This is a genomic window from Sphingomonas sp. NFX23 (assembly GCF_049887795.1).
Classification (GTDB): domain Bacteria; phylum Pseudomonadota; class Alphaproteobacteria; order Sphingomonadales; family Sphingomonadaceae; genus Sphingomonas.
The window spans coordinates 274,834-330,090 of the sequence record NZ_JAGEKH010000006.1 but is presented as its reverse complement, the minus strand read 5'-3'; the positions used below and the strand labels follow the sequence as shown (position 1 = coordinate 330,090).

58 protein-coding genes and 1 tRNA gene are annotated in these 55,257 nt (G+C 66.6%); 31 read left to right on the top strand and 28 right to left on the bottom strand.

Going from position 1 to position 55,257, the window contains the following annotated elements; translation table 11 throughout:
- Positions 1-110: 110 nt before the first annotated feature.
- Positions 111-440 (top strand): PilZ domain-containing protein, encoded by a 330-nt coding sequence (locus J4O76_RS18025; protein ID WP_056487867.1) that lies wholly within the window; start codon positions 111-113, stop codon positions 438-440.
- A 319-nt stretch (positions 441-759) separates the two neighbouring features.
- Here J4O76_RS18025 and J4O76_RS18020 read toward each other — a convergent pair whose 3' ends face one another.
- Entirely contained in the window at positions 760-1,698 is a 939-nt protein-coding gene (locus J4O76_RS18020; protein ID WP_056064113.1) for a ribose-phosphate pyrophosphokinase, read from the bottom strand.
- A gap of 97 nt (positions 1,699-1,795) precedes the next feature.
- Between J4O76_RS18020 and gltX the strand changes: the two genes are divergently transcribed.
- The 11 genes from gltX to J4O76_RS17965 all read left to right on the top strand — a co-directional run bounded on the left by gltX (position 1,796) and on the right by J4O76_RS17965 (position 10,093).
- Complete coding sequence (gltX, locus tag J4O76_RS18015) at positions 1,796-3,121, top strand: glutamate--tRNA ligase (protein WP_426283307.1); 1,326 nt, start codon at positions 1,796-1,798, stop codon at positions 3,119-3,121.
- A 527-nt stretch (positions 3,122-3,648) separates the two neighbouring features.
- Entirely contained in the window at positions 3,649-4,314 is a 666-nt protein-coding gene (locus J4O76_RS18010) for a TonB family protein (protein WP_426283305.1), read from the top strand.
- Between the two features lie 56 nt (positions 4,315-4,370).
- Positions 4,371-4,718, top strand: coding sequence for a hypothetical protein (locus tag J4O76_RS18005; protein WP_426283303.1), 348 nt, complete (start codon positions 4,371-4,373; stop codon positions 4,716-4,718).
- 20 nt (positions 4,719-4,738) lie between these two features.
- Positions 4,739-5,698, top strand: a complete 960-nt coding sequence (gene ribD, locus J4O76_RS18000; RefSeq protein WP_426283301.1) for a bifunctional diaminohydroxyphosphoribosylaminopyrimidine deaminase/5-amino-6-(5-phosphoribosylamino)uracil reductase RibD — start codon at positions 4,739-4,741, stop codon at positions 5,696-5,698.
- Positions 5,698-6,309, top strand: a complete 612-nt coding sequence (locus tag J4O76_RS17995; protein ID WP_107954251.1) for a riboflavin synthase — start codon at positions 5,698-5,700, stop codon at positions 6,307-6,309. The genes ribD and J4O76_RS17995 overlap by 1 nt, the downstream gene beginning before the upstream one ends.
- Entirely contained in the window at positions 6,293-7,447 is a 1,155-nt protein-coding gene (gene ribB / locus J4O76_RS17990) for a 3,4-dihydroxy-2-butanone-4-phosphate synthase (protein ID WP_136188794.1), read from the top strand. The genes J4O76_RS17995 and ribB overlap by 17 nt, the downstream gene beginning before the upstream one ends.
- The gene (ribH, locus tag J4O76_RS17985; protein ID WP_426283299.1) at positions 7,447-7,869 is read left to right on the top strand and encodes a 6,7-dimethyl-8-ribityllumazine synthase; all 423 of its coding nucleotides are present in this window, start codon (positions 7,447-7,449) and stop codon (positions 7,867-7,869) included. The genes ribB and ribH overlap by 1 nt, the downstream gene beginning before the upstream one ends.
- Positions 7,866-8,411 carry a GNAT family N-acetyltransferase gene (locus J4O76_RS17980; RefSeq protein ID WP_426283297.1) on the top strand — a complete coding sequence of 182 codons (546 nt, stop codon included), beginning with the start codon at positions 7,866-7,868 and terminating at the stop codon, positions 8,409-8,411. Before ribH ends, J4O76_RS17980 begins: the two co-directional genes overlap by 4 nt.
- A complete protein-coding gene (locus J4O76_RS17975) occupies positions 8,404-8,601 on the top strand; it encodes a DUF4169 family protein (RefSeq protein WP_426283296.1) in 198 nt (65 codons plus the stop codon). The genes J4O76_RS17980 and J4O76_RS17975 overlap by 8 nt, the downstream gene beginning before the upstream one ends.
- Before the next feature lie 253 nt (positions 8,602-8,854).
- Positions 8,855-9,670, top strand: a complete 816-nt coding sequence (locus J4O76_RS17970) for a DUF1206 domain-containing protein (protein WP_426283294.1) — start codon at positions 8,855-8,857, stop codon at positions 9,668-9,670.
- 48 nt (positions 9,671-9,718) lie between these two features.
- Positions 9,719-10,093 (top strand): hypothetical protein, encoded by a 375-nt coding sequence (locus J4O76_RS17965; protein WP_426283292.1) that lies wholly within the window; start codon positions 9,719-9,721, stop codon positions 10,091-10,093.
- A 6-nt stretch (positions 10,094-10,099) separates the two neighbouring features.
- Here J4O76_RS17965 and J4O76_RS17960 read toward each other — a convergent pair whose 3' ends face one another.
- Complete coding sequence (locus tag J4O76_RS17960) at positions 10,100-10,594, bottom strand: hypothetical protein (RefSeq protein WP_426283291.1); 495 nt, start codon at positions 10,592-10,594, stop codon at positions 10,100-10,102.
- Positions 10,595-10,816: 222 nt separating this feature from the next.
- Complete coding sequence (locus tag J4O76_RS17955; RefSeq protein ID WP_426283289.1) at positions 10,817-11,905, bottom strand: alkene reductase; 1,089 nt, start codon at positions 11,903-11,905, stop codon at positions 10,817-10,819.
- Between the two features lie 51 nt (positions 11,906-11,956).
- On the opposite strand from J4O76_RS17955, the gene J4O76_RS17950 reads away from it, so the two are divergent.
- The 6 genes from J4O76_RS17950 to J4O76_RS17925 all read left to right on the top strand — a co-directional run bounded on the left by J4O76_RS17950 (position 11,957) and on the right by J4O76_RS17925 (position 18,033).
- The gene (locus J4O76_RS17950) at positions 11,957-12,949 is read left to right on the top strand and encodes a DMT family transporter (RefSeq protein WP_426283287.1); all 993 of its coding nucleotides are present in this window, start codon (positions 11,957-11,959) and stop codon (positions 12,947-12,949) included.
- A complete protein-coding gene (locus J4O76_RS17945) occupies positions 12,946-13,599 on the top strand; it encodes a COQ9 family protein (protein WP_426283285.1) in 654 nt (217 codons plus the stop codon). Before J4O76_RS17950 ends, J4O76_RS17945 begins: the two co-directional genes overlap by 4 nt.
- 128 nt (positions 13,600-13,727) lie before the next feature.
- Positions 13,728-14,003, top strand: a complete 276-nt coding sequence (locus tag J4O76_RS17940) for a FeoA family protein (protein ID WP_056487822.1) — start codon at positions 13,728-13,730, stop codon at positions 14,001-14,003.
- A 9-nt stretch (positions 14,004-14,012) separates the two neighbouring features.
- On the top strand, positions 14,013-15,887 hold the full coding sequence (gene feoB / locus J4O76_RS17935) for a ferrous iron transporter B (protein WP_253071451.1): 1,875 nt from the start codon (positions 14,013-14,015) through the stop codon (positions 15,885-15,887).
- Positions 15,888-15,895: 8 nt separating this feature from the next.
- Positions 15,896-16,495, top strand: a complete 600-nt coding sequence (gene ssb, locus J4O76_RS17930) for a single-stranded DNA-binding protein (RefSeq protein WP_426283282.1) — start codon at positions 15,896-15,898, stop codon at positions 16,493-16,495.
- Between the two features lie 5 nt (positions 16,496-16,500).
- Positions 16,501-18,033: a sensor histidine kinase gene (locus J4O76_RS17925; protein ID WP_426283280.1), complete on the top strand. Its 1,533-nt coding sequence runs from the start codon at positions 16,501-16,503 to the stop codon at positions 18,031-18,033.
- On the opposite strand, the gene J4O76_RS17920 is transcribed toward J4O76_RS17925, so the two are convergent.
- The 4 genes from J4O76_RS17920 to metX form a co-directional block, all read right to left on the bottom strand.
- Positions 18,023-18,406: a response regulator gene (locus tag J4O76_RS17920; RefSeq protein WP_136188802.1), complete on the bottom strand. Its 384-nt coding sequence runs from the start codon at positions 18,404-18,406 to the stop codon at positions 18,023-18,025. The genes J4O76_RS17925 and J4O76_RS17920 overlap by 11 nt on opposite strands.
- 102 nt (positions 18,407-18,508) lie before the next feature.
- Positions 18,509-19,096 carry a methionine biosynthesis protein MetW gene (gene metW / locus J4O76_RS17915; RefSeq protein WP_426283278.1) on the bottom strand — a complete coding sequence of 196 codons (588 nt, stop codon included), beginning with the start codon at positions 19,094-19,096 and terminating at the stop codon, positions 18,509-18,511.
- Positions 19,093-19,527, bottom strand: coding sequence for a GNAT family N-acetyltransferase (locus tag J4O76_RS17910; RefSeq protein WP_426283276.1), 435 nt, complete (start codon positions 19,525-19,527; stop codon positions 19,093-19,095). The genes metW and J4O76_RS17910 overlap by 4 nt, the downstream gene beginning before the upstream one ends.
- Entirely contained in the window at positions 19,524-20,675 is a 1,152-nt protein-coding gene (gene metX / locus J4O76_RS17905; RefSeq protein WP_426283273.1) for a homoserine O-acetyltransferase MetX, read from the bottom strand. Before metX ends, J4O76_RS17910 begins: the two co-directional genes overlap by 4 nt.
- A 243-nt stretch (positions 20,676-20,918) precedes the next feature.
- On the opposite strand from metX, the gene hisC reads away from it, so the two are divergent.
- The gene (gene hisC, locus J4O76_RS17900) at positions 20,919-22,028 is read left to right on the top strand and encodes a histidinol-phosphate transaminase (RefSeq protein WP_426283271.1); all 1,110 of its coding nucleotides are present in this window, start codon (positions 20,919-20,921) and stop codon (positions 22,026-22,028) included.
- Entirely contained in the window at positions 22,028-22,936 is a 909-nt protein-coding gene (locus J4O76_RS17895; RefSeq protein ID WP_426283269.1) for a prephenate/arogenate dehydrogenase family protein, read from the top strand. The genes hisC and J4O76_RS17895 overlap by 1 nt, the downstream gene beginning before the upstream one ends.
- Before the next feature lie 120 nt (positions 22,937-23,056).
- Here J4O76_RS17895 and J4O76_RS17890 read toward each other — a convergent pair whose 3' ends face one another.
- Genes J4O76_RS17890 through ftsE form a run of 4 tightly spaced genes read right to left on the bottom strand, consistent with a single transcriptional unit; the run spans position 23,057 to position 25,876 of the window.
- On the bottom strand, positions 23,057-23,737 hold the full coding sequence (locus J4O76_RS17890) for a lysophospholipid acyltransferase family protein (protein ID WP_426283268.1): 681 nt from the start codon (positions 23,735-23,737) through the stop codon (positions 23,057-23,059).
- Positions 23,734-24,270 carry a YdcF family protein gene (locus tag J4O76_RS17885; RefSeq protein ID WP_426283266.1) on the bottom strand — a complete coding sequence of 179 codons (537 nt, stop codon included), beginning with the start codon at positions 24,268-24,270 and terminating at the stop codon, positions 23,734-23,736. Before J4O76_RS17885 ends, J4O76_RS17890 begins: the two co-directional genes overlap by 4 nt.
- Positions 24,267-25,160 carry a cell division protein FtsX gene (locus J4O76_RS17880; protein WP_426283499.1) on the bottom strand — a complete coding sequence of 298 codons (894 nt, stop codon included), beginning with the start codon at positions 25,158-25,160 and terminating at the stop codon, positions 24,267-24,269. The genes J4O76_RS17885 and J4O76_RS17880 overlap by 4 nt, the downstream gene beginning before the upstream one ends.
- Positions 25,160-25,876: a cell division ATP-binding protein FtsE gene (gene ftsE, locus J4O76_RS17875; protein WP_426283497.1), complete on the bottom strand. Its 717-nt coding sequence runs from the start codon at positions 25,874-25,876 to the stop codon at positions 25,160-25,162. The genes J4O76_RS17880 and ftsE overlap by 1 nt, the downstream gene beginning before the upstream one ends.
- Before the next feature lie 165 nt (positions 25,877-26,041).
- On the opposite strand from ftsE, the gene J4O76_RS17870 reads away from it, so the two are divergent.
- The 3 genes from J4O76_RS17870 to J4O76_RS17860 all read left to right on the top strand — a co-directional run bounded on the left by J4O76_RS17870 (position 26,042) and on the right by J4O76_RS17860 (position 27,294).
- Positions 26,042-26,809, top strand: a complete 768-nt coding sequence (locus tag J4O76_RS17870; RefSeq protein WP_426283264.1) for an MJ0042-type zinc finger domain-containing protein — start codon at positions 26,042-26,044, stop codon at positions 26,807-26,809.
- Positions 26,810-26,977: 168 nt separating this feature from the next.
- A tRNA-Leu gene (locus J4O76_RS17865) sits at positions 26,978-27,064 on the top strand.
- Between the two features lie 77 nt (positions 27,065-27,141).
- Positions 27,142-27,294, top strand: a complete 153-nt coding sequence (locus tag J4O76_RS17860; RefSeq protein WP_165886441.1) for a hypothetical protein — start codon at positions 27,142-27,144, stop codon at positions 27,292-27,294.
- Between the two features lie 179 nt (positions 27,295-27,473).
- On the opposite strand, the gene J4O76_RS17855 is transcribed toward J4O76_RS17860, so the two are convergent.
- From J4O76_RS17855 to J4O76_RS17830, 6 genes are all read right to left on the bottom strand, one after another.
- On the bottom strand, positions 27,474-27,725 hold the full coding sequence (locus J4O76_RS17855) for a hypothetical protein (RefSeq protein WP_056064202.1): 252 nt from the start codon (positions 27,723-27,725) through the stop codon (positions 27,474-27,476).
- A gap of 18 nt (positions 27,726-27,743) precedes the next feature.
- Positions 27,744-32,771, bottom strand: a complete 5,028-nt coding sequence (locus tag J4O76_RS17850) for a hypothetical protein (RefSeq protein WP_426283262.1) — start codon at positions 32,769-32,771, stop codon at positions 27,744-27,746.
- A 70-nt stretch (positions 32,772-32,841) separates the two neighbouring features.
- Entirely contained in the window at positions 32,842-33,978 is a 1,137-nt protein-coding gene (locus J4O76_RS17845; protein ID WP_426283260.1) for a hypothetical protein, read from the bottom strand.
- Positions 33,979-34,036: 58 nt separating this feature from the next.
- Entirely contained in the window at positions 34,037-34,510 is a 474-nt protein-coding gene (locus J4O76_RS17840) for a DUF11 domain-containing protein (RefSeq protein ID WP_056064208.1), read from the bottom strand.
- A gap of 11 nt (positions 34,511-34,521) precedes the next feature.
- Complete coding sequence (locus tag J4O76_RS17835; protein ID WP_426283257.1) at positions 34,522-35,454, bottom strand: hypothetical protein; 933 nt, start codon at positions 35,452-35,454, stop codon at positions 34,522-34,524.
- A 392-nt stretch (positions 35,455-35,846) separates the two neighbouring features.
- Positions 35,847-36,308 (bottom strand): hypothetical protein, encoded by a 462-nt coding sequence (locus J4O76_RS17830; RefSeq protein WP_056488335.1) that lies wholly within the window; start codon positions 36,306-36,308, stop codon positions 35,847-35,849.
- Positions 36,309-36,776: 468 nt separating this feature from the next.
- Here J4O76_RS17830 and J4O76_RS17825 point away from each other — a divergent pair, with 468 nt between their 5' ends.
- Genes J4O76_RS17825 through J4O76_RS17805 form a run of 5 tightly spaced genes read left to right on the top strand, consistent with a single transcriptional unit; the run spans position 36,777 to position 42,259 of the window.
- On the top strand, positions 36,777-37,841 hold the full coding sequence (locus J4O76_RS17825) for a type III polyketide synthase (RefSeq protein ID WP_426283255.1): 1,065 nt from the start codon (positions 36,777-36,779) through the stop codon (positions 37,839-37,841).
- Positions 37,838-38,518: a methyltransferase domain-containing protein gene (locus J4O76_RS17820; protein WP_426283253.1), complete on the top strand. Its 681-nt coding sequence runs from the start codon at positions 37,838-37,840 to the stop codon at positions 38,516-38,518. The genes J4O76_RS17825 and J4O76_RS17820 overlap by 4 nt, the downstream gene beginning before the upstream one ends.
- On the top strand, positions 38,497-39,585 hold the full coding sequence (locus J4O76_RS17815) for an NAD(P)/FAD-dependent oxidoreductase (RefSeq protein ID WP_426283252.1): 1,089 nt from the start codon (positions 38,497-38,499) through the stop codon (positions 39,583-39,585). The genes J4O76_RS17820 and J4O76_RS17815 overlap by 22 nt, the downstream gene beginning before the upstream one ends.
- 44 nt (positions 39,586-39,629) lie before the next feature.
- Entirely contained in the window at positions 39,630-40,040 is a 411-nt protein-coding gene (msrB, locus tag J4O76_RS17810; protein WP_426283250.1) for a peptide-methionine (R)-S-oxide reductase MsrB, read from the top strand.
- 44 nt (positions 40,041-40,084) lie between these two features.
- Entirely contained in the window at positions 40,085-42,259 is a 2,175-nt protein-coding gene (locus J4O76_RS17805; protein ID WP_426283248.1) for a PBP1A family penicillin-binding protein, read from the top strand.
- Here the strand turns inward: J4O76_RS17805 and J4O76_RS17800 are convergent.
- The 3 genes from J4O76_RS17800 to J4O76_RS17790 are packed head-to-tail and all read right to left on the bottom strand — an operon-like array spanning position 42,235 to position 43,937.
- Positions 42,235-42,909, bottom strand: a complete 675-nt coding sequence (locus J4O76_RS17800) for a M48 family metallopeptidase (protein WP_426283246.1) — start codon at positions 42,907-42,909, stop codon at positions 42,235-42,237. The two genes, J4O76_RS17805 and J4O76_RS17800, sit on opposite strands and share 25 nt — an antisense overlap.
- A 15-nt stretch (positions 42,910-42,924) precedes the next feature.
- Positions 42,925-43,359 (bottom strand): YcgN family cysteine cluster protein, encoded by a 435-nt coding sequence (locus J4O76_RS17795; RefSeq protein ID WP_133020171.1) that lies wholly within the window; start codon positions 43,357-43,359, stop codon positions 42,925-42,927.
- A complete protein-coding gene (locus tag J4O76_RS17790; protein WP_426283243.1) occupies positions 43,356-43,937 on the bottom strand; it encodes an SCO family protein in 582 nt (193 codons plus the stop codon). The genes J4O76_RS17795 and J4O76_RS17790 overlap by 4 nt, the downstream gene beginning before the upstream one ends.
- 79 nt (positions 43,938-44,016) lie before the next feature.
- On the opposite strand from J4O76_RS17790, the gene J4O76_RS17785 reads away from it, so the two are divergent.
- The gene (locus tag J4O76_RS17785) at positions 44,017-44,625 is read left to right on the top strand and encodes an ankyrin repeat domain-containing protein (RefSeq protein WP_244647334.1); all 609 of its coding nucleotides are present in this window, start codon (positions 44,017-44,019) and stop codon (positions 44,623-44,625) included.
- Between the two features lie 145 nt (positions 44,626-44,770).
- Here the strand turns inward: J4O76_RS17785 and J4O76_RS17780 are convergent, their stop codons facing one another.
- From J4O76_RS17780 to tsaD, 3 genes are read right to left on the bottom strand one after another with little or no spacing between them, the layout of a single operon-like run.
- Entirely contained in the window at positions 44,771-45,268 is a 498-nt protein-coding gene (locus tag J4O76_RS17780) for an MmcB family DNA repair protein (RefSeq protein ID WP_056064776.1), read from the bottom strand.
- A 59-nt stretch (positions 45,269-45,327) separates the two neighbouring features.
- Positions 45,328-46,305 (bottom strand): NAD(P)H-dependent glycerol-3-phosphate dehydrogenase, encoded by a 978-nt coding sequence (locus tag J4O76_RS17775; protein WP_426283240.1) that lies wholly within the window; start codon positions 46,303-46,305, stop codon positions 45,328-45,330.
- Positions 46,302-47,327: a tRNA (adenosine(37)-N6)-threonylcarbamoyltransferase complex transferase subunit TsaD gene (tsaD, locus tag J4O76_RS17770; RefSeq protein ID WP_426283238.1), complete on the bottom strand. Its 1,026-nt coding sequence runs from the start codon at positions 47,325-47,327 to the stop codon at positions 46,302-46,304. The genes J4O76_RS17775 and tsaD overlap by 4 nt, the downstream gene beginning before the upstream one ends.
- A 64-nt stretch (positions 47,328-47,391) precedes the next feature.
- On the opposite strand from tsaD, the gene hemC reads away from it, so the two are divergent.
- Complete coding sequence (hemC, locus tag J4O76_RS17765; protein WP_426283236.1) at positions 47,392-48,297, top strand: hydroxymethylbilane synthase; 906 nt, start codon at positions 47,392-47,394, stop codon at positions 48,295-48,297.
- Positions 48,294-49,952: a uroporphyrinogen-III synthase gene (locus J4O76_RS17760; protein WP_426283235.1), complete on the top strand. Its 1,659-nt coding sequence runs from the start codon at positions 48,294-48,296 to the stop codon at positions 49,950-49,952. The genes hemC and J4O76_RS17760 overlap by 4 nt, the downstream gene beginning before the upstream one ends.
- 311 nt (positions 49,953-50,263) lie before the next feature.
- Here the strand turns inward: J4O76_RS17760 and J4O76_RS17755 are convergent, their stop codons facing one another.
- From J4O76_RS17755 to thiD, 5 genes are all read right to left on the bottom strand, one after another.
- Positions 50,264-51,148, bottom strand: a complete 885-nt coding sequence (locus tag J4O76_RS17755) for a bestrophin family protein (protein WP_056064245.1) — start codon at positions 51,146-51,148, stop codon at positions 50,264-50,266.
- A gap of 80 nt (positions 51,149-51,228) precedes the next feature.
- Positions 51,229-52,284 (bottom strand): dihydropteroate synthase, encoded by a 1,056-nt coding sequence (folP, locus tag J4O76_RS17750; protein WP_426283232.1) that lies wholly within the window; start codon positions 52,282-52,284, stop codon positions 51,229-51,231.
- A gap of 140 nt (positions 52,285-52,424) precedes the next feature.
- The gene (locus J4O76_RS17745; RefSeq protein WP_426283231.1) at positions 52,425-53,564 is read right to left on the bottom strand and encodes a site-specific DNA-methyltransferase; all 1,140 of its coding nucleotides are present in this window, start codon (positions 53,562-53,564) and stop codon (positions 52,425-52,427) included.
- Positions 53,565-53,740: 176 nt separating this feature from the next.
- Positions 53,741-54,379, bottom strand: coding sequence for a ribonuclease HII (locus J4O76_RS17740; RefSeq protein ID WP_426283229.1), 639 nt, complete (start codon positions 54,377-54,379; stop codon positions 53,741-53,743).
- Positions 54,367-55,254, bottom strand: coding sequence for a bifunctional hydroxymethylpyrimidine kinase/phosphomethylpyrimidine kinase (thiD, locus tag J4O76_RS17735; RefSeq protein WP_426283227.1), 888 nt, complete (start codon positions 55,252-55,254; stop codon positions 54,367-54,369). Before thiD ends, J4O76_RS17740 begins: the two co-directional genes overlap by 13 nt.
- Positions 55,255-55,257: the final 3 nt, after the last annotated feature.

Here is a 55,257-nt window from a genome sequence, read left to right as displayed (position 1 = left end):
CTCGCCGGTGCCGATGGTACATTCGTCCAGCCACGCGCGGCCAAACCTCAAGCGGCCGAATCGTAAGGCGTTTGGAGATTAGTAACCACTTGGGGAGCAGTGTTCCGGACATGACACAGCCCGTCCCCATCCCCCCCGCCGAACCGAAAGGCGAGGAGCTCCGTCAGGCGCTACGCAAGGCCGTCAAGATGCGCGCGCATTTGCGCGATCGGGGCCAGACGCGATTCGAGATCGAGGTGACGGATTTGTCGCTCTCGGGATTTCGTGCGGAGACGAGCTTTACGTTGTGGCCGGGGACGGTGGTGTGGCTGACGTTGCCGGGGCTGGCCGCGCTTGAGGCGGTGGTCGCGTGGCGCGACAAGTTCAAATATGGCTGCGCGTTCGCGAAACCGCTGCATCCGGCGGTGTTCGAGCATATTGTGGCACTGAGCCAGCGATAGGCGGGGCTACGCCCGCGCTGATGCGCGAGCGTAGCGGTGCGCAATTGCAAGCTCGGCCGGTGGGTCGCCCAAGCGAACCCATCCGACGGCGGCTTTGCCGACGTGGCAGTATTGTTCTCCTGCGGACGCAGGAGCTTAGGGTACTAAACGCGCAACTAAGGAAATTCTGGGTTCCTGCGTTCGCAGGAAAACACAGTGAGACAAGTTACGGTAGGCAAAGCCGCCGTCGGTCGGTTCGGCTTCACCGAACCGCCGGCCGAGTCGGACACTGCCCGCTATGCGAGCATTGGCGCGGACGCTGCCGCACCTGCGTCCGTCTTCAGTCGAACAGACTCGATACGCTAGTCTCATCCGCAATCCGCTTGATCGCCTCGCCGAGCAACGGCGCGATCTGGAGATGGCGGATCTTGCCGTGAGCGTCTTTGATGACCTCGTGGTTCCCGATCGAATCCGTGATCACCAACTCGCGCAGTTCCGAGCCTTCGACTCGGGCCACAGCCCCGCCCGACAGAACGCCGTGCGTGACATACGCGACCACGTCCTCAGCGCCCGCCTCCTTCAACGCAGCTGCCGCGTTGCACAGCGTCCCCGCCGAATCGACGATGTCGTCGACCAGGATGCAGAAGCGCCCCTCGACTTCGCCGATGATGTTCATCACCTCCGATTCGCCCGCGCGCTCGCGGCGCTTGTCGACGATCGCGAGCGGGGCGTTGTCGAGTCGCTTGGCGAGCACGCGCGCACGGACCACGCCGCCGACGTCCGGCGAAACGACCATCAGGTTCTTGCCCTTGAAGCGCGCGAGAATATCCGCCGACATCACCGGCGCCGCGTAGAGATTGTCCGTCGGGATATCGAAGAAGCCCTGGATCTGCCCGGCATGCAGGTCGACCGACAGCACGCGGTTAGCGCCCGCGACGGTGATCAGGTTCGCGACCAGCTTGGCGGAGATCGGCGTGCGCGGCCCTGGCTTCCGGTCCTGTCGCGCGTACCCCATGTACGGGATCACCGCGGTGATGCGGCGCGCCGACGCACGCTTCAGCGCGTCGATCATGATCAGCAATTCCATGAGGTTGTCGTTGGCGGGATAGCCGGTCGACTGGATCACGAACACGTCCTCGCCGCGGACGTTCTCGTTGATCTCGACGAAGACCTCCTCGTCCGCGAACCGCCGCACGCTGACGTCGGTCAGCGGGATCTCGAGATAAGCGGAGATCTCCTGCGCGAGTGGCAGGTTCGAATTGCCGGTCATCAGTTTCATGAAAGTCTTCCCCGCTCGATCACGCGCACCCCTTAGGCGCACGAATCGTGTCGTGGAAGGGTTTGCCCGCCGACCCGCCGCTCCGTACAGCGGCGGGATGACCGTGATCACCCGTTTCGCCCCCTCGCCCACCGGCCGACTGCACGTCGGCAACATCCGCACCGCGCTCCATAACTGGATGTTCGCGCGGGCGAATGGGGGGAAGTTCTTGCTGCGGATCGACGATACCGATCCCGAGCGCAGCGAAGAGCGCTTCGTAGACGCGATCCGTGCCGATCTGGACTGGCTCGGGATGACGCCCGACGCGGAGGAGCGGCAGTCGGCACGGTTCGCGCTGTACGAGGCGCGGTTCGCGGCACTGGTCGCGAGCGGCCACGTGTATCCCGCGTACGAGACGACGCAGGAGCTAGACCTGAAGCGCAAGATCCAGGCCGGGCGCGGGTTGCCGCCGATCTACGATCGCGCGGCGCTGGCGTTGGACGACTACGCGCGGGCGAAGCTCGAGGCGGACGGCGTGCAGCCGCACTGGCGGTTCAAGCTCGATCACGACTCGGCGATCGCGTGGGACGACCTGATCCGCGGCGTGGCGCATTTCGAGGCAAAGACGATGAGCGATCCGGTCATCCGGCGCGCGGACGGGTCGTGGCTGTATATGCTGCCGTCGGCGATCGACGATGCCGAGATGGGCGTGACGCACGTGGTGCGCGGCGAGGATCACGTGTCGAACACCGCGCTGCAGTTACAGATGTTCGCCGCGCTCGGCGTGACTCCGCCGCGGTTTGCGCATGAGGCCTTGCTGACCGGCGCGGAGGGCAAGCTGTCGAAGCGACTCGGCTCGCTTGGCGTCGATCATTTCCGCGAGGTCGGGATCGAGTCGCAGGCGGTGCGCGCGCTGCTGGCGCGGATCGGGACGAGCGACCCGGTCGAGCCGATCGCCGACGCCGCGCCGCTGATCGCGGGGTTCGACTTCGCGCGGTTCGGACGGGCGCCGGCGCGGTTCGACGAGGCGGAACTGGCGGCGTTGAACGCGCGGATCCTGCATGCGCTGCCGTATGAGGCGGTGGCCGAGCGGTTGCCCGAGGGCATGGACGTGGCGGCCTGGGACGCGGTGCGGCCGAACTTGGTGACGCTGGCGGATGCGGCGGACTGGTGGGGGGTGATCGAGGGGCCGGTCGCGGTCGAGGGCGACGTCGATGCGGCGTATCTCGATCAGGCGTTGGCGGCGGCTGAGGAGATCGACTGGTCGAGCGATCCCTGGCACGCGCTGACGGCTCGGTTGAAGGCGGAGACGGGGCGGAAGGGGAAGGCGTTGTTCCTGCCGCTGCGGCTGGCGCTTACGGGGCGGGATCACGGGCCGGACATGGCGGCGTTGTTGCCGCTGATCGGGCGCGAGCGGGCGCTGGAGCGGTTGGCGGTGCGCTGATCAAGCGTCCCCCCAAGTCCGGTCTTTCGGAAAGCTTGTTCTCCCGCGAAGGCGGGAGTCCAGTCTGGGCTCCCGCCTTCGCGGGAGAACAAGGAGGGGCGGGCCGGCGGTGGAATTGATCGCAACGGACTATACCTTTGCCGGTGGCCACTTTGCCCGCGGTCGAAGAAGCCCACCCTACCGAATGCCGCCACCCCGGCGAAGGCCGGGGCCCAGTTGGAAAGGTCGCGGTAACTAGCGCCGGCTTTAGTTAGCAATGTCCCCCAACTGGACCCCGGCCTTCGCCGGCGTGGCGGCGTGGGGGGATGGGAATGCTGAAAACTGGTCCGATTGGTGCGTCGAACCATTCCGGCCGGTCGAGCAAATCGCGATCGTATTCGACGCCGACGAAACGTCGATAAATAGCGCCAAAGACATTTCCTCACCCCATCTCCAACACCCTTGCCCCCAAAATGTAATGATGTACCATCCCAACCGGCGGTACCTATCTCGCCGCCATCCTCGAGGAGAAGCGAAGGAGACGGAAAATGTACGCGGATCGACTGAACCGGACGGGCGGATTCAATCCCGGGAGCCTCGGCGTCGCGCTGGCCATCAACTGCGCGGTGATCGGAGCGTTATTTTTTGCAGCGCCCAACGTGCTGCCGTTCGTGCCCGACAAGCCTCTCGTGACCTATGTGCCGTACACCCCGCCGCCGCCGCCCGAGCCGGTGCCGCCCGCCGATCCTCTGATCCGCCAGCAACCGCGCCCCGCCCCGCGTCCCGACGCGCCGATCCCGTTGGTGCCGACGATCACCGATAACGGCTTCACGGTCGCGCCCGATCCGCTCCCCTACACGCCGCCGATCGGAGTCGAAGGCACCGGAACCGGCACCGTCGCGGTCGATCCGCCGAAAGCTGCACCGGTATTCGTCCAGCCCGGCATCGACCCGCGTTATGCTGCCGAGTTCCAGCCGAGCTACCCGTCCGAAGAGCGTCGCGCCGAACGCGAAGGTCGCGTCGTGGTCCGCGTGCTGGTCGGCACCGACGGTCGCGTGAAGCAGGTCGAACGGGTCAGCGCGACCACCGACGCGTTCTACCGCGCGACGCTCGACCGCGCGCTGGCAAAGTGGCGGTTCAATCCCGCGACGCGCGACGGCGTTCCGGTCGAGGCATGGCGGTCGATGGCGCTGACATTCGTGCTCCAGAACTAAAGCTTGCGAGGGTGCGGGGCTGGCCTAGCCAGCTCCGCCCCCCTATCTTGGCGCGCATGGGCTTTTTCAGTCGTTTCACGCCGATCGTCGCCTATCGCGACCTGCGGCTCTTCCTCAGCCAGCGCCGGCCATACGAGCTCATTTTTCTCGTGGCGGCGCTCTGCGTCACCAGCTTCCTGATCTACGCGTTCATGAAGGACTCGTACGTCGAGAAGGAATACCGCCCGAAGATCATTTACGTCGAGCAATGGTCCGCGGATCGCACCGATGCGCAGATCGTCGCGCAGCAAAAGATCGACGCACCGATCAAGGCCAAGGCGGTCGCCGAGCAGAAGGCCCGCGAGGACGCCCAACGCGAGTCGTTCAAGCGGCTAGACGACAAGCTGAAGGCCATGGGGATCTGACCCAGGCCGACACGCGCTGGATGGGCGCCGCGCTGGCACTCGCCGAGCGCGGCCGAGGACGGACCGCGCCCAACCCCAATGTCGGCTGCGTGATCGTGCGCGAAGGCCGCGTCGTCGGGCGCGGCTGGACGCAGGCGGGCGGACGTCCGCATGCCGAGGCGATGGCCTTGGCCGAGGCTGGCGCGAAAGCACGAGGGGCTACGGCTTACGTGACGCTGGAGCCGTGCGCACATCGGTCTCCGCGCGGGCCTGCGTGCAGCGACCTGCTGATCGAGGCAGGCGTTGCGCGTGTTGTTGCCGCCCTCGAAGACCCCGACGCACGAACGTCAGGCTGGGGGTTTGCCCGGCTTCAGGCGGCCGGCATCACGGTGACGTGCGGTGTTCATGCGAACAAAGCCAGACGTTCGATGGCCGGCTTCCTGACCCGGCAGGCGCTCGGTCGTCCGCACGTCACCCTGAAGCTTGCGACATCGCTCGACGGCTGCATCGCGATGGCGGACGGATCGAGTCGCTGGATCACCGGTCCGCAAGCGCGCGCCCACGCCCATCTTGAGCGGAGTCGGCACGAAGCGATCCTCGTCGGTCGCGGCACGTATGACGCCGATGCGCCGCGACTCGACGTGCGGCTACCGGGGCTGGAAGCTCACGGACCGATGCGCGTGCTTTTATCTTCGGCGGTCCAAGACGTGTCCGGTTGGACCGTCATCCCTTCACCGCACGATATCGCCACCCTTCCAGGCGTCGACCACATCCTCGTCGAAGGCGGCGCGGCCGTAGCGTCGGCGTTCCTCGCGGCGGATCTGGTCGACCGGCTCCTTCTCTACCGCGCGCCGATCCTGATCGGCGGCGGCAAGCCGGCACTCCGCGACATCGGCTTGACCGACCTGACTGAAGCACATGGTCGCTGGGCGATCGTCGATGCGCGGCAACTTGGCATGGACCGGCTCGAGGTCTACGAGCGCGAACGAAACGAGGCATAATGTTCACCGGAATCGTCACCGACATAGGCACTGTCGCGAGCGTGGAGTCGCCAGACGACACACGCGTGGTCGTCAGCACCGCCTATGATACCGCGACCGTCGATCTCGGCGCGTCAATCTCTTGCTCCGGCGTCTGCCTGACGGTCGTGGATAAAGGCCCGAACTGGTTCGCGGTCGACGTCTCGGGCGAGACGATCAGCCGTACCGCCAAGGACCAATGGACCGAGGGTCGCAAGTTCAATCTCGAACGCGCCATGAAGCTCGGCGACGAACTCGGCGGCCATATCGTCACGGGCCATGTCGACGGCCTCGGCACCGTCGTCGCGCTTGCGGAAGAAGGCGGATCGCACCGCGTCACCATCCGCGCAGGGGCCGACATCGCGCCGTTTATCGCACCCAAGGGATCGGTGACGGTCGACGGCGTTTCGCTCACGGTAAACAGCGTTCAAGACATCGATGGAGAGGTCGAGTTCGGCCTCAACATCATCCCGCATACCTGGGCGGTCACCACGCTCGGGACGATCCAGATGGGGCAGTCGGTCAATATCGAGATCGACGTCCTCGCCCGCTATCTCCAACGCATGGAGCATTACCGTGTCAAAGCCAGCTGAATTAGCCCGTCTCAAGCACGGCTACCTGTCGAGCCCCGAAGAGATCATCGACGAGGCGCGCAACGGCCGGATGTTCATTTTGGTCGACGACGAGGATCGCGAGAACGAGGGCGACCTGGTCATCCCCGCGCAGATGGCGACCCCCGAGAAGATCAACTTCATGGCGAAGTTCGGTCGCGGCCTGATCTGCCTCGCGCTGACCAGGGAGCGCACCGAGGAGCTCGGGCTCGAGCTGATGAGCCGCAACAACGGCACCCGTCACGAGACCGCGTTCACCGTGTCGATCGAGGCGCTCGAAGGCGTCACCACCGGCATCTCGGCCGCCGATCGCGCGCGCACGATTGCGGTCGCGGTCGATGCGACCAAGGGCAAGCCGGACATCGTCACCCCTGGCCACGTCTTCCCGCTGGTCGCGCGCGACGGCGGCGTGCTGATCCGCGCCGGTCATACCGAGGCGGCGGTCGACGTCGCGCGGCTCGCCGGGCTCAACCCCTCAGGCGTGATCTGCGAGATCATGAACGAGGACGGCACGATGGCGCGGATGGACGACCTCGTCACCTTCGCACAGTTCCACAACGTCAAGATCGGCACGATCCGCGACCTGATCGCCTATCGCCGCCGCCACGATCACCTCGTCGAGAAGCGCGCGGAAGCCAAGTTTACCTCTGAATGGGGCGGCGACTGGAGCGCGCTGACGTTCTGGAACAAGGCGACCGGCACCGAGCAGGTCGCCCTGGTCAAGGGCAAGATCGACCCCGCCAAGCCGACGCTCGTCCGCATGCACGCGCTGTCGCCGTTCGCGGACATCTTCGGCGAATCGGGCGATCGCGGCCGGATCCTCGCACGCTCGATGCAGATGATCGCGGACGAGGGCGCGGGCGTGATCGTCGTGATCAACCGTCCGCGCAGCAACACCTTCACTTCCGCAGTGATGAAGAAGGCCGGCGCGGAGATCACCCCGGACATGGAGGAACTGCGCGACTACGGCGTCGGCGCGATGATCCTGACCGAACTCGGCGTCCACGACATGGTACTGATCACCAACACGCATCACACGCTGGTCGGCCTCGACGGCTACGGCCTGTCGATCGTCGGCGAGCGCCCGATCGCGTCCCTGAACACGGAAAAGAGCAACTGATGGCGCATCTCCTCATCGTCGAAGCCCGGTTCTACGATCACCTCAACGACCTGCTGGTCGAGGGTGCGAAGGCCGCGATCGAAGCGGCCGGCCACACGCACGAGACGATCACCGTGCCCGGCGCACTCGAAGTCCCCGGCGCGATCGCGCTGGCGGCCGAGAGCGAGACGTTCGACGCGTATGTCGCGCTCGGCGTCGTGATCCGCGGCGAGACCTATCATTTCGAGATCGTCGCAGGCGAGAGCGCACGCGGGATCATGCAGCTGACGATGGACGGCCTGCCTATCGGCAACGGCATCCTGACGACCGAGAACGAGGCGCAGGCGCTCACGCGGGCGCGTCCGACCGAGGGCGACAAGGGCGGTGGTGCAGCGAATGCGGCGCTGGCGATGCTGGCGCTTAAGGACCGCTTCATCGCATGACCGCGCCGGTGCTCCTGACGGAGCGCCTGTTGCTCCGGCCCTTGGGACCGGAGGATGCCGAGGCGTGGTATGCGTTCCACGCCGATCCCGTCACGATGCGCCATCTTGGCGGCGTGCAGTCGCGCAGCGTCGCCTGGCGCGGGCTGTGCGCGATGGCGGGTGCATGGAGCATCCGTGGCTTCTCGATGTTCGCGGTTACGCTGCGCGATACCGGCGAATGGATCGGCCGTGTCGGTCCGTGGCAGCCCGAGGACTGGCCGGGGACGGAAATCGGCTGGGGACTCGCATCGCAGTTCGCCGGTCGCGGGTTCGCGCGCGAGGCTGCGACGGCGGCGATCAACTATGCGGTGGACGTGCTCGGCTGGACCGACATCATTCACACCATCGCACCCGACAACGCCGAGTCAATCGCACTCGCGCAGCGGCTTGGGTCGACCAACCGCGGCCGAACGACACTGCCCCCGCCGCTCGAAGCGCTGCCGGTGGACGATTGGGGCCAGAGCGCCGCCGACTGGCGGGCGCGGAGAGCAGGCCGTGGGTAACGTGATCAACCTGCGGCTCGTCCGGAAGCAGCGCGCGCGAGACGAGGCATCGGTGCGGGCGGATCAGAACCGCAGGCTGTTCGGGCGGACGGTGGCCGAGAAGGCGGCCGACGCGGCTGCGAAGACTCGGATCGAGAAGACGCTGGATGGCGCGCGGCTCGATTCCATCTCCGACACGTTCGAAGAGTAACCTCGCCCTCGTCTTGCCGACGGCCGCTGTGGGTCCCTCCCCTTGCGAGCGCCAGACCGAACCAACGTCCAACCTACGATCGTCCTCCTGACGGGGGAGGATCGATGAGGTCCGCATTCGACAAATAGCGGCTCGCTTACCGAATGTCGGTCGTGCACCCTGAAGACAGTCGCGGCCTCGACCGCCTAGCCCGCCCCTGCGCAGGAACGTCCCACGTCGCGCACCGTTATGCCTGCGTAACAAGGGGGCTATCATGATCTCGGATGCGAATGCGACGTGGCTCGCCAAGCTCGGCTTTGCCGCGCGCGGCGTCGTGTATATCCTCGTCGGCTGGTTCGCGGTCGACGCGGCGCTGCACGGCGGCGAGATCGCCGACAACCAAGGCGCGATCGGATCGATGGCGGGCGGACCGCTCGGCCCGGTGCTGCTGGCGATCGTCGCGGCGGGGCTGCTCGGCTATGCGATCTGGCGCCTGACCGAGGCTGCGGCGAACCCGGAGCAAATCACCCGCGATGCCAAGGGCAGCCTCAAGCGGATCGGCCATGTCGTCAGCGGTATCGCTCATCTGATCCTCGCCTGGACCGCGACGCGGCTCGCGCTCGATCTGGGCAAGGGGAAGATCGCCGTCTCGCCCGGCGACGAAAGCGCGCGCGACTGGACCGCGCTGCTGCTCGATCAGCCGGCCGGGCGTGTGCTGGTCGGCGCGGTCGCGGTCGGCGTGCTGGTCGCTGCGTTCCAGCAGGCGCAAAAGGCGTGGCGGGGCGACTTCATCCATGACCTGCGCGGCGATGCGCCCGCGCCCGGCTATGTCTGCACGATGGGCCGGATCGGCTACGGCGCGCGCGCGCTGGTATTCCTGATCGTCGCGGGACTGTTCGGCCTCGCTGCGTGGACCGCGCATGCGAGCGACGCGGGCGGCGTGGCCGAGGCGCTGGAGCGGCTGCAATCGCAACCCGGCGGCAAGTGGCTGCTCGCGCTCACCGGGATCGGTCTCGCGCTGTTCGGTGCGTACAGTCTGGTCGAAGCTCGCTTCCGGCGGCTGCATGTCGACCTGCCGGGGACCGATTAAAGTGAACGACAGCATATCGTTAAGGTGCCGATGCTAGCGGACGGTGGCATGTACACGATCAGCTTCGACACCCCTACCAAGACACTCACTATCGTCACCGAGGGGTTCTGGTCGGTTGCGACGACCGCGGCGTTCTCCGCCGAACTTCTCGCGCGCGGCACGGCTGCACGCCTGTATCACGGCCGGTTCGTCGTGCTCGCCGATCTGCGCAAGGCGGCGATCCAGCCGTTGAAGGTGATCGATGCGCTCGAGGCGATGATGCCCAAGGCGCTGAAGGTCACGTCCGCACCGATCGCCGCGGTGGTTGCCTCGCATCTGGCGAAGCTCCAGACCGAACGCTACCTGAAGGCTGAAAACTGCCGGACGTTCCTCGATATCGATGAGGCGAAGGCGTGGCTTGCGAGCGACCTCCACGCCGCCTGACGGCGTTCAGTCCTCCGATGCGGTCTCGATCAAGGCCGCCTCTACCTCTTCGATCGTGATGCCGAACGCGCCGGCAAGCCCCGCCACCGACGCGCCGCGATCGGCGAGCGTGCGGATCCGAGCAGTGTCGACGATGGTCTTGTAGCTCCGCGTGTCACGGTCGGTCTTCGATTCCGCGCCGCTGCGCGCGAGCGCGCCCGAACGTCGGCGTTTGGAAATCTTGAGCGCCTCGACATCGGTGGTCGGCGGCGCCTCGAGTCGCGCCTTGATCCGCTGATCCTCTTCGATACGCCGGCTTTCGCGGGCGCGTTCGCGTTCCTGGGACTGGAGATCGCGTTGTGCAGCGCGCGACTCGGATCGCTGTTCGGACGCGGCCAGCCGCTCTTTCGCGCGCTGCTCGCGGCCGTTGGCGCGCTCCTCCGCCCGTTTCGCGGCCCGGTCGGCGGTGCCGGGCATGAGCGGCCCCGTTCCCCTGCCGCCGCTCGGCCAGCCGTCGGTCATTAGATATCCTGTCGTCACCGGTACGCTACCTAAAGCGCGGAAGCGCGCTGCTAAGCGATGGCGGCGCGGGTGACCAGAGGCAGCCCTTCGTGATCCTCCCCCGCCAGGGGGAGGTGTCGCCGCAGGTGACGGAGGGGGAAGACACGGAACAGCGGTTCGCGCGTGCCTCCCCCTCCGTCAGGCTGGCGCCTGCCACATCCCCCTTGCGGGGGAAGATCAAGCTCAGGCGTTCGCGGTTTCGAGCGCGGGGTAGTCGATGTAGCCCTCGGGGCCCTGGCTGTACCACGTCTTCGCGTCGTCCTTCGCGAGCGGTGCGCCGGTGCGCAGGCGCTCGGGCAGGTCCGGGTTGGCGATGAACGTGCGACCGAAGGTTATCGCATCGGCATTGCCCGAATCGAGCTCTGCCTGTGCCTCCTCGACCGTCGTGTAGTCCGAGTTGACGATCAGCACGCCCTTGAACACTTTCCGGATCGCCGGGCTGAGCTTCGGTACGTCTGTCTTGCCGAAGGTGCCGTCGGGACCAGGCTCGCGCAGTTCGAGGAACGCGATGCCGAGATCGGACAGCGCCTTCGCCGCTGCGGTGAACAGCTCCTTCGGGTTGCTATCGTCGACGCCCTGCGAATCGCCGTTCGGCGACAGGCGGACGCTGACACGGTCGGCACCGGCGACCGAGATCACGCGCTCGGCGACTTCACGCAGCAGGCGAACGCGGTTCTCGATCGAGCCGCCATACTGGTCGGTGCGGAAATTGGCGTTGTCGCGCAGGAACTGGTCGATCAGATAGCCGTTCGCCGCGTGGATCTGCACGCCGTCAAAGCCGGCCGCAAGTGCGTTCTTCGTTGCCAGTTCGTAGTCGGCCAGCAGGCGCGGGATCTCGTTGGTCTCGAGCGGACGTGCGACCTCGAAGTCCTTCTTGCCCTCGAACGTGTGGGCCTGGCCTTCGGTCGCGGTTGCCGACGACGACACGGGCTGCGTCTCGTAGACCGACGAGTGGCCCTGGCGACCCATGTGCCACAGCTGCGCGACGATCCGGCCGCCAGCGGCGTGGACCGAGTCGGTGACGGGCTTCCAGGCGGCGACCTGCGCATCGGTCCACAGGCCCGGCGCGAACGGCCAGCCAAGGCCTTCGCGGCTGATGCCGGTGGCTTCCGAGATGATCAGGCCAGCGCTCGCACGCTGCGTGTAATATTCGACCATGATGTCGGTCGGCACCGCATCCCTGTCGGCACGCCCGCGGGTGAGCGGCGCCATGATGATGCGGTTCGGCGCTTCGACGGCACCAAGGGTAATCGGATCGAAAAGGCTAGGCATGGAAGCTCCTTATTGGCCTGACGGGCGGAAGATAGGAGGCTACAGGGCGGCATGCATCGCCCCGACCCGCAAAGATTATCTAGCGTGCCCGATACGGCGCACGGTTTGACGCCGGCCGCGCAAAGTGTTGCCGCGCCGGGACTTATCGCTTTTGCGGCGCTTCTGGTGGCGAACGTCGCGCTGGCATTCGGGCCGTGGTTCGTCCGTGCGACCGAGGTCGGGCCGGTGGCGGCGGGGTTCTGGCGGCTCACACTCGCCGTGCCGTTCCTGATCGCGTTGGCGGTCCAGCAAGGCGCGCGGCCGACCCGGTTGAGCCGCGGCGTGTGGATCGGGCTGATCGTCGGTGGCGTGTGCTTCGCGGCCGATCTCGGTGCGTGGCATCTCGGCATCCGGCGCACGACGCTCGCCAATGCGACTCTGTTCGGCAACGCGGCGACGCTGATCTTTCCGATCTACGGTTTCCTGATCGCGAAGACGTGGCCGACGCGGACTCAAGGCTGGGCATTGGTACTGGCGGCGACGGGCGCTGCGCTGTTGCTCGGGCGCTCGTATCAGCTCGATGCGAAGAACCTTGTCGGCGACCTGCTCTGCATCCTCGCAGGCCTGCTCTACACGGTCTATTTCATCCTGATGGCGCGGGCGCGGGCGACGTTGGCGCCGCTGTCCGCGCTTACCTTGTCGACGCTCGCGGGGATCGTACCGCTGCTGGTGTTCGCGCTGGCGATGGGCGAGCGGGTGATGCCGACGCACTGGGGGCCGCTGATCGGGCTCGCACTGTGCAGCCAGGTGCTGGGGCAAGGGCTGATGATCTATGCGCTTGGGCGATTTTCGCCGCTGGTGATCGGGATCGCGTTGCTGATCCAGCCGGTGGTCGCCGGCGTGGTGGGCTGGCTGGTGTATGGCGAGCGGCTCGGCGCGGCGGATCTGGTCGGGGTCGTGATGGTCGCGGTCGCGCTGGTGCTCGTCCGCCGGGGACCTCCCCCGGAAGTCCCCCTTGAAGACGCGCTTGATACGCCTGATTTTGAACGGCAGGAGACGGTATGACCCAGGACCTTACGCTCGACGAAATCCGCGCCCTGCTGGCGCCCGGCATCGCCGCCAATGCTGCGTTCGACGGCTGGAGCGACGCCGCGCGCGACATGGCCGCGCAGGCCGAGGGGATCGACACCGACATCGCCGCGCTCGCGTTCAAGGACGGCCCGGTCGACATGATCGACGCGTGGTTCGCGCATATCGACGGCGTGATGCTGGCCGCGGTCCCGCCCGAGCGGTCGGCGCTGATGAAGATCCGCGAGAAGATCACCGCCCTGGTCGAGGCGCGGCTCGACGCGACGTCGATCGATCGCGAATCGCTGCGGCGCGCGCTCGCGATCCTCGCGCTCCCGCAGAACCTGGCGAAGGCGACGCGGCTAGGCTTGCGGACGGTCGACACGATCTGGCGTGCCGCCGGCGACGTCGCGACCGACTATAATTACTACACCAAGCGGACGATCCTGCTCGGCGTGTACGCGTCGACGATCACGGTGTTCCTCGACGACGAAAGCGAAGGTCTGGCCGAAACGCGCGCATTCCTCGGTCGCCGGATCAACGGGATCATGCAGTTCGAGAAGGCCAAGGCCGGGTTCCTCAAGCGCACCGAACACGGGTTCAGCCTGTCGCGATTCGTCGGCCGGCTGCGCTATCCGACTGCGTGAAGCCATCAACGCTCGGCTAAGTACCTCTGGCGTCAAGCTTTCGTCAGGATCGCGAGGCGTTGAGACGGTCGTAGCCCACGACGGTTAGGGCTTCCCTTCCCCGGGCGTTACTGATAATCACTCGCATCATGGACACTCGCCCCGATCGTTCCGTCAGCCTCGAAACGCTGCCTCGCAAGCAGCATGGCATCGTTGCCGCGATCGAATGGGCACGACTTGCCGATCCCGAGGCGCGCCGACTGCGCGAACTGGGTTTCGATGAGGGTGTCGATGTCGAGGTTTTGCACCGCGCGACGCTGGGCCAGGGCCCGATCGCCTGCCGTATCGGCCGGATGACGGTTGCGCTCCGCCGAGCCGTTGCTGGCGCGATCCACGTCTCGCCAATGCCTGCCGCGGCTGAATAATCCCATAAAATGAATGCAGCACCGCTGGTTGCGCTGGTCGGCAATCCCAATGCCGGCAAAAGCGCGCTGTTCAATGCGCTGACGGGTGCACGCCAGAAGGTCGGCAATTATCCCGGCGTCACGGTCGAGCGGAAGGTCGGGCGGCTGATGCTCGACGACGGCCGGCCGATCGAGCTGGTCGACCTCCCCGGCGCGTACAGCCTCGAACCCTCCTCCCCCGACGAGCGAGTCACGCGCGACGTCGTGACCGGCACACAGGACGGCGAGCGCCTGCCCGACGCGCTGGTCGTCGTCGTCGATGCCGCCAATCTCGACAACCACCTGCGCTTCACGCTCCAGCTGATCGCGCTCGGCCTGCCGGTCGTGGTCGCGCTCAACATGGTCGATCTCGCCGAGCGCGACGGGCTGAAGCTCGATCCCAAGGTGCTCGAACGCGAACTCGGCGTACCGGTGATCCCGACCGTCGCGGTGCGCAAGCGTGGCCTCGACGAGTTGAAGGCGGCGCTTTCCGGCATCGTCGTCAATGGCCCGATGCGCCTGCGCAAATCCGACGGCAGCGTGCAGGACGACATCGTCACGCTCCAGCGTCGCGCGCGCCAGATCGCGACGTCCGCGACCGTGTCCGAGACGCAGGTCCGCCGCTGGACGCACATGCTCGACGCGGTCGCGCTGCATCCTGTGGCTGGCCCGATCCTGCTGCTCGCGATCATGTTCCTGATGTTCCAGGCGGTGTTCAGCTGGGCACAGCCGTTCATGGACGCGATCGACGCGGGCTTTACCGCGTTGCAGGGGTTCCTGACCGCCGAACTGCCCGATTCGCTGCTCCGCTCGCTGCTGGTCGACGGCGTGATCGCGGGCGTCGGCGCAGTCATCGTCTTCCTGCCGCAGATCCTGATCCTGTTCCTCTTTATCCTCGTGCTCGAAGCCAGCGGCTACATGGTCCGCGCGGCGTTCCTGATGGACCGGGTGATGGCGAGCGTCGGGCTGTCTGGCCGTGCTTTCATCCCGCTGCTGTCGAGCTTCGCCTGCGCGATCCCCGGCATCATGGCGACGCGGACGATCGACGACGAGAAGGACCGGCTGACGACGATCCTGATCGCGCCGCTGATGACGTGTTCGGCGCGCCTGCCGGTCTACACGCTGATAATCGGCGCGTTCATTCCGAATACGCAGGTGCTGCCGTTCGTCGGGTTGCAGGGGCTGGTGATGCTCGGCCTGTACGTGATGGGCATCGTCGGTGCGTTCGTCGCCGCGCTGGTGCTGCGCCGGACGGTAACCAAGGGCGTGTCGTCGGGCTTCATGATGGAGATGCCGAAGTACCAGTGGCCGCAGTGGCGCGACGTCGGCATCGGCCTGTGGAGCCGCGCGCAGATCTTCCTGAAGCGCGCCGGCGGCATCATCCTGACCTCGACGATCATCCTGTGGGTGCTGCTGAGCTTCCCCAAGCCGCCCGAACAGCCCGCTGGCGCACCGAAGATCTCGGCGGTCGATTATTCGGTAGCCGGACGCATCGCCAACGGCATCGCGCCGGTGTTCGCGCCGATCGGCTTCAACCGCGACATCGTCCTCGCGCTGATCCCGGCGATGGCTGCGCGCGAAGTCGCGGTCGCGGCGATCGGCACGGTCTACGCGATCGACGATCCCGCCAGCAACCAGGGCGGCAAGGCGATGATCGAGAACCTCCGCGGTCGCTGGAGCCTGCCGACCGCGCTCGCCTTCCTGATGTGGTTCGTGTTCGCACCGCAGTGCATTTCGACGATCGCCGTCACCCGTCGCGAGACCAATGGGTGGAAATGGCCCGCCTTCATGGTTGGCTATTTGTTCGCCGCCGCCTACATCATGGCCGGAATCACATATTGGCTGGCGGTGTTCGCCGGCCTCTGAGGGGCATCATGGCAGGCAGCGTCAACAAGGTCATCATCGTCGGCAATCTGGGTCGCGACCCGGAGAGCAAGGCGTTCCAGAACGGCGGCAAGGTCGTCAACCTGCGCATCGCGACATCCGAGTCCTGGAAGGACAAGATGTCGGGCGAGCGCAAGGAAAAGACCGAATGGCATTCGGTCGCGATCTTCAACGAAGGTCTCGCAAACGTCGCCGAAAAGTATCTCCGCAAGGGCTCGAAGGTCTATATCGAGGGCGCGCTCCAGACCCGGAAGTGGCAGGACGCGCAGGGCCAGGACAAATATTCGACCGAGATCGTGCTGCAGGGCTTCAATAGCGTGCTGACGATGCTCGACGGTCCGAATGGCGGCGCAGGCGGTGGTGCAGGCGGCGGCGGTGGTAGCCGCGGCGGTGGCGACGACTGGGCCGGCGGCGGTGGCGGCAACGACTTCGGCGGCGGTTCGTCGGGTGGCGGCGGTTACGGCGGCGGCGGCGGTGGTCGTGGCGGCAGCGCACCCTCGGGTGGCGGTGGCGGTGGCGGCGCACGCGGCGGCAGCTTCGGGCAGACCGGCGGCTTCTCGGACGATCTCGACGACGACGTGCCGTTCTGATTGCCGTGACGACGCTGTATTCCGTTCCCAATACCGCCACGTTCGACGAGGCCGAGCGCTCTCGCGTGATCTCGGCCTACGATGTCGCCGGCGCGCGCGCGAAAGGCCAGCTCGACGACATCGTGGCGTTCGCAGCAGAGCTCTGCGGCGCCCCGGTCGCGTTGCTGAGCCTGGTCGAGGAGGAATATCAGCGTTTCCTGGCGCGGACCGGGTTCGACCTGGAGCAGACTCCGCGAAGCATGTCGTTCTGCGCGCACGCGATGCACCATCACGAGGTGATGGAAGTGCCCGACGCGCAGGCCGATCCGCGGTTCGTCGACAACCCGCTGGTGACCGGCGAACCGTATGTGCGGTTCTACGCCGGCGCGCCGCTCGTCTCGAGCGAGGGCGTGCCGCTGGGCGCACTCTGCGTGCTTGCGAACGAGCCTCGCGAAGGCCTGACCCGGTTCCAGCGCGATGGCCTCACGCTGCTGGCCAAGGCCGCGATGGGCCGGCTCGACGACCGCCGCACTGCGCGCGAACAGGCTATGGCCGAGGCCGAGGCGCGCCGCACGCTGGAGGCGAGCGACCTCAAGTTTCGCACGCTCGCCGACACCATGCCGCAGATGGTGTGGTCGACGCTGCCCGACGGCTTCCACGATTACTTCAACGCGCGGTGGTACGAGTTTACCGGCACGCCCGTCGGGACGACCGATGGCGAAGGTTGGAACGACATGTTCCATCCTGACGACCAGGATCGCGCCTGGGCGATCTGGCGTCAGTCGCTCGACACGGGCGAGCCTTACAACATCGAATACAGGCTTCGGCATTTCGACGGCACGTACCGCTGGGTGCTCGGCCGTGCGCTACCGGTCCGTGACGAAAACGGCGCGATCACGCGCTGGTTCGGGACCTGCACCGACATCCACGAACAGAAGCTGGCCTATGAGGAGCGCGAGGTCATCAGCCAGGAGCTGAGCCACCGCATCAAGAACATCTTCGCGGTGATCGCCGGACTGATCGCGTTCTCGGCGAGGGGAAAGCCGGAGTTCGCCGGGATCGCGACCGATTTGCGCCACCGCATCAACGCGCTAGGTCGCGCGCATGATTTCGTGCGCCCGCATAGCGTTAACTCACGACCATCGATGGCGCAGAATAGCCTGCATGGCTTGCTGCATGAATTGTTCGAGCCGTATCAGCGAATCGATGGCGCCCGTGTCAGCGTCGTGGGCGACGATGTGACGATAGATGATCGTTCCGCGACTCCGCTCGCGCTGATGTTTCACGAACTTGCAACCAACGCGACAAAATACGGTGCGCTAGCGACCGAACTCGGCACGGTGCGGATCACCGTCGCGGCCAATACCGATACGGTGACATTGCACTGGCGAGAGGTGGGAGGCCCGTCCGTCACCAAGCCTACGACGCCACCGGGCTTTGGCACGCAATTGATCGAGATGAGCGCGGTGCGTCAGTTAGGCGGCAACGTGAACCGGACGTGGAACGACGACGGCCTAATTGTCGCCCTGACTATTCCGAAGACCGCATTCAGCCGCTGACGCGAATGACGTCGTCGTGCGCGCTTGTGTCGTCGTTGCACGCCAAAGCGGCAGCCGCGAGGATGGCCGAATCGCTGAACGGCTTGCGAATATACCCTAGGCATTCCGCATCGCCAATCTGGGCGGGGTTTGCAGTCACGAACACGACCTTTACGCCGTAGTCCTGCGCCATCCGCCTGGCGATCTCCGGGCCGGTCGGTCCGTCGCGGAGGTTGATGTCGACGAAAGCGAAGTTGCAACCGGGTGCCGCCGCGATCGCGCTGTCGCGGTCAGCCGCGATCCCCGCGACGCCGTAGCCGGCATCCATGAGGATTCTCTCTAGGTCGAGCGCGACGAAGATTTCGTCTTCGACAATGAGGGCGGTCTTGGTCATCGGCGAAGTAACCAGTCGACCGCCGATCGGTTCCGCCAAATCGGTGATTTAGATCAACCGCTTGTCCCGATATGGCCTGATCGTTGCCGATTCCGCAATCGATTACCGTCGCAGCAGGAATACCGCGTGCTCGGCGAACAGGTTAGCACCCCCTGCCCCGGTGCGCTTGTCGCCCGACAGGAACCAGGCGTCCTCGACGGTGATCCCGCGCGCTTTCACGAAGGCGCGGAAATCGTCGATCGTGACGTGGTGGATGTTCGGCGTGTCGTACCAGCTCTCGGGCAATTGCCGCGTCACCGGCATGCGGCCGCCCCACAATAGCGACAGCCGCACACGCCAATGCGCGAAATTGGGGAAGCTGACGAATGCGCGCCGGCCGATCCGCAGCAGGTGATCGAGCACGAGATCAGGCGCGCGTGCGGTCTGCAGCGTCTGGCTGAGGATCGCGTAATCGAAGCTCGCGTCGGGATAGCCGGCAAGGTCGATATCGGCATCGCCCTGGATCACCGACAGGCCGCGCGCGACCGCAGAGGCCACGTTGTGCGCATCGATCTCCAGCCCGCGGGCGTCGACGTCGCGGGTATCGCGCAACGCCGCCATCAGCGCGCCGTCGCCACAGCCGATGTCGAGCACACGGCTGCCCTGCGCGACGTTCTCGGCGATGACGGCGAGGTCGGTACGTAAGGTCATGATGCGGTCCGCAGTTGCTCGGCGAGGCCGGGCGCGAGGCGTTCCATGTAGCGGTCGGCGCGGACCAGCGGGTGGAAGCCGAGGTCCGCATACACGCCATGCGCGTCGGCGGTGACGAGCCCGAACCTGCGCAACCCGGCGAACGACGGATGCTCGAGGAACCAGCTCACCATCCGTCGGCCGAGCCCCTGCCCGCGCGCCGACTCCTCGACCCACACGTCGGCAAGCCACGCGAAGGTGGCGTGATCGGTGATCATCCGCGCGAAGCCGACTTGCGCATCGTCCTGATACGCACCGAGACAATGCGAGCCTGCGATCGCGCGTTCGACCAGCGTGCGCTCGATCCCCGGCGACCAATAGCTGCTCGCGAGCCATGCGTGGATGCGATCGACCTGCAACCGGCTCGCGTCGTCGGACAGGATACTCGTCATCGGCCAGCCCTCAGGAAGCCGTCGACCACCCGGTTGAGATCGGGTGCCTCCAGCAGGAACGCGTCGTGGCCATAGGGGCTCGACAGCTCGACGAAGCTGACCGGTGCGCCCGCCGCGTTCAAGGCCTGGACGATCGCACGCGATTCTGAAGTCGGATATAGCCAGTCAGTGTCGAAACTGACGAGGCAGAAGCGCGATTTAGTCGCGCGAAACGCGTTGGCAAGCAGCCCGCCATGCTCCTCGGCGAGGTCGAAATAATCCATCGCCCGCGTGATGTAGAGGTACGAGTTCGCGTCGAACCGGTCGGTGAAGGCGAGCCCCTGATGGCGCAGATAGCTCTCGACCTGGAAATCCGCGTCGAACCCGAACGACTTCGCGTCGCGCGCCTGTAGGCGGCGGCCGAACTTCTCGGTCAGCCCCGCCTCCGACAGATACGTGATGTGCGCCGCCATCCGCGCCACCGCGAGCCCGGCGGTCGGCGCCGCGTCGTCATGATACTCACCCCCGCGCCAGTTCGGATCGGCCATCACCGCCTGCCGCCCGACCTCGTGGAAAGCGATGTTCTGCGCAGTATGACGCGCCGTCGAGGCGATCACCACGCACGCCTTCACCCGGTCGGGGAAGGTCGCGGGCCAGCTAAGAGCCTGCATGCCGCCCATCGATCCACCAACCACCGCGTGGAGAACGCCGACGCCAAGATGATCGAGCAGCATCGCCTGCGCGCGCACCATGTCGCGGATCGTGATGACCGGGAACCCCATCGCCCAGGGCCGTCCAGTCGCCGGATTGATCGTCGCGGGGCCGGACGTGCCCATGCAGCTGCCGAGCACATTCGCGCAGACGACGAAGTGCCGCGCAGGGTCGATCGGCTTCCCCTCGCCCACCATCCGCGTCCACCAGCCGGGCTTGCCGGTGCGGGGGTGATTCGACGCGACGTGCTGGTCGCCGGTCAGCGCGTGGCAGATCAGGACGGCGTTCGAGGCGTCTGCGTTGAGCGTGCCGTAAGTCTCGTAGGCGATATCCACCGGGGACAGCAGCACGCCGCCATCGAGCCTGAGCGGTCCCGGCAACGTGACGCGCCGCGCAAGGCCGAAGCGCTGGTCGGTGTCGTGGCCGGTGCTGGGGTCTATGGCAGGCGGGTCGAGCATGCCGCGCGCTACCATAGGGGGACGCCGTCATGCCAGCGCCGCTTCCTCGATCCTCCCCCGCCAGGGGGAGGTGGCTGGCCCTTGCCAGACGGAGGGGGAGGACAGGAAAACCGCTGTTGCGTCACCCTCCCCCTCCGTCGCCTTCGGCGCCACCTCCCCCTGGCGGGGGAGGATCGTGAAGTCCCCCACCCACCGCGCACAAAGATTGCCACCGCGCCACCGCGCCCGCTATGTCCCGCGGCCATGACAAACATCACGCCCGCTCCTGCGCCGAAGCCCTGGATCCTGGGGATCGCGCCGTACACGCCCGGTCGCTCGACGACCGATGACGGCCGCATTGTGATCAAGCTGTCGTCGAACGAGAACCCGCTCGGCACCAGCCCCGCCGCGAAGGCCGCATTCGATGCCGCCGACCGCACGCTGGAACGCTATCCGGATGCGGGCGCGGTCGAACTGCGCGAGGCGCTGGCGGCGCATTACGACCTTGATCCGGCGCGCGTGATCTACGGCACCGGCTCCGACGAGATCCTCCATCTGGTCGCGGGCGCCTATGCGGGCCCCGGCGACGAGATCATCCACGTCCGCTACGGCTTCGCGGTGTATGAGATCGCCACGCGCCGCGTCGGCGCCGAGCCCGTCATCGTCGACGACCGCGACTATGCGACCGACGTCGACGCGATCCTCGCCGCCGTCACCGAGCGCACCCGCGTGGTGTTCGTCGCGAACCCGAACAATCCGACCGGCACGTTCACGCCGCGGGCGGAAATCGCGCGGCTGCATGCCGGGCTGCCGAAGTCGGTGCTGCTCGTGCTCGACCAGGCCTATGCCGAATATCTGTCGCCCGAGGAGGACGATGCGGGGCTCGCGCTGGCGATGACCGAGGCGAACGTGCTGGTGACGCGGACCTTCTCGAAGATTCACGGGCTGGCCGCCGAGCGGATCGGCTGGGGTTATGCCTGCGCGCCGATCATCGACGCGATGCACCGCATCCGCGCACCGTTCAACGTCACCACCGCGGGTCAGGCCGCCGCGGTCGCCGCGATCGGCGACACCGCTTTCGTCGACGCGACGCGCGCGCATAACGACACGTGGCGCGGCTGGTTCGTCGAGCAGATCGGGCAGATGGGCAACGCCGGGCTTCGCGCCGTACCGTCGAAGGCGAACTTCGTGCTCGTGCTGTTCGAGGGCAAGCTGACCGCCGATGCCGCGTATCATGGGCTGATGGACGCGGGCTACATCGTCCGCTGGCTGCCCGGCCAGGGCCTGCCCAACGCGCTGCGCATCACGATCGGCACCGAAGAGGAAACGCGCGGCGTCACCGCGGCGCTGCGCAACTTGGTCGAAGCCGCCTGATGCTGCCGTTCGCGCGCGTCACGATCATCGGGCTGGGTCTGATCGGCTCGTCGGTCGCGCGCGCGGTGCAGGCGAAGATGCCGACGGTCCGCGTCACCGGCTACGATGTCGACGCGACCGTGCGCGAAGCCGCGGACCAGCTGCAATTCTGCGACGACGTCGCGGACTCAGCCGGCGCGGCGGTGATCGACGCCGACCTCGTAATCCTGTGCGTGCCCGTCGGCATCATGGGCGAGGTCGCCGCCGAGTTCGCGGCTGAGCTTCCCGCGGATGCGATCGTCAGCGACGTCGGCAGCTGCAAGGCCGAAATCGTCCGCGCGCTCACCGAAGCACTGCCCAACGCGACTGTCATTCCCGCGCACCCGGTCGCAGGCACCGAGCGGAGCGGCCCGGAGGCGGGGTTCGCGACGCTGTTCCGCCATCGCTGGTGCATCGTTACGCCACCAGAAGGCGCTGACCCGGTCGCGGTCGAGCGCGTGTCCGAGTTCTGGCGCAGGCTGGGCGCGCAGGTCGAGACGATGGCGCCCGAGCATCACGACCGCGTCCTCGCCGTCACCAGCCATCTGCCGCATCTGATCGCCTACACGATCGTCGGCACCGCCGGTGATCTGGAGGAAGTGACCCAGTCGGAGGTCATCAAATATTCCGCCGGTGGTTTCCGCGATTTCACGCGCATCGCCGCGTCGGACCCGACCATGTGGCGCGACATCTTCCTCAACAACCGCGAGGCGGTGCTGGAGATGTTGCAGCGATTCTCGGAAGATCTGAGTCATCTCCAGCGCGCGATCCGTTGGGGTGACGGCGATGCGCTGTTCGACCTATTCACGCGGACTCGGGCGATCCGGCGGAGTATCGTCGAGCAGGGGCAGGACGACGACGTGCAGGATTTCGGGCGTACGCACGGGTAAGAGTAACCACCCCGGCGGAGGCCGGGCCCAGTTGGGTAGGCCAGAGTAACAGCTCGCAACGCACATTAGCGACATCGCCCAACTGGGCCCCGGCCTTCGCCGGGGTGGTGCCTCCCCAACCTAATCCAGCGCGTTCATCGCCGCGTGGACCCGCTGCTCCGCTTCCTCACGCGGCAAACCAGGCGGCACCACTTCGCCGAACCGGAACGTGATCACCCCCGGCAGCTTCGGCCCCTTTTTCGGCCACACCAGCCCGCTGTCGCACGCGATCGGCACCGTCGGCATTTTCAGCGCGCGATACAGCCCCGCAAACCCCGGCTTCAGCGGCGGATGCTCGCCCGGCGACACCCGCGTCCCCTCCGGAAAGATCAGGATCGAGCGGCCGGTCGCCTTCGCCGCGGTCGCTTCGCGCATCATGCTGCGCATCGCCGTCGCCGATGCTTCGCGGTCGACGACGATCGCGCCGTAGCGCCGCGCCGCCCACCCCCAAGCCGGGATATCCGCAAGTTCGCGCTTCAACACGATCGCCGGACCGTCGAGCAGCGCCTGCAACTCAAGCGTCTCGAACATCGCCTGATGCTTGCACGCGTAGAAGGCCGGCTCGGTCGGTCGCGTCCCCTCCACGCGGATATGCACACGGAGTATCCACCGCGCGCACCAGCGGTGGAAGCGCGTCCAGATCGTCGAATGCACGATCACCGCGCGCGCGCCGAACAATGCCGAGATCGGCACGGTCACCACGATCGGCACCGAGATCGTGTAGAAAACGAGCATGAACGCCCAATTACGCAGCCAAATCATCCGCCAAATCCAATCCACAACGCGATCCGGCGAAGGATCAACTTGTTATATTCGTTGACCAAAGTCCCGAGCCGCGGCGTCCCCGGCACGCCATCGCCGAGGATCGCGACATTCTTGTCGAGCGCCGCCGCCAACTCCATCCGCGCGCGCGCGACGTGCCAGTCCGACGTCACCAGCCGCACCGAGCGGTATTTGTGCACGCGTACCCACTGCGCGGTCTCCTCCGCATTGGAGCGCGTATCGACCGCGTCCGCGCCCAGATCGATGCAGCACGCGAACAACGCGGGCGACGTACGATACTCGAGCGCAAGATCGATCGGCCGCACCCCTGGCGCGACGCCGGTCACCAGCATCCGCTTCGCCTGGTTATCGCGGAGCAGCGCGATGCCGCGGTCGATCCGCCCTGCCCCACCGGTCGGCACGACGATCGCATCCGTCGTGAACCCGTCGAGCGGCTTGGGCAGCAGCAGCATGAACAGCGCGAAGCCGAACGCCCAGGCGAGCGCCATGATGCCAAACAGCCGGACGATCACAGGATATGCCTCAGCGCGCGGACGATCGTCACGCGGGCGGCGAGCGTGGCGAGGACGACGAACGCGATCGGCAGCATCGCGAGGGCGACCCAGTCGACTCCGTCCAGCGTCACCCCGCCGAGCAGTTCCGAACCCAGTCCGTGCAACCGGATCCCGACGAACGCTACCACCAGCAACGCCGCGACACCGCCGCCAAGTCCGCCGATCGTCGCGTCGAGCGCGATCCGCCGCTGGAACAGACGCGCGACCTGGAGATCGGTCGAGCCGAGCATGTGCATGACCGCGATCGTCTCGCGGTGCGTCTCCAGCCCCGCGCGCGCGGCGAGCACGACGACCGCGGCTGTCGCGCTCGCCATCAGCAGGACCAGCGCCAGTGCGAGAAACGTCAGCGAGCCCATCACGTCGTTGACCGGCGACATCCAGCTTTCGTGGCGGTCGACGCGGACGATCGGGCTCAGGCGGCGGACACTGGTCGCGACCCGCGCCGCGACCGCCTCGTCCTGATTGCCAAGGTCGACGTCGATCATCGCCGGCACCGGCAATTGCGGATCGGCGCCATCGGACCCGAGCCAGGGTTGCAGCAGTCGTGTGAGTTCGGCGCGATCGACCGGCGTTGCCGTCGCCACCGCCGGCATTCTCCGCAGCGCAGCCAGCACGCGCGCCGCGACGGCGTCACGACGGACCGGATCGCCATCGACGACCTGCACTGTCAGCCGGCCCGCCAGTTGCCGATCGAGCAAGCGCGCCGCGCCCGCCGTCGCCAACCCCAGAGCTGCGGCAAGCATCGTCAGGAACAGCATGATCGCCATCACCCACGTCATCGCGCGCAGGCCGCCCGCTTCGTCGAGCACGCGGCGCTCGACCGATGATCGCGTCTTCGACACCCTCATCATTCGGGCCGCGTCGGCGGATAACGCAGCGCCCCCGTCGGATCGAGCAACCGACCGCGATCGAGCCGCATCATCTGCGCGCCCGGAATCCGCCCAAGCAGGTGGAAGTCGTGCGTCGCGACCACGACGGTCGTCCCCAGCTTGTTGAGCGATTCGAACAGGTGGAGCAGTCGCTCGGCCATGTCGGGATCGACGTTGCCGGTCGGCTCGTCCGCGACCAGGATCTCGGGGCGCGCGATCACCGCGCGGGCGATCGCGACGCGCTGTTGCTCGCCGCCCGACAATGTTGCCGGCCGCGCATCCGCACGCTCGGTCAGCCCGACCCAGGCGAGCATTTCGCGCACCGGTTGCTCTATATCCGTCTCTGGCATGCCGGCGACGCGCAACGGCAGCGCGATATTGTCCCAGGTCGACAGATGCGGGACCAGCCGGAAATCTTGGAACACCACGCCGATCCGACGCCGAAATCCGGGCAGCCGATCGCGCGACAACACCACCGCATCCTCGCCGAACAGCCGGATCACGCCGCGTGTCGGGCGCTGTGCGAGATAGAGAAGCTTGAGCAGCGAGGTTTTCCCCGCGCCGCTCGCACCGGTCAGGAAATAGAACGCGCCGCTGCGCAGCGTGAAGCTGAGGTCCGCCAGCGTCTCCGGCCCTGCATCGGACCCCGTGCCGTAGCGAAGCCCGACATTCTCGAATTGGACGATATTCGCCATGACGTGGTTGCGCCCGCTCTCGCCCGCTTGATGTTCGTGCCAATGCCCGTATCGGCGCTTTGCCATGAAAGCGCGCGCCGCTTCAAGCTTGCCACATATGCGGGCCGCGTGCTTATTCGGCACGAGATACGGTCGCGCTCCGGCGGCCGCTGGTGAAGCGTACCCATGATCCTCCAATGTCCCGAGTGCAGCACGCGCTATCTGGTCCCCGACAGCGCGATCGGGACCGAGGGGCGCACCGTGCGCTGCGCCAATTGCAAGCATAGCTGGTTCCAGGCCGCCGCACCGGACGTCGAAGATGCACTGGAGATACCGGAGCCGACGCCGCTTGCGCCGGCACCGCCACCGCTCGCCCCTCTGGCGCGGCCGCCGATCGCGGAGCCGGCCGAACGGTTCGCACCTTTCGCTCCTGCCGCACCAATCGCGCCCGAGCCTGCGGTCGTAGCACCCACATTCGTTCCACCGGTAACACCGCAGATCGAGAACCTGCCCGTTCGCCTGCGTCGCAACACGACGCGGCGCTGGACGATCGTCGCGGTGCTTGCCGGGCTGATGATGCTGATCGCGGCGGGGGCTATCGTGTATCTCGGTGCGCCAGGCGTCGCGGCCAAGCTCGGTCTCGGGACCGGCAGCGACGAGACACCGCTGCGGTTGCGCGACAATCCGATCGAGCGCCGCGAACTCGACAACGGCTCCGAACTGTTCGCAGTCAGCGGCCAGGTCACCAACCCGTCGAACCAACGCCAGCGCGTGCCCGACATCCGCGCCGAACTTCGCGATGCGCAGGGACGGCTGGTGTATAGCTGGACGATCACCCCGCAGCAGAGGACGCTGGCGCCTGGTGGCGCGATCGACTTCAACTCCGCGACGCTGAACGTGCCGGCGAACTCGAAGCGGTTGGAGCTGAGCTTTGCCGGCGAGGCGACCCGCTAAGTCTACGATCGCCTCACGCCAGCGGAAAAGCATCGTGTTGGCGCTGGAAAAAACGTGACGATCGGATTTGGCTAGCGGCTTTTTCGCAAAGGGCGTTGCACGATGCAGAAACCCTTGCTAGTGGCGCTCGCCTACCAGATGCCGGGTCCGCCCGGTGATGTTTCATGGGCGGCCATGGCGGAACTGGTAGACGCGCAACGTTGAGGTCGTTGTGGGCGAAAGCCCGTGGAAGTTCGAGTCTTCTTGGCCGCACCATTTTTCAGATTAGAGTAAACACCCCCTTCGAGGGTCCCCCTTTCGCTGCCGTGCGTTGGGCTTGGCGGAGGCATTGCATGAGTTCGATCGACGACACGATCATTGACACGCCCGAGGGCCCGATGACGTTTGCGCAGTGGAAGAAGAAGAACCCGGTCCAGCTGCCCTCGCGCCGGACCAAGGGGAAGAAGCTGCCCAACAAGGTGAAGCTGACCACCGACGAGAAATAGCGGTGGCTGGGGCTGGAGTGCCCGACCGATAAGCCGACATGCTCCCCTCCCTGGAAGGGAGGGGTTGGGGGTGGGTTGGCTAGCTTGTGTTACGACGGTTCGGATTTTGCGGAGGCCGACCCACCCCCGGCCCCTCCCTTCCAGGGAGGGGGGGAAGATAGCGGAAGCGGTTTTGCCGCTCAGTGCTTCCCCGAACTCCCTGACCCCTGCCGCGCCCGGATCATCCGCGCCTGGAACTTCACGCGTTGCCAGAACGTCGCGTCGTCGAGCCGCCATTGGCGGATCGCCTGCGTCGCCAGCGTCTCGATCAGCGCCTCGCTGGTCGCCGCATCCTGCGCCGCAAACGCCCGTGCGAGGTCCTCGACGCACGGACCGTGGTCGGTGAAGTCGCGCGGCAGCGGCATGGGTGTGGGCTGGCTCGGCATCGGCATATATCTCTCTCCCTGTAATTAACGTCGACCACCGAACAGGGCGCGCGTGGCGCCACCCAGCGTTGTCTGGTCGAACTTCAGCCGCATCGTGAGGTACGGCCCCTGCCGCGTGTAGCGGTCGTCCTCGAAATCGCGGTCGCGGTAGCCGGACAAATTGTAGCCGGCGCTGATCCACATGTTCTGCGCGGGCGACACGCCGACCGACGGTCCACCGCTCCACGACCAGGCGCCGCGCGACCACGCATGCTGGACCGAACCGCTGACGCCGATGTCGAACCGCGTGCCGACATCCTGGCGCAACTCGAACCCGGTCACGTCGATATACCCGTCATAGGTATCGTCGGCGAAGCGCCCGGCGACGTATTTCGCACCGTAATACAGAGTCGCCTCGGTGCCGTGGCCAAGCCCTTCGGGGCCGGTGCGATAGTTGACCGCCAGATTGTTGATGATCCGCGACGTCACCTGATCGCCGCCACCGTACGCCGGCACGCCGAGCGAATTGGTGTCGGTGAACCCGGCATCCGCGCTCTCGTGCCGCAGTTCGAGCCGTTCGAGCACCGACCAGCGGCTGTCGAGCGGACGCAGCGCGAGCGCGACGTCGGCGGTGGCATAGGTCGCGACCGCACCGGTCTTGTCCTTGATCGTGTACGCCTTGATGCTCGACGCGAGCGTCTTGCCCTGCCCCAGCGTGCGCAGGAAGTTGGTGGTGATCCCCCAGCGATCGCCGCTGTCGGCGTTGCGGTATTCGAGGCGGCCGTTCACCGACCAGCGGGCCTGGCGGTAGGTCGCGCCGAGCGTCACCGCGGCATAATCGCCATTGGTCTGGTCCTGCCCGACATAGCCACCCGAGGTGACCGGCTGGAACGCGTTGACGACCGCGCCGTCCGGAATTTGCCCCTTCAGCGTGTTGCTCGCGTCGAGCGTGCCGTCGACGGTCCAGTTCTTACCAACCGGCACCGACTGGCTGAGCCCGTATTGCGCATAGGTGCGCGCGCCGTTCTCGCCGATCGCCTGCTGGTTGAGCGTGCTCATCAGCTTGGCGCCGGTCCAGGGGGCGACGTCGACGCCGAACTGCTTGGTATGCGCGACATAGCCGTCGCCGTTCGCAATCTCGTACCCGCCGATCAGGCGGATGCCGGGCTTGATCCGGTAGGCGAGCTGGATCTGGTGGCGGATCGGGAAGTCGACGCTGTTGCTGTCGCCACCGGGCGCAAACTGCGTCTGCCCGGTGAGCGTCACCGCATTGCCGAACAGCGCTTGCGTGCCGCCAACCGTCAGCAGACGACTGTCGCGGTTCTTGCCGTCCATGCCGCGGTCCGACGCGAACTGTCCGCCGACGAAGATCGTGCCGGTGTCGCGGCGATATTCGAGGCGGGCCTCGCCGGCGGCGCGCGTGCCCGGGTTGGTCAACTGCTGCTGGTACCAGGCAACCCCGGTCACGCTCAGCCGATCGGTCAACCGCAGCCGGCCGTCGAGCCCGAACTTGCGCGTCCCCGCCTCGACCAGGTTCTGCTGGCCGACGCCGAACGCAGTATCTTGCTGGCGGGCATAGGCGAGCAGATCGAGCTTGGTGCCGTGGTGATCGACCTCCGCCAGATAGGCGAGGCCACGCCCCAGCCCACCGCGACCGCCCTTGGCGATCTCGCCGCGCAGTTCGGTATTAGCGGTGACGTGCGCCTTGATATCGGCGCCGAGCACGGTGGCCTTGCCTACGGTCTCGTCGCGGATGACCGCGGCGCCGACTTCGACGCGGCCGTTCGCGAGCTTGGTCGCGACGCGCGCGGCGGCTGCGAGCTTCGCCGACCTGCCGCCCTCGACCTCATAGTCGGCGACGATGAAGATCGGATTCAGGTTGCCGTCGCGGCTCAGGATCGGTTGGCGGAAGCGGACCGTGCCCATCGAGGTGTCGATGTCGTAGTCGATGTGCCGCGTGAGTTCGGTGCTGGCGACGATCAGTTCGGAGCGGAAGCGATCGCGGGTTTCGAGTCGTAATTTATCGCTGTTCGGCACGATGTTACGTCCCGACAGGCGGTAGGGACCGGACAGCCCGTTGCCCTGGATTTCGTCGCGCGAATAGAGCGTGTCGGTATGCGCGGCGAATCCGGTCGCACGCACTCGCTTGCCCTCGTACGCGGTCTTGATGCCGTTGAGCGTGCGGTTGTAGCGCGTCAGCTGCGTATCGGTGAAGCCGGTCTCGAAATCACCGAACAGCGCGTAGAACTCACGACGCTCGAGCCGCAGGTACAGCTTGCGACGCGTGGCCGCGTCATAGCCCTGGCGCGAGCCGTCGCCGTAGACGGTGTAGTAGCGGTCAGGGTCGATCGTACCGAGCAGACCGCGATCGGGATCGTATTTGCGGTCGCTGTCATAGGCGATCGTCGCCAGCCACGAGCCCTTGACGCGACCCTTGGCATAGAAAGCAAGCTGGCCATCGGTGACGACGCTGTTGCGCTGCGATTTGGGCAGGCCCGACTGGCGCTTGCTGAGCATGTCGTAGCCGAGCGAGCCTGCGCCGAACCCGACGACGACCCAATCCTTTTGCGATGCGGCCAGCCAGGCGCGGACTTCGCTGCTGTGGACGATCTTGTCCTCGGTCAGCGAGACGATCGCGTGGACGGCGCCTGCCTGCGTGGTCGGCTGGAGCGCGATGAAGGCCAGACCGTCGTCGCCGACCACCTGTGCGGTGGTGGACGATCGCTCACGACCGGCAAGCTGGCGGCCGTGTTCGAGTTCGGCCTCGACCGCCGCGGTATAGGGCGGGTCGACGGTGAAGGGGATCAGCGTGCCTGCGCGCACCGGACGACCGGTCTTGTCGGTCACGCGCACCGCGATCAGCGGGCGCGTCAGGCCGTCGGCGACGAGGCGGCTGCTGGCGGCGTCGAACACCGCGCGGACGCCGGGCCCGGAGTAATGCACCATGCGGTCGAGCGTCTTCACGACGCTGCCGTCGGCGGCGAGCACGCGTGCCTGAAGGCGATTGTCGCCGTCGATCAACGGGATACCCGTCCAGCGCGAAATTGCGATGTCGGTGCCGTCGCGCTGATCGGTGCCGTCGAACGCGAGCGGCTCGACCTGCTTGCCGTTGATCGTCAGCGCGACCCGCTGGCCGGGCGCGTGCTTGACGACCGCGCGGACGATCGGTGCGCGCGGGTTATGGTCGGCCTGTGGGAACAGCCAGTCGATGCCGGCCGTCTGATCGCCCGCCAGCCAATCGCGGCTGCCCGCGGCGACGGCGGCATCGGCGACCGTGACGGGGAGGCCCGCGTCCGTCGACGCAGCCTTGCCGGTCGGCTTCAGCTGGAAGTCGACGCGCTTGAGCAGGCCGCCGTCGCCCTCGACGAAGCGCGAGATCGAGCTGTTCGCCTGGCGCGTGTCGATGTCGCAGGCGACCGGCGCGTGCGTCGCGGGGATGCTTGACGTGTCGATCTGGACGACGTGGCGCCCGGCGCGGACGCCCTCGAAATGGTACAGCCCGTCGCGATCGGTGGAGACGAACGTGCCGTCCTCCATCAGGAGGCGGATTCCGGGCACGCCCTTGCGCTTGTCGACCGGATCGCCGCAATTTCCCTCGGTCACGCGGCCGATGATGGTCATCGCATCGGTGAACAGCAGCGGACGCAGGCGGACCGATGCCGCGGCCTCGTTGCTGGTGACGGTGCCCTGTCCGACGACGCGCGCGCGGTTGAGCGCTTCGCCGGTGGGTGCGCCGGGGGCGATGCTGACGACGTATTTGAGCTCGGTAGACGCACCGGCGGCGAGCACGGGTATGATGAAATCGAGGCTGCGGCCGTCGGTCGACACGGTCGGCTCGTCGCCGCCGCGCGCGGAATTGCGTTCGTAGCGCAGTCCCTTGGGCAACGTGTCGGCGACGTGGAGCCCGCGCGCGGGGACCGAATCGCGGTTCGTGATGCGCAACAGATACTGGACGAAATCGCCGGGCGCCGCTTCACGCACGGAAGCGACCTTAGTCAGCAGCAACGTACCGGCGCCGGGTGCGTCAAGTGGGATGTCCGCCGAAAATGGCTCCGGCGTCGATAGCGTGAACGTATCGCCGAAGCTGGCGTCCTTGAGGATGAACGGCGCGCCCTTAGGGTCCTTCAGCGCCGCCAGCGTTGCGCGATCGACGGTCGACGGCGCGACATAGGTGCCCGGCGGCGTGACCTTCAGCGCATAGCGTCCGGGTGCCGTCAGCGGAAAGCGATAGCGGCCGGTCTCGCCGGGATACACACGCCCGCTGCCATCGGTGACGCTCTCGCCCGTCACCATCGTAGAGGGGTAGCTGCTGACGCCGTCGTCGCCGAACACCGTCGCTGGCTGGCCTGCCTCGTCGACCAGCGACACGGTGGCGCCGTCGACCAGCGCACCAGTCCGCGAGTCGAACGTATAGCCGGCCGGATCGATCAGGATCGACGCGGTCGACGCGAAACTGAAATCGTCCTCGGCGAAGCTGAGTGTAATCTTCGCGCCGCGCGTACGCACTTCGCAGGGTTCGAGATCGGCGTATCTGCCGGTTTCGGTCGACGGAACGCCGCCGGCGAAGATGCCGCTGTCGGGCGTGGTTTCGGTCAGCGTCAGCGTAACGTTGCTCTCGCCGATATTAGCGGTGATGATCGACGTTTCGCGGACGGCGGGGTCATGATTGCCGGCCTGGTTGTCGAGCACCAGGATCATGTCCTCCTTGACGTCAAGCGCGGCGACCTTGGGCGCCGCCGCGAAGGTGGCTCCATCGATTGGCGCCGGGGTGAAGAGATACGTGGGGGCGGTCTGACATTTCGCGCCAGTGAAAGCGTAGTTCGCGGGCGCCAGCCGGAACGAGAGCGTCGTCGGACGCTTGCCACGGTTTACGTCGAGCGAGACCGTGTTGGACGGAACGGTGCGTAAGCCGGAATCGCTGCCCGCGTCGTCGAACGACAGCGTCGCGGTATTCTGGATACGGCCGGTTTGAGCACCCGCTTGCGCAACCGCCGGCGAGGTGCCGACGATCAGCCCGAGCAGGAGCATCTGGAGCAGCGCGCAAAGGCGCGAAAGGCGAAGGAAGCTGGACATGAAGGGTCCTCTCCCGACGCGCGTCTCCACGCGCCGGGATCGGTCGTTCCTTTGTGCGAGGGCGTGGAGCTTAGTTGATCGTCACGCGGAAGAGTGCCGCGACCGATGTCCCGCCGAGCAATGTCGGAATCGTCGCACTCACCGTCTTTGTGCTCGTGTTGTACGAACCGGTGTAGTTCAGCAGCGGTACGGTGACCGAACCATTGTCCGCCAGCGGAACGCCGCCGACGATACCCGTCAACAAGCAGGTGTTACCCAGCGCGATCGCGCCGATCGAAATCGAGTTGGCGACATAGGTCGTGTTGGGCGGGATTATGTCGGTCAGCGTGACATTGGACGCCGGCGTTCCCGTAGTGGCGTTGTTGACGACCAGGCAATATTGCACGACCGCACCTGGGATCGCCTTCGGCGCGACGAGCTGATTGATCGGATCGGACAGTACCAGCTGCGACTTCGCCACACTCAGGGAGACATTGCGCGTGGTGATCTCATAGCCGAGCGATGCGCGGCCCTGACCATTCAGTGCCGTATCGAGGCCCAGACCATCCGAGTCGTTATCGGCAAAGACCACGTCTACGACATTATCGTCGTTGAGCGCGACGCTGGCTGCCAGCGGCACACCCTGCGCGGCGATGTCGCCACCCGCAGCCACCTGGGCGATCAGCGTGATACCCGCGAGTGCGGCACTCTGCTGATTGGGGACGTCCGCGACGATGAACACGACCGCCGACGCATCGGCAGCGAGTTCGTTGATGTAGGTCGCGGTATCAGTGCCGACCTCATACGTGCCGTTGTTGTTCGCATCGACGAAGATCTTGATATTGCTGACGTCGAAATTGTCGCCCGTGAACAATCCCTGGATCGGCGTCTGGCTGGTCGACAACAGGAAATCCTGCGTGCCGTTGGTATTGTTGGTCACCTTGAACGTCGTCACCGCGCCGGCTTGGCCGATCGCGACCTGCGTGTTGGCGGGCTGGTTGGTGGTGACTGTGAGGTTGACCTTGCGATCGACCACGAAGCTGACCGGGTTCGACGCCGCCGTTTGCTGGACGCCGTTGACCGAATAGCTCGCCTGCGCGGTGTTGGTGACCGTCGTGCCGGCGTTGGTGCCGGCCGGTCCCGGTGCGGTCTGCGCCATTGCAGTCCCTGCGGACACGATGGCGGCCGTACCGGCCAGCAGCGTGCGTATTACCCCTTTTGCGTGCATCGTTAGGTCTTCCTTCTGTGATGGTTTTGGTCGGGTGTGGAGAGAGAGATCGGCCGGATCATTTGAGGACGGCCTGGAACGCGAACTGGCCCTGCGAACCCGCCGCTAACGGACTTGCGAGGCGCCACCGGACGCTGGTGACATCGTTGGGGCTCGCCGCGCGCGTGCTGCCGTCGGGGCTGCGGACGCGGAGGGTGGCGAGCGAACCGTAAGTTTTGCCGTCGACCGAGACGTCGGGCGCGGGCGAACCGGGATTGGCCGATCGGTAGGCGATCTGGCGCGGCAACGGGTTGTCGAGCACCACGTTGGCCAGCGGCTGCGCGCCGCTGTTGCGATAGGCGAGGACGAAGATCACCTTGTCGCCCGGCGTCACCTTGGTCGGCTTCACCAGCGTAACCCGGGTGGTGCCGTCGGCCGCGGCGCTGCGGGCCTCGACTAGGATGCTGCTGCTGACCTGCAACGGACCGGCAGCCGCGGAGGCTGCGGCGGCCGTGGCGACCAGAACGGCGGCAGTCATTGGACGCGTAATCATGGCTTTGCTCCTCATTGAATCTTGGCTTTGAACTGGACGGTATGGCTGGACCCGGCGGCGACCCGGCCGAGCGCGACGGTGACGCCGGCACCCTGCGCGGCGCTCGGGTCGAAGCGCCCGGCATCGTCGTCGACGCTATCGCTAAGCGGCGCACCGTCGAGCGTCAGGCTGCCGGGGACGAAGACGGTGCCGACAGGGATCGGGTCGGCGATCCGCGCGCCGGTGACGGCATCGGTGAAGCGCGCCTCCAGCGTGTAGGTGATGACCGCGTCGCGCACCGCGGTCTGCGATCCGTCGGCGGCACGCACCGACTGGCTCTTGAGCAGCACCGGGCCCGCGAGCGCGGTGCCGAGCGGGACCGAGACGGTAGCGAGGGCGCCGGTCGGCCCCACCACCGCATCGCCACCGCCATCACCCGCGCTCGGATAGACGTTGCCCGTCGCGCCGGATCCCGTCGTCGAGCGCGCGGTGACGGTCAGCACGGCGTTCGTGGCGCCACCGTCCGGCGTCGCGACCAGGATCGCGAGCAGCTTGAGCGACTGGCCGGGCGACAAGAGCGGCGTCTTGCCATCGACCGGCGCGACGTCCTTGGCAGGATCGTAGAGGCCATCGCCGTCGGTATCGATCACCAGCGCGCGCAACGTCGCCATGCCGGGCGACACGGATGCGGCCAGCACAAACGATTCGGCGCCATTGTCGAGATTGGTTAGCGTGAGGGGAATGGCGACCGGCTGCGCAGACACAACGATCGCGCCCTGCCCGTCGCGGACCAGCGCCACGTCGAGTCGCTCGGCGACAATGATCGTGACGGTGTTCGAGCTTGTCGACTGCGCCGTACCATCGACATCGTATCGCAGGCCGGCGGTATTGACGATCGGCGTACCCGCTGGCGTGCCGATCGGCGTAGCTATCGTTGGCGTCTGGGCAAGCAACGGCTGCGGCAATCCCGCGCTCAGTATGCAGGACAGCAGGCAAGGTGCCGCAGCGCGTCGAAACCGCCCGCTCTTTCCTCCATGCTGTGACATTAGACGAATCAATTTTGTTCCCTTCGATCGGGAACAAATTGTCCGAAGCCACTTAATCAAATACTACGAAATCATAATGGGATCATAAAGCCAAACTATGATAGTTAATGTGACAACATCCGTTTTCAGATGAACGTTCGTTACATCACATAGCAAAACGGTATCTTTCGTCATTGCCGTTCTATTGCTGAGCAATCCAGAACCGTAGTGGCTTTATTTACGCAGATACTGTCAAGGCGCAAAAAGGCCGGCCAGACGACGTCCCTGGAGAAGACGCGTCATGGCCGGCCGTGACAGGCGTAGTGATCGAGCTAGTCGCGAAGAAGCGCGCGCAGATAAGCCTTCATCTGCTGATCTCCGGTATAGCTCAGCGATATCTCGACGCGGCGCCGATCGGTCGGGTCGGTGACGCGGTCGATCAGTTTCAGTTTGTGCAGATGTTCGATCCAGCGCTGCGATGTGGTGACGGGTGCGTCGGACATGCTGACCAGCGCCTTGATGTTCATGGGCATACGATCGTCGCGCGACGCGAACAGCGCGAGGAGCATGTCCCAGGCCGGTTCATGGAACAGTTCGCCGGGCAGGAACTGCCGCCGCAATCGCCGTTGTTCGAGCACCGCATTCGCATGCTCGACGAGCGCGGCATCATTCGGTTCGTTCCCAGCCGGCACCGGTTCCGCGGCCTTGGCGACCCGTCCGTTGAATTCTTCGGCGACGGCCGACAATTTTGCAGTCAGATCCTTGATCAATTCCACGACGGTTTCGTTTTTCACCAAAGGCTCCCCATTGCCATCGACCCGTTACCATCGACCCCCGACCGGAACCGCCATGCCCGCAGCCTGTCGCTGCTATCGCACGTCAATCCTCGACCACCCCAGATACGGACTGAGACACCCCAACCTTCGAACTAAACGCCAAAACCTCAGTGCTGTCCTGCCGATTTGTTAAATGCGGAAACGCACGTCAACAAATAGAACTATATCTAAGTATGATATTCAAACTTATTTTATATTAATCAAATCGTTATGGGTCTTATAAGCTCGCCAGCTGTCCATTTTGGGTTTGGATGAGAACCACGAACCGGTATATTTTTAGCAACGCGCAAGTTAGGGTTGAGGATGCTTTAGGGCCAACATATCGCTTCAGACGCGAAACCGATTTGCGACGAACAGATATAGCGTGCGTCCCATAGTCCGATCGAACGTGCCATGCGTTGGGCGTCGATCGCAGGAAAGGGTATCGTGTCCGCTTATCTCAACGCCGTAGGGTCCGCCGTTCCCGGTCACGATATCCATGCGGCGTTCATCGCCTGGGCGCGAGGGCGCGTCGATGCCCGAGCCGAGCGCGTGTTCGACCGGATGGCGTCGCGATCGGGCATCGGCCACCGCTGGTCGGTATTGCCGCCGACCGCGGACGGTGGCTCACCGGTCGACGATGCCGGCTTCTACGCGACGGAACCCCATCCGGGGACGAGCGCGCGGATGGTCCTGTATGCCGAGCATGCGCCCGACCTCGCGATCCGCGCGATCGAGGCGTTGCGCGAGAAGGTCGCGGTCGAGGGCATCACGCATCTGGTCGTGGCCAGTTGCACGGGCTTCGTCGCGCCGGGGATCGACCAGATCATCGCGCGCAGGCTTGGTCTTTCGTCGAGCGTGGAGCGGCTGCTGATAGGCTTCATGGGGTGCTACGCGGCGATCGTCGCGTTGCGGAGTGCGCGGCATATCGTTCGCTCCGAGCCCGGCGCGCGCGTGCTGGTCGTCACCGTGGAGCTGTCCACGCTGCACCTGCAACCGGCCAACGACATCGAGGCGCTGCTGGCGATGCTGCAATTCGGCGATGGTGCCGCGGCGGCGCTGGTGACGGCGGATGCGACCGGGTTCGCGCTCGAAGCGCCGTTCGCCGCGTCGTTGCCCGATAGCGAGACGCTGATCCGCTGGGACGTCACGGATGCGGGCTTTGCGATGCATTTGTCGGGCGAAGTGCCGGGACGGATCGCCGCCGCGCTGTCCGACGAGGATTTCCGTGCGATCGTGAGTGCGGGGCAGCCGCCGGAATCGATCGATGGCTGGGCGGTCCATGCCGGCGGGCGATCGATCCTCGATGCGGTCGAGCATGCGATGCATTTGAACCCCGACGCACTGGCGGCGTCGCGGCAGGTGCTGGCGGACAATGGCAACATGTCGTCGGCGACCTTGATGTTCGTGTTCGAGCGATTGCTCGCCGGGCCGCCCGTGGAGCACGGCGTGGCGCTCGCGTTCGGGCCGGGGCTGGCGGCGGAGGGCTTCGGGTTCCGGAGCGCCGCATGAGCCTCGCGGTCCGCAGCCAGGCCGAAGAGCTGATGGACGCCGACGATCTCGATGCGGCGACCTATGCCGACGTCGTGGGCGATCTCGCGACGGTCAACACGGTGACGATGGCGCGCCGGCCGACGCTCGACTTTCTCGCGCGGGCGACTGCGGGGCGGAAGAGTTTCCGGTTGCTCGACGTAGGGTTCGGCGATGGCGACATGCTGCGCCGGATCGCAAATTGGGCGAAGGCGAAGGGTATCGAGGCGGAGCTGGTCGGGGTCGACCTGAACCCGCGCAGCGAACAGGCGGCGCGGGCGCATGGCGGCGACATCCGCTACGTCACGGGCGACTATGCCGACCTTGCCGGCGAGCCTTGGGACGTGATCGTCAGCAGCCTCGTCGCGCATCACATGAGCCACGACCAGTTGATCGCGTTCCTGCGGTTCATGGAAGGACATGCGAGTGCAGGATGGTTCGTCAACGACCTCCACCGGCACGGCTTCGCGCATTGGGGCTTCCCGGTTCTTGCGACGATCGCGCGCTGGCACCCGATCGTCCGCCACGACGGCACGCTGTCGATCGCGCGCAGCTATCGCCCAGACGAATGGCCGCCGCTGCTCGCCGAGGCCGGCATCACCGAGGCGAAAGTCCGCCGCGTATTCCCGTTCCGGTTATGCGTCGAACGCCTGCGCTAATCGTCGGCGGCGGACTCGCCGGGGCCGCGACCGCGATCTGCCTCGCGCGTGCCGGCCGGCCGCATCTGCTCGTTGAGCGATCGCGTGAGACCGGCGATGCGATCTGCGGCGGGTTCCTGAGCTGGCGGACGCTGGAGACGCTCGACGGACTCGGGATCGATCCCGACACGTTGAACCCCGACCGCGTGACGCGGGCCCGTATTTTCGCGGGCAATCGCCGTGCGGAGGCCGCCCTTCCCCATCCGGCGGTCTCGGTGTCGCGTCGTCGGCTTGATACAGTGCTGTTGGCGGAAGCCGAACGGCTCGGAACCCCGGTCGAGCGCGGGATCACCGTGCGCGAGATCGACGCGACGAGCGCACGGCTCGCAGACGGTGCGACGATCGCGACCGACGCGCTGTTCCTCGCCAGCGGCAAGCATGACGTACGCGGCATGGCGCGTCCCGAAGACGCGCGTGGCGACGACCCGACACTGGGAATACGGGTCCGGATCGCCCCCTCGCCTACCCTCAGCCGAGCGCTCGCCGATGGCATCGAACTGCATCTGTTCGACCGCGGCTATGCCGGGCTGGCGATGCAGGAGGACGGCACCGCGAACCTGTGCATGGCGGTGCATCGTTCGCGGCTCCAGGCGGCAGGGTCGCCCGCGCAATTGCTCGAAACGCTGGGTCGAGACATGCCCGCGCTCGGCGAATGGATCGCGCTGATCGCGCCGACCGCGTCGATCGATGCGATCGCCAACGTCCCTTACGGCTGGCGCCAACGCACCGGCGTCGACGCGATCTTCCGGCTCGGCGACCAAGCGGGCGTGATCCCTTCGCTCGCTGGCGAGGGGATGGGCATCGCGCTCGCCAGCGGCGTTGCGGCTGCGCGCGCCTACGAAAAAGGCGGCGCCGCCTCCGCCGCGCAGTGGCAGGAGACGTTCGCTCGCCGCCTCGCCCGCCCGATAGGTATCGCGAGCATCGTCCGTCACATCGCCGAAAGCGAACGCGCCGCGTGGCTGCTTCCGTTCATGCGGCCCGCACTGATCCAGGTCATCGCGAACGCAACCAGAATGGGGCAATATTGAAATCCGTCCCGCCAGCACGACCCGCCAGCAAGAGATGCATGTCCATGAATCAACTCAATCTTTCCGAGGCCGAATGGCGCAAGCGGCTGTCCCCCGAACAATATCACGTACTGCGCGAAGGTGGCACCGAGCGCGCCTTTGCGGGCGTCCTCAACGACAACAAGGCCGACGGCATCTATCGGTGCGCGGCGTGCAGCAACGAACTGTTCGACAGCGCCGACAAATATGATTCCGGCTCCGGCTGGCCGAGCTTTACCCAGCCGATCGGTCCCGACGCGGTCACCGATCACGCCGACCGCAGCCACGGCATGACCCGCATCGAGACGCGGTGCGCGCGCTGCGACAGCCATATGGGCCACGTCTTCCCGGACGGTCCGCCGCCGACCGGGCAGCGTTATTGCATGAACTCGCTCTCGCTCGAATTCCGGCCGCGCAAAGCGAACGTCGCGGCCTGATGTCGCTTGTAGGGCGGGACCATCGCGCGTAATTCTGCGGCCACATGGCTCGTACGCGTTCTGCTCCCCCGTCCCGTCGGTCCCCAACTCCCCCGGCGTCACGCTGGCGGCGGCGGCTGGTCGTCTTTCTCCAGGTCATGGTCGGGATCGGCGTCCTCGCGCTCGGCGCGCTGGCGATCGCGGTCTATATCGCGATGTCGCAGCTCCCCAGTTTCGACAGCCTGAAGTCCTCGCCCAACGGCCAGATGATCCGCGTCCATGCCGCCGACGGCACGGTGATCGTGTCGATGGGACCGAGCTTCGGCGAGTGGCTGCCTTACGGGCAGATCCCCAAGGTGATGCGCGACGCGACGGTGTCGGTCGAGGATCGGCGCTTTCGCTCGCATATCGGCGTCGATCCAGTCGGCATCGCGCGCTCCGTGAAGGTGCGGTTCGATCGCGGACACTGGACGCAAGGGGGATCGACGATCACGCAGCAGCTCGCGCGTACCGTCTTCCTCAACAACCAGAAGAAGTTCGGGCGGAAATTCCGCGAGGGCATCCTGGCGTTCGCGCTCGAATGGAAGTTCTCGAAGGATCAGATCCTCGAACTGTATCTGAACAAGGTCTATTATGGCGGCGGCGCCTACGGGATCGACGCGGCTTCGCGGAAGTTCTTCGGACACGGTGCGGATCATCTTAGCCTCGCCGAGGCTGCGGTCATCGCCGGCCTCGTCAAGGCGCCGTCCAACTATTCGCCGACCGCCGATGCCGAGGCCGCAATGGGCCGCGCCGGGGTGGTGCTGGAGACGATGCAGGAAACCGGCGCGATCACCGCGTCGGAGGCTGCCGATGCCGACGTATCCGGGCTGAAACTCGCGCCCGAGCCCAAACAGAACAGCGTGCGGTACTTCACCGACTGGGCGCTGCCGCAGCTCGATACGCTGATCGACGAGACGACCGAGCCACTCGAGGTGTGGACGACGCTCGACCTAACGATGCAGCGCCAGGCAGATGACGCGATCCGCGCGAATGCGCCTCCTGGAGCACAGGGCGCGCTGGTCGCGCTCGATCGTGGCGGCGAGGTCCGCGCGATGGTCGGCGGCAAGGATTACGTCTCGTCGATCTACAACCGCGCGACACAGGCGGTCCGCCAGCCGGGCTCGTCGTTCAAGCTGTTCGTGTACCTCGCCGCGCTCGAGGCTGGCCACAAGCCTGAGGACTCGATCGTCGACGAACCCGTCACGATCAACGGCTGGAGCCCACGCAACGATTCGCGGCGCAATTCCGGCGCGGTCTCGTTGCGGACCGCATTCGCCTATTCGCTCAACACCGTCGCCGCCAAACTCGGGCAGGAGGTCGGCTTCAACACGGTCGCCGACATGGCGCGGCGGTTCGGGATCACCACCCCGGTCAACGTCCATCCGTCGATGGTGCTCGGCACGTCTGAGGTCCGCGTGATCGACATGACGCGCGCGTTTGCTTCGGTCGCCAACAAGGGCGTTGCGGTGACTCCGTACGGGATCACGCGCGTGACCGCTAACGGCCAGACGATCTACACGCACGAGGTCGACCGCAGCCACGTGCTCGTCGCACCCTATGTCGCCGCCGAGATGACCGACCTGTTGCAGACCGCGGTCAACACCGGCACCGGGCGCGCTGCGCAGATCGGCCGCCCAGTCGCGGGCAAGACCGGCACCACCACCGCATCGAAGGACGGCTGGTTCCTCGGCTTCTCCAGCGGCATCACGACCGGCGTGTGGATGGGCCGCGACGACGCCAAGCCGATCGCCGGCCTGCATGGCGGCACCGCGCCGGCAAAGGCATGGGCGGCGTTCATGAAGCCTGCGACAGCCAACCGTCCGATCGAGCAGTTCGATACGAAGGTCACGCTACCCGAATGGCAGCTCGAGCCCGACGAGGAGAGCTATTTTGGCCAGCCAGACAATGGCCAGATGGCGGTCGACGCGGACGGCAATCCGATCGAGCAAGGCCAGCCGCCGGTGCCGACCGACGCGCAGACCGGCGACACGATCCCGCGGCCCGATGCGGATCAGCCCGAGGTGGCACCTGCTCCGCCTCCACAGCAGATGAACCAGGATTGGATCGACCGGGTCACCGGGCGTGAGCGGCGTGAGCCGTCACCGGCTGGCCGGCAACCTCTCCAACGCGATGTGCCACGCGACCAGGTGCAGACGCAGCGCTTCCAGAGCGATCAGGAAGAGCGTCCGAACCAGTGAAGCTCCGCGCCGTGCGTGCGTAGCCAGACGCGCGCGGGCGTCGGGTCTTCGCCGTACAATTGCTCCACGAGTGCGTGGAAGACCGGCGCGTGGTTCATGTGGACGCGGTGCGCGACTTCGTGCGCGACGGTGGCGCGACGGACCCAGCTTGGTGCGAGGATCAGCCGCCAGCTGTAGCGGATGATCCCGCTCGGCGCGCAGCTTCCCCAGCGGCCCTTGGCATCGCCGACCGCGACCTGCGCGACGCTGACCTTCGCCTTGGCGGCGTATTCGGCGGTCTCGGTCTCCAGCACGGCGAGCGCGGTGCGTTTGAGCCATGCTTCGACGCGACGGGCGATGGTTTCGGGCGGACCGGACAACGACAGGACCGAGCCTTCGCGGACCACGGTTCGGCGGCTGCCCGGCGTCCACTCGATCGTCAGGGGCTCGTCGGCGACGGCAAGGACCGCGCCGGGCACGAACGGGCGCGGCTGGGGGAGAAGCGCGCGCTGTTCGGCGATCCAGCCCGCCTTGTCTTCCGCCCACGCCAGCGCCTGCTTCAACGCTGCGCGCTTGGGAAGGACGAGCCTTGCCCGGCCACTCGCGGGATCGATTGACAGTCGCGCGCGGCGTGCGCGCGGGTGACGGACGATCTCCAGGCCCTCGATCATCGGGCTATCACTGCGTCACAGTTCCCGGTCGATGACGTGGTATTCGAGCTCGCCGGCCTCGTCCTCGCTGATCGTCCAGCCACGGACCGATTGCTTGGCGCGGTGGACGGCCTCGCGGTCGCCGCAGACGAGGTAATGCCATTCGGGCAGTTGCTCGCCGGCTGCGCGCAGGCGGTAGGCGCAGGTCGACGGCAGCCAGTCGATCCCGCGGACGTTGCCGGTCGTCAGCCGCACGCATTCGGGCACATAGGCGTGGCGGTGGCGGTAATCGGAGCATTGCCCGCTGCGCCGGTCGAGCAGGCGGCACGAGACGTTGGTCGCGACGAGCTCGCCGGTATCCTCGTCCTCGAGCTTGTGGATGCAGCATTTGCCGCAGCCGTCGCACAACGCTTCCCACTGGCCGCGATCGAGCTGGTCGATCGGCGTATCTTCCCAGAAGCGCGCGCTCATCGAGCCCAGCGCTTGATTTCCGTCACCACTGCGTCGGGCCCTTGTTCCTGCGGCAGCAAAGCGAGGGGCTTGCCGTCCGGGTCCATCAGATAGGCCTGGCGCGAGTGGTTTACGAGGTAGCCGCCGCCGGGGGAGGCGTCGCCCTTGCTCGAATAGACCGCGTATTCGGTCTTGATCCTGGCGATCTGGTCGTCGGTGCCGGTCAGCCCGACCATGCGCGGGTGAAACGCGGAGACGAACTGCTTGAGCACCGCGGGGGTGTCGCGCGTCGGGTCGACGGTCACGAACACGGGCACGATCTTCGCGGCGAGCGCGGGATCGCTCGCCTCGAGCTTTTTCACGGCGGCGCCGATCGCCTGGACATCCGTCGGACACACATCGGGACAGAAGGTGTAGCCGAAATACATGATCCGGTATTTGCCGTCGAAGTTGCGCTCGGTAACAGTCCGCCCGTTCTGGTCGGTCAGCGTGAAGGCGCCGCCGATCCGCGCACCTTCGAGCGGCGGTTTGGCGGGCGGTGCCGAGGCGGTGCACGCGGATAAGGCGAGTGCCGGTATGAGAAGGAAACGGAGGGTCATGGTCCCGCCAGCCTTGATCTGTTCGCTACTGCGGCGCAAGCGTCACCCTATATCCAGGACGAACCAAGGAAGTCTCTCGATGCGTATCCGCCTGATGCTCGCCGCTACCCTCCTGACGCCTGCGCTCGCCTGCGTCGCGGCGCCCGCGTTCGCGCAAGGCCAGTCGGAGGGGTACAAGTTCCTGTCCGCGGTGCGCGATGCGAAGAACAACGAGGTGCTGGAGATGCTCGGCAAGCCCGGCAGCAACATCATCAACACGCGCGACGTGACCAGCGGGGAGGGCGCGCTCCACATCGTCATCAAGCGCGGCGACGAGGTGTATCTGCGCTTCCTGCTGCAAAAGGGCGCGGATGCGAATTTGCGCGACGGCAAGGGCAACACGCCATTGCTGCTCGCCGTGACGCTGGGTCAGACGAACATGATCCCGATCCTGACCGCGGCTGGGGCGAATCCGAACCTCGCCAATTCGGCGGGCGAGACACCGCTGATCCGCGCGGTGCAGCGTCGCGATGTGGGCATGATCCGGGTGCTGCTTGCCGAGAACGCCGACCCCGACCAGGCGGACATCATGGCGGGCATGTCCGCGCGCGCCTATGCCAAGCAGGATGGACGCAACCCGATCGTGAGCAAGCTCCTGGAAGATGCGCCGAAGAAGGTGCGCAAGGCCGTGTCGGGCCCGAAGTTCTGAGTTTTGAAGTTCTGATCCTCCCCCGCCAGGGGGAGGTGGCTGGCGCTTGCCAGACGGAGGGGGAGGAATGGGTAACAGTCGTTGCGTGTTCCTCCCCCTCCGTCACCTGCGGTGCCACCTCCCCCTGGCGGGGGAGGATTTAGTGTCAGAACGCCAACCCGTCGGCGTCCGGGTCCATTTGCGCGATCAGCCGCCGTGCCGCGCGCCGGGCGAACGCCAGCGTACACCGTTTCCGCACATGCGCGGGCAGCGGCACGGTATGCGCCTCGCGCACGATCGCCGCGTCATAGCGGTCGGCGACGATGATCCCGGTACGCTCCGGCAGGAACGCGGGCCCGTTCAGCGGCCCGACGTCGAACCCGGCCGGGACCGCCCAGAAATACCGGTCGCAATGCCCGAGATAATCCGGCCACTTCCCGTCGCCTAGCAGATCGGCACGCGACACCTTGATCTCGACGATCACGATCTGGCCGCGCGCGTCCACCGCCATCAGGTCGGCACGGCGGCCGCCATCGAGCGGGACTTCGGTCATCGCGGTGAGATCGTGGCGCAGCAACATCCGGATCACGCCGCGCGCTACGTCGGCCGCACATAAGGGTGATCCAGGTTCGTCGATGCAGGAGTCCGGCGGCATATCGAGCATGCGGCGGAAATAGAACAATCCGCGAACGAGGCAAGCCCATTCGCGGATTGGTCGCGTCGTCAGCCCGCCTCGCCCTTCAGCGGCCGGGCGAGCAGATCGCCGATAACGTCGCTCACCGGAGCGCCCTCCAGCAGTCGGCAGACGGCTTCGGTGATCGGCATGTCGACGCGCGCGTCGCGCGCCGCTTCGCGCAAGACGGGCGCGGTGAAGGCGCCTTCCGCGACGGTCCGGCGATCTGCCAGCAAGGTCGCCGCCGACTCGCCGCGCCCGAGGCCGACACCCAGCGAGAAGTTGCGCGAACTGGTCGAGGAGCAGGTCAGCACGAGATCGCCCAGCCCGGAAAGCCCGGCGAGCGTCTCCGCGCGCGCGCCGCGTGCCAGCCCAAACCGCGTCATCTCGGCGAACCCGCGCGCGATCAACGCGGCGCGCGCGTTCTGGCCGAGCCCTGCCCCCTCGACCACACCGCAACCGATCGCGAGGACGTTCTTCACCGCGCCACCGATCTCCGCACCCGCGACGTCGGTCGAGGCGTAGGTGCGGAAATGGCGGGCCGCGAGGCGTGTCGCGAGCCGCTCGCCGAGCGCCGCATCCTCGCAGGCCAGCGTCACTGCGGTCGGTAACCCGGCAGCAACTTCGTGCGCGAAGGTCGGTCCCGAGAGCACCGCGATCGGCGCATCGGGATGTACCGCGCGCGCGACCTCGCCGACGAGACGCTTGCTCCCCGCCTCGATCCCCTTCGCGCAGAGCACGAGCGGAATGCGGCCGATCGGGGCGGCCGCGAGCACGCTGCCGACGTGCTGGGCGGGCGCGACGACGAGGATCGCATCCATGTCCGCGAGCGCGGCGAGGTCGTCGGTCGCGCGGATCCCCGGCGACAGCGCGACGCCGCCGAGGAACAGCGTGTTCTCATGGGCAGTGTTGATCGACTCGACCACCGCGCCCTCGCGTGCCCACAGGATCACCTCGCGACCACCATAGGCCGCGACCTGAGCCAGGGCCGTGCCCCACGCGCCGCCTCCGATGACGCCGATTTTCATGCCTTCACCCCTGCGCCACGCACGGCTTCGGCATTCGGATCGAGCGGCCAGCGCGGACGCGCGGCGACATCGAGCGGATCGGTGAGGCCCGCGGCGAACCGCTCGGCCCCCGCCCAGCCGATCATCGCGGCGTTGTCGGTGCACAGCCACAAGGGCGGCGCGACGAAGCGGAGCCCGTGCGCAGTTGCGAGCCCCTGCAACGCGGTACGGACCGCCGTGTTGGCCGCGACTCCGCCCGCGACGACGAGCGCGGTGGCGCCATGCGATGTCCGCAGAGCCTTGGTCGTGCGGTCGATCAGGCAGTCCACCACCGCCGCCTGGAACGAGGCGGCGATGTCCTCGGACGAATACTGGCCGACCACGCGCGCGACCGCGCTCTTCAGTCCGGCGAACGAGAAATGCGGCTCGGCCGAGCCTTTCAGTGGCCGCGGGAGGGGGACGGCCTTGGGATCCCCCAACGCCGCGGCCCGTTCGACGGCAGGACCACCGGGGAAGCCGAGGCCGAGCAGTTTGGCGGTCTTGTCGAAGGCCTCGCCCGCCGCATCGTCGATCGTCGTGGCAAGGCGCCGATACGCACCGACGCCCTCCACCAGCAGCAACTGGCAATGCCCGCCCGACACTAGCAGCAGCAGGTATGGGAACTCGAGGTCCGGGTCCGACAGGCGCGGCGACAGCGCGTGGCCTTCGAGATGATTGACCGCGATCAACGGCTTGCCCGCGGCGTGCGCGAGCGCCTTGCCGGTGACGAGCCCGACCATCACCCCGCCGATCAACCCCGGCCCCGCGGTCGCGGCGATCGCGTCGACATCGGCCAGCGTCAGCTTCGCGTCGGCCAGCGCCGCGACGATCAACGGCTCCAGCGCCTCGACATGCGCGCGCGCGGCGATTTCGGGGACGACGCCGCCGAACGGTGCGTGCGCCGCTTCCTGTCCGAGCAGCCGGTGCGCCAGAACCTGCCGGTCGCCGGTGACGAGCGCGGCGGCGGTTTCGTCGCAGGAGGATTCGATGCCGAGAATGATCATCGCGTGTCTGTATAGGCCTGCGTGAAGCTTGTCGAAGGGGGCCCCTTTCTGCATGGCATCCAGCATGACAGTTTTTCGGCTCGGTACGCGCGGTTCGCCGCTGGCGCTCACCCAGGCAGGCCTGGTTCGCGATGCCCTGTGCGCGGCACATGGCTGGTCGGCGGACAAGGTCGAGACGGTCGTGATCCGAACGACGGGCGACCGCGTGCAGGATCGCGCGCTCGCCGAGATCGGTGGTAAGGCGCTGTGGACCAGGGAACTCGATCGCGCGCTGCACGACGGCGACATCGACTGTGCGGTGCATTCGATGAAGGACGTCGAGACCATCCGGCCGCACACGCTGAGAATCGCCGCGATGCTGCCGCGCGCCGACGTGCGCGATCGGCTGATCGGAGCGGAGACCTTCGCCGACCTGCGTCCGGGCGCCGTCGTCGGCACGAGTTCACCGCGACGCCGCGCGCAGATGCTGAGGCTGCGGCCCGACCTGGAGATCGTTCTGATCCGCGGCAACGTCGACACGCGGCTCGGCCGGGTGGCGAGCGGCGAGATGGACGCCACGCTGCTCGCCGCCGCCGGGCTCGATCGCCTCGGGCGCGACGACGGCCATGCGATCCCGACCGATATCATGCTGCCCGCGCCGGCGCAGGGCGCGGTCGGGATCGAGGTTCTCGACGGCAGTGCCGCGCATGCGATCGTCGCCGCGATCGACCATGCCGACACCAGCCTGTGCGTGCTGACCGAGCGCGCGTTGCTCGCCCGGCTCGGCGCGGACTGCCATTCGCCAGTCGCGGCGCTCGCGTCGCTGGCAGGCGAGACGCTGACGTTGCGCGCCGAGCTGATCGCCGAGGACGGGACATGCGATGTCGCCGGATCGATCGAGGGCGGTGCCGGCGAAGACCTGGGTACGATGCTGGCGGTCGACCTTCTCACGCGCGCGCCGGCCAGCGTCCGTCGGTTGTTCGCGGCATGACGTCGCCCCACGCGGTCGTCGTCGTGCGGCCGGAGCCTGGCAATGCGCGGACTGCGGCGGCGCTGCGGGCGCTCGGGCTCGACGTGCGGCAGGTTCCACTGTTCGCCGTAACGCCCGTCGACTGGAGCGTACCGGATCCGGCGGGGTTCGACGGACTGTTGCTGACCAGCGCGAACGCGGTGCGGCATGGCGGTGCAGGACTGGACGCGTTGAAGCGCATGCCGGTGATCGCGGTCGGCGCTGCGACGGCAGCAGCGGCGACCGACTCGGGCTTTGCGGTCGCGGTCACCGGATCGGGCGATGCGCGCGATGCCGTCGCCGAAGCGCGTGATCGTGGTTTTGCGCGACTGCTGCATCTTGCCGGGCGCGATCGTGCCCCGACCGACGACGGGGTCGAGGCGGTCACCGTCTATGCCAGCGATGCCGTACCGATCGACGCAGCGGTGGCGCGATCGTTCGCCGATACCGTCGTGCTGCTGCACTCCGAACGCGCCGCGACCCGGCTGAAGGAGGTGCTGGATATTCCGGGCATCGACCGATCCGGCATCGAGATCGCCGCGATCAGCGCCGCCGTTGCCGAAGCGGCCGGAACCGGCTGGGCGACCGTCTCGATCGCGCCGCAACCGAGCGATCCAGCGCTCGTCGCGCTGGCTGCTGCACGTGCGAACATACGCGCGATTGACCATCCGGTGCGTGGCGGGGATAAGCACGCCATGAGCGACCATGTGCCGACCGATCGCCCACGGGCACGCGGACCCAGAATGGGCGTCATCATCGCCCTCACCGCGCTCGCGTTCATCGCCGGGCTCGGGCTGATGGCCTATGCGGCGAGGAAGCTGCCCTGGTTCGGCGCCACGGCGTCGACCACCGCTGGCGCACCCGTCGCAGGCCAGAAAGCCGCCGCGGGCAATTCCGGGTATATCCCGTCGCAACCGCTCGGCCCGGATGGCCAGCCCCAGGCGGCCGCGCCGGTCGACACCGCCGTGCTGGCAACCCGCGAGGCGACGCTGGCGGGCCAGTTGACCGCGCTCGAGGCGCGCACCGCAGCGATCACCACCGACGCAGCCGCAGCCGGTGGGCAGGCGACGCGCGCAGAGGGGCTTCTGGTGGCGTTCGCCGCGCGCCGTGCGCTCGATCGCGGGGTCGGGCTCGGCTATCTTGAGGAACAGTTGCGCCTGCGGTTCGGCCAAGCCCAGCCGCGTGCGACGATGCTGCTGATCCAGGCTGCGCGCCAACCGGTGACGCTCGAGGACCTGCGCCAGGGCCTCGATGCGATAGCGCCGGACATCACGAGTTCGACCGGCGAGAACTGGCTCGATACGATCCAGCATCAGATCGATTCACTGGTAGTCTTGCGCAAGGCGGGCACGCCCTCGCCGATGCCTGCCGACCGCCTCGCACGCGCGCGCCGACTGCTTGGCGCTGGCCAGGTCGAGGCGGCCCGCGCCGAAGTCGCTCGCCTCCCCGGCGCAGCCCAGGCCGGCAACTGGATCGACGCGGCACGACGCTATGTCGTCGCCCGCCAAGCGCTCGACCTGATCGAGAACACGGCATTGATCGGCCAGGCGGGACAGCCGCAACCGGCGCCGGTCGTCATGCCAACGCCACAAACGGCAACCGAAACGGACACCGCCCCGGACCCGTCGGGTATCTGAGCTGAACTCGTTTTCGCTGGTGAACAGCGATCGACGGCCAATGGCTTTGCATTCGGCTGTCGGCTGTCCAAGATTCGACGGCGAGACCGTTCGATCTCTTTCCGATTGCATGATAGCTCTCGAATAGCGTCGTACCGACAAATCGTCCCAGGAACACCCACGGGGTCACGCACTGAAGTCGGCGGTGTGTTTCGATCTACGACTGTCCGGAACCGATTTTGCGTGATCCGGCCTTAATTTTCTTCGACGCGCCAGCGGGACAGCCGTTCTGTAGAGGAGGTCGACGCTCCATGGCGCCGACCTTTGTGTTCCTACCACAGCACGCCGCGGACAGGCTGCAACGGCTCTGGAGCCTCGTCGCCGATCGCCTGGAGGAGGTCGATCTCGATCGTTCGGCACATTGCGTTCAGCGGGACGTCGTGGATCGTGTCCGCGAACGGATCGACCAGATCGTCGCCGATCTGCAGCACGGCCAGGAACATCAGCCCGGCGATCGTCGAGCCGATCGGCGTCGCGAACCCAAGCGTCTCGACTAGACCGATCGGCAATAGGATGCAGAACAGCCGCGTGAAGATGCTGGGGAAAAAGCGATACTGGTTTGGCAGAGGCGTGTTCTTGATGCGCTCCATGCCACCCTGCGCGTTGGCGATATCGACGAGGATCGCCTCGAATTGCGTCTGCTGGATGGTGTCGATCCAGCCGTTGCGGCGCGCTATATCGATTCGGCGGCCGGTGCCGTCGAGCAGGCCATTGGCGATATTGGTGCGATCGAGCGCGAACGACGCCTCTTCCTTCGACAGGAAGCGCAACACTTCGGGCGGTGCGGGCTGCTTGCGCAACTGACAGCGCAATGCGTTCACATACGCGATCTGGCGGAGCACGATCGTCCGCTTCATATCGTGGCCTTCGGGCTCTGGCAGCATGTTGCGCGCCATTCGCGCCAAATTGCGCGAGGCATTGATCATCAGGCCCCACAGCCCGCGGCTTTCCCACCAGCGCTGATACGCGGAGTTGTCGCGGAAGCCGAGGAACAGCGCCAGCGCGGTACCGAACAGCGTCAAGGGCAGGGCCGGCGCATGAAACGGCAGGACGTAATAGGTGATCGTGACGACGACGTCCCAGACGAAAAGACCCAGCAGCGGGCGCCAGACCTCGCTCAAAATTTGACTGAGGCGCGGTGTTGCAGTGACGATCAAACGAAAGCTCCCTTGTTAACAGGGCTTTTAATGCGCGAAGAGACGTTTCGCTGCAATGCAGCGACGATCAGCCGCCCCGCTTAGCCGCCAACGAGCGACTGATCGCGCAGACCTCGCCAGATCTTCACCGCCTGCACCGTCTCTGCGACGTCGTGGACGCGCAGGATCTGGACGCCGGCCTCGGCGCCCTTGAGTGCCAGCGCGAGCGAACCAGCGAGGCGCTGGTCGACCGGCGCTTCGTTCGATAGCGCGCCGATCAGACGCTTGCGGCTGGCGCCGAGCATGATCGGACAGCCGAGCCCGTGGAAGATCGCCAGACCGTTGAGCAGCGCGAGGTTCTCGGCGAGCGTCTTGCCGAAGCCGATGCCGGGATCGACCATGATCCGCGTGGCGTCGACGCCACCCGCGACGACGGCGGCAATTCGGGTTTCGAGGCAGTCGAACACGTCGGTCAGGACGTTGGTGTAGCCGCCGTTGCCGTGTCCGCCTTTCTTCGGGTCGGGCGAGTGCATCAGGACGACGGGGCAGCCACTTTTTGCGACAACATTCAGCGCGCGGTCGTCCCACAGGAGCGCAGCCACGTCGTTGACGACGTGCGCGCCGGCAGCGAGCGTCGCCTCCATGACCGCGGCCTTGCGCGTGTCGACCGAGACGATCGCACCGGCGCGTGCGAGGCGTTCGACGACGGGGACCAGACGAACGATCTCGTCGCCTTCCCAGACCGCGGGAGCGCCGGGACGGGTGGATTCCCCGCCGACGTCGATCAGCGTGGCCCCGACTGCGGCCATGTCGATTCCCGCGGCGGCCGCTGCGGCTGGGTCGTCGACATGCTTGCCACCGTCGGAGAAGCTGTCGGGGGTGACGTTGAGGATGCCGGCGACGATCGGCTGGTCGAAACGGAGTGTGCGTTCGCCGAATTGCAGTGCGGCGCGGGGGGTGGTGATGGCGGCGTGGAGGTGCGCGGCGCGCTCGCCCAGCGTTGCGACTTCGGCGACAGGGATGGTGCGGCGGGCGCGGCCTTCGATCACTTCGTACGCGGCGAACCACTGCATCCCGCCCGCCAGGCGCGCGACGCTGTTGTCTTCGTGGCCGATCGGGGTGTCGACGAACTGGACGGGGCGGAGGTGGAGGCTCATCGATCTACTCCGTCAGCGGGGCGTGTCGGATATGATCGTTCGCTCTCCCGGCCAAGCGCGATTTGTTTCCCCGCGAAGGCGGGGACCCAGACTGGACTCCCGCCTTCGCGGGAGAACATTGCAGGGCTACCCGGTGTTGTTCAGATCGTGTTCGCCAGCAAATACGTCTGGCGAAGGTCGTCGATCGGTTTCAGCCCCTTGTCGCTTTCGTAGTGCCAAAAGCTCCAGCCGTTACAGGCGGGGGCGTTCTGGAGCGTCGAGCCGAGCTTGTGAATCGAGCCGATCGTGCCGCAGTCGCTGAGCAGCGAGCCGTCCGCGCGGATCGTCGCGCGCCAGCGGCGCTTCGAGTCGGTCAGCACCGCACCGGGGGCGAGATACGCGTTCTCGACCAGCACGCCGAACGCGACTTTGGGCTGCGTGCGGGGGCTCATCATCGTCGCGAGTGCCGATTCGTCCAGCGGAAGAGCCGCCTCGATCCGTTCCTGCGCGGCTTCGATGTAGTCGCCTTCGCGGTCAATGCCGATCCAGTTGCGACCGAGACGCTTGGCGACCGCGCCGGTGGTGCCGGTGCCGAAGAACGGGTCGAGCACGACGTCGCCGGGCTTCGTGCACGCCAGCAGGATGCGGTAGAGCAGCGCCTCGGGCTTTTGCGTCGGATGGACCTTGGTGCCGTTCTTCTTCAGCCGCTCGCCGCCGCCGCAGGTCGGGAATTCCCAATCGCTGCGCATCTGGAGTTCGTCGTTGAGCGTCTTCATCGCGCGGTAGTTGAAGTGGTATTTCGCCTTCTCGCCCTTCGACGCCCAGATCAGCGTTTCATGTGCGTTGGTGAAGCGCGTGCCGCGGAAGTTCGGCATCGGGTTGGTCTTGCGCCAGACGATGTCGTTGAGGATCCAGTAGCCGAGATCCTGCACCGCCGCACCGACGCGGAAGATGTTGTGATAGCTGCCGATGACCCAGAGCGCGCCGTCGTCCTTGAGGATCCGGCGTGCTTCCTTGAGCCAGGCGCGGGTGAAGCGGTCATAGGCGGCGAAGGTGTCGAACTTGTCCCAGTCGTCGGTGACCGCGTCGACGTGGCTGCCGTCGGGGCGGTAGAGTTCACCGCCGAGCTGGAGATTATAGGGGGGATCGGCGAAGATCATGTCGATCGAGTTCGACGGGAGCGCCTTCATGTGCTCGATGCAGTCGCCGCGCAGGATCTGGTCGAGCGGAAGGACGGCTTGAACCGCCGGCTCCACTGCCTTTTTCGCACGCGGCCGTGCGATCGTGTCGATCAAACCCATGTTTTCCGCCCCTTATCGACGCCCATAGCGGCGGAATTGTCCGACTCCGTCAAGCAAACATTCGTTAACGGCGTTTCGATGCGATTCCGTCGCTGCGACCAAACGAGTCGCCGTTGCCCAGATGTTGAGTCGTGGGAGACTCGCGGCTCAAGCCCTTGGGGTGTGGCGCGAAAGACTCAGCTCGTCGTTTCCTGTGCGAAAAGTCCCTCGCGCGCCAGATAGGCGGCGGCGACGGGGGCGAAACTGCGGCGGTGAATCGGCGTGGGACCGTGATCGCGGAGCGCCTTCATGTGGTGCGCGCAGCCATAGCCCTTGTTCGAATGCCAGTTATATTCGGGGTGCACGTCGGCGGCGGCGATCATGATGAGGTCGCGCGTGTGCTTGGCGACGATCGAGGCGGCGGCGATCGACAGCGACTTCCCATCGCCGCCAACGAGGGGCGTGGCGGGGTAGGTCCAGCGGGGCAAGCGGTTGCCGTCGACGAGGACGTGGCCGGGGGCCTGGCCGAGTTCGATCGCCAGCGCGTCGACCGCGAGCGTCATCGCCTTCATCGTCGCCCAGTAGATGTTGAGCGAGTCGATCTCGTCGGGCTGGACGATGCCGATGCCGACGATCGCACAGCCTTTGAGACGGGCGCAGAGCCGTTCGCGCTCCGAAGCGGAGAGCTTCTTCGAATCGTCGATACCGCGGGGGACGCCTTTTGCGGGGAGGATCACGGCGGCGGCTACGACTGGCCCCGCGAGCGGGCCGCGGCCGGCTTCGTCGACACCGGCGACGGGGCCGACGCAGAGCTTTTCGTGTTTCATGCCGGGCATTGGCGGTCTTTCCACTGGTCGAACGGGCTGGGGCCGAGGGCGTGCCCCATTGGGCCGTGGCCTGCGCCTAGCCCCGGTGCGTTGGCAAGCGCGGCGCGGACGAACGCGATGGCGCGCTCGATTGCGGCGTCGAGCGGCAGGCCTTGGGCCAGCCCGGTGGCGATGCCGCTGGCGAGCGTGCAGCCGGTGCCATGCGCGTGGCGCGTTTCGATGCGGGGATTGGTCCAGCGGGTTTCGCCGGCGTCGGTGACGAGGCGGTCGGTGATGTGGGGGCCTTCGGCGTGGCCGCCTTTTATGAGGACGGCCGGGCCTAGTGCGCGGATTGCTTGCTCGCCGCCCAGGGCTATCAGTTCTGGGAGGTTGGGGGTTACGAGCGTGGCGATCCGCATGAGGCGAGTGAAGGCGGCGATCGTGTCGCGGTTCGCGAGGACGGAGCCGGAGGTCGCGATCATTACCGGGTCGAAGATGATGGGAAGTCTGCTCCCTGCCCTGGAAGGGAGGGGTTGGGGGTGGGTTGGCTTGGGGCTGGTGTCGCGCTTACCCAGCGGCCTACCCACCCCCGGCCCCTCCCTTTCAGGGAGGGGGGAAAGACGCTCTAGATATGCAGCGACCGCATGCGCCGTTTCAGCGGAGCCGATCATGCCGATCTTTACGGCGTCGATGCCGATGTCCGAAACGACCGAGTTCATCTGCGCGAGGACCATGTCGGTGGGGATCTGGTGGACCGCCTGCACGCCGAGCGTGTTCTGTGCGGTGATCGCGGTAACGGCCGTCATCGCGTGGCCGCCGAGCATGGTTACCGTCTTGATATCCGCCTGAATTCCTGCGCCGCCGCCCGAGTCGGAGCCGGCTATTATGAGAACCCGCGCTGTCATAAA

Coding starts and splice junctions, on each gene's coding strand:
- J4O76_RS18020 (WP_056064113.1), bottom strand. CDS start 1,698: ATGAAACTGATGACCGGCAATTCGAACCTGCCACTCGCGCAGGAGATC.
- J4O76_RS18025 (WP_056487867.1), top strand. CDS start 111: ATGACACAGCCCGTCCCCATCCCCCCCGCCGAACCGAAAGGCGAGGAG.
- J4O76_RS17785 (WP_244647334.1), top strand. CDS start 44,017: ATGCGTATCCGCCTGATGCTCGCCGCTACCCTCCTGACGCCTGCGCTC.
- J4O76_RS17845 (WP_426283260.1), bottom strand. CDS start 33,978: ATGCACGCAAAAGGGGTAATACGCACGCTGCTGGCCGGTACGGCCGCC.
- ssb (WP_426283282.1), top strand. CDS start 15,896: ATGGCAGGCAGCGTCAACAAGGTCATCATCGTCGGCAATCTGGGTCGC.
- J4O76_RS17850 (WP_426283262.1), bottom strand. CDS start 32,771: ATGTCCAGCTTCCTTCGCCTTTCGCGCCTTTGCGCGCTGCTCCAGATG.
- J4O76_RS17800 (WP_426283246.1), bottom strand. CDS start 42,909: ATGATCGAGGGCCTGGAGATCGTCCGTCACCCGCGCGCACGCCGCGCG.
- hemC (WP_426283236.1), top strand. CDS start 47,392: ATGACAGTTTTTCGGCTCGGTACGCGCGGTTCGCCGCTGGCGCTCACC.
- ribH (WP_426283299.1), top strand. CDS start 7,447: ATGGCGCATCTCCTCATCGTCGAAGCCCGGTTCTACGATCACCTCAAC.
- ftsE (WP_426283497.1), bottom strand. CDS start 25,876: ATGGCGAATATCGTCCAATTCGAGAATGTCGGGCTTCGCTACGGCACG.
- gltX (WP_426283307.1), top strand. CDS start 1,796: ATGACCGTGATCACCCGTTTCGCCCCCTCGCCCACCGGCCGACTGCAC.
- J4O76_RS17955 (WP_426283289.1), bottom strand. CDS start 11,905: ATGCCTAGCCTTTTCGATCCGATTACCCTTGGTGCCGTCGAAGCGCCG.
- metW (WP_426283278.1), bottom strand. CDS start 19,096: ATGACCTTACGTACCGACCTCGCCGTCATCGCCGAGAACGTCGCGCAG.
- J4O76_RS17970 (WP_426283294.1), top strand. CDS start 8,855: ATGATCTCGGATGCGAATGCGACGTGGCTCGCCAAGCTCGGCTTTGCC.
- J4O76_RS17855 (WP_056064202.1), bottom strand. CDS start 27,725: ATGCCGATGCCGAGCCAGCCCACACCCATGCCGCTGCCGCGCGACTTC.
- J4O76_RS17860 (WP_165886441.1), top strand. CDS start 27,142: ATGAGTTCGATCGACGACACGATCATTGACACGCCCGAGGGCCCGATG.
- J4O76_RS17870 (WP_426283264.1), top strand. CDS start 26,042: ATGATCCTCCAATGTCCCGAGTGCAGCACGCGCTATCTGGTCCCCGAC.
- J4O76_RS17890 (WP_426283268.1), bottom strand. CDS start 23,737: ATGATTTGGCTGCGTAATTGGGCGTTCATGCTCGTTTTCTACACGATC.
- J4O76_RS17940 (WP_056487822.1), top strand. CDS start 13,728: ATGGACACTCGCCCCGATCGTTCCGTCAGCCTCGAAACGCTGCCTCGC.
- tsaD (WP_426283238.1), bottom strand. CDS start 47,327: ATGATCATTCTCGGCATCGAATCCTCCTGCGACGAAACCGCCGCCGCG.
- metX (WP_426283273.1), bottom strand. CDS start 20,675: ATGCTCGACCCGCCTGCCATAGACCCCAGCACCGGCCACGACACCGAC.
- J4O76_RS17840 (WP_056064208.1), bottom strand. CDS start 34,510: ATGATTACGCGTCCAATGACTGCCGCCGTTCTGGTCGCCACGGCCGCC.
- J4O76_RS17820 (WP_426283253.1), top strand. CDS start 37,838: ATGAGCCTCGCGGTCCGCAGCCAGGCCGAAGAGCTGATGGACGCCGAC.
- J4O76_RS17880 (WP_426283499.1), bottom strand. CDS start 25,160: ATGAGGGTGTCGAAGACGCGATCATCGGTCGAGCGCCGCGTGCTCGAC.
- feoB (WP_253071451.1), top strand. CDS start 14,013: ATGAATGCAGCACCGCTGGTTGCGCTGGTCGGCAATCCCAATGCCGGC.
- J4O76_RS17760 (WP_426283235.1), top strand. CDS start 48,294: ATGACGTCGCCCCACGCGGTCGTCGTCGTGCGGCCGGAGCCTGGCAAT.
- J4O76_RS17920 (WP_136188802.1), bottom strand. CDS start 18,406: ATGACCAAGACCGCCCTCATTGTCGAAGACGAAATCTTCGTCGCGCTC.
- J4O76_RS17945 (WP_426283285.1), top strand. CDS start 12,946: ATGACCCAGGACCTTACGCTCGACGAAATCCGCGCCCTGCTGGCGCCC.
- J4O76_RS17895 (WP_426283269.1), top strand. CDS start 22,028: ATGCTGCCGTTCGCGCGCGTCACGATCATCGGGCTGGGTCTGATCGGC.
- J4O76_RS17805 (WP_426283248.1), top strand. CDS start 40,085: ATGGCTCGTACGCGTTCTGCTCCCCCGTCCCGTCGGTCCCCAACTCCC.
- J4O76_RS17965 (WP_426283292.1), top strand. CDS start 9,719: ATGTACACGATCAGCTTCGACACCCCTACCAAGACACTCACTATCGTC.
- J4O76_RS17795 (WP_133020171.1), bottom strand. CDS start 43,359: ATGAGCGCGCGCTTCTGGGAAGATACGCCGATCGACCAGCTCGATCGC.
- J4O76_RS17950 (WP_426283287.1), top strand. CDS start 11,957: ATGCATCGCCCCGACCCGCAAAGATTATCTAGCGTGCCCGATACGGCG.
- J4O76_RS17790 (WP_426283243.1), bottom strand. CDS start 43,937: ATGACCCTCCGTTTCCTTCTCATACCGGCACTCGCCTTATCCGCGTGC.
- hisC (WP_426283271.1), top strand. CDS start 20,919: ATGACAAACATCACGCCCGCTCCTGCGCCGAAGCCCTGGATCCTGGGG.
- J4O76_RS17780 (WP_056064776.1), bottom strand. CDS start 45,268: ATGCTCGATATGCCGCCGGACTCCTGCATCGACGAACCTGGATCACCC.
- J4O76_RS17910 (WP_426283276.1), bottom strand. CDS start 19,527: ATGACGAGTATCCTGTCCGACGACGCGAGCCGGTTGCAGGTCGATCGC.
- J4O76_RS17995 (WP_107954251.1), top strand. CDS start 5,698: ATGTTCACCGGAATCGTCACCGACATAGGCACTGTCGCGAGCGTGGAG.
- J4O76_RS17740 (WP_426283229.1), bottom strand. CDS start 54,379: ATGCCCGGCATGAAACACGAAAAGCTCTGCGTCGGCCCCGTCGCCGGT.
- ribD (WP_426283301.1), top strand. CDS start 4,739: ATGGGCGCCGCGCTGGCACTCGCCGAGCGCGGCCGAGGACGGACCGCG.
- J4O76_RS18010 (WP_426283305.1), top strand. CDS start 3,649: ATGTACGCGGATCGACTGAACCGGACGGGCGGATTCAATCCCGGGAGC.
- folP (WP_426283232.1), bottom strand. CDS start 52,284: ATGAGCCTCCACCTCCGCCCCGTCCAGTTCGTCGACACCCCGATCGGC.
- J4O76_RS18005 (WP_426283303.1), top strand. CDS start 4,371: ATGGGCTTTTTCAGTCGTTTCACGCCGATCGTCGCCTATCGCGACCTG.
- J4O76_RS17775 (WP_426283240.1), bottom strand. CDS start 46,305: ATGAAAATCGGCGTCATCGGAGGCGGCGCGTGGGGCACGGCCCTGGCT.
- J4O76_RS17960 (WP_426283291.1), bottom strand. CDS start 10,594: ATGACCGACGGCTGGCCGAGCGGCGGCAGGGGAACGGGGCCGCTCATG.
- J4O76_RS17980 (WP_426283297.1), top strand. CDS start 7,866: ATGACCGCGCCGGTGCTCCTGACGGAGCGCCTGTTGCTCCGGCCCTTG.
- J4O76_RS17745 (WP_426283231.1), bottom strand. CDS start 53,564: ATGGGTTTGATCGACACGATCGCACGGCCGCGTGCGAAAAAGGCAGTG.
- msrB (WP_426283250.1), top strand. CDS start 39,630: ATGAATCAACTCAATCTTTCCGAGGCCGAATGGCGCAAGCGGCTGTCC.
- J4O76_RS17815 (WP_426283252.1), top strand. CDS start 38,497: ATGCGTCGAACGCCTGCGCTAATCGTCGGCGGCGGACTCGCCGGGGCC.
- thiD (WP_426283227.1), bottom strand. CDS start 55,254: ATGACAGCGCGGGTTCTCATAATAGCCGGCTCCGACTCGGGCGGCGGC.